Here is a 56,049-nt window from a genome sequence, read left to right on the forward strand (position 1 = left end):
AACCCCTCGCCCGTCCCGCCGCCCGACCTGGCCGGCATCGCCCCGCCCCGGATGGACCACATGCTGGTCAACGCCGAGGAGGTCGCCGAGGCGTCGCGCTTCTTCATCGACGTCCTGGGCATGCGGCTCACCGAGCAGGTCCTCGACGGCAACGGCCACCAGCTCGGGGTGTGGCTCGCCGGGCGCACCAACTCGCCGCACGACATCGCGATCGTCAACGGCCCCAACGGCGCCCTGCACCACTGGGCCTACTGGCTCGACGACTGGGACCACATCCGCAAGGCCGCCGACACCCTGGCCTACAACGGCGTCCAGATCGACCAGGGCCCCACCCGCCACGGCGTGACCCGCGGCAACACCATCTACTTCTTCGACCCGCTCGGGATCCGCAACGAGGTCTTCACCGGCGGGTACTGGGTCGATCCCGACCACGAGATCATCACCTGGACCGAGCAGGAGTTCGGGAAGGGTCTCTTCTACTACGAGAACGTCATCAGCCAGCGCTTCCTGCGCATGCACACGTGATCTACCCGCCCCGCCGGTTCCGCAGGCTCCACCGGCTTCCATCCCCGTTCCCGCGCGAGAGCCGCTGCCTCGGTCGATGAAGGAGTCCACCACATGCCCGACCGAATTCTCAGGCTGCAGCACGTCGAGGTCCGTGTTCCCGACCTCGAACTGTGCACCGCCTACTACACCGAGGTCCTCGGCCTGATCGAGACCGCTCGCGACGTCCGCGACGGCGTCGACCGCGTATTCCTCAAGTGCTGGGACGAGCAGGAACACCACTCCGTCGTCCTGCGCCAGGCCCCGACCTACGGGCTCGACCACATGTCGTTCAAGGTCGCCGACGCCGCCGACCTCGACCACTTCACCGACAGGCTCGAAGCCGCGAGCGTGCCGGTGAAGCGCTTCGCGGCCCGCGAGCTCGGGCCCGGCTGGGGCGCGGCGATCCGGTTCGAGGCACCGTCGGGGCACCTCGTCGAGCTCGTCCACGGCATGGAGCGCGTCGGCAACATGCTGCCGATGACCAACCCGCCGCCCCGGCCGCAGGACCTCGTCGGCATCGCGCCGCCGCGCCTGGACCACGTGTTCGTGATGGCCGAGGACGTCGAGGCGTTCACCGCGTTCTTCACCGAGCTGCTCGAGTTCCGGCTCACCGAGCAGATCCTGGCCAACGACGGCCACCAGCTCGCGACGTTCCTGGAGCGCAGCCACACCCCGCACGACGTCGCCGTCATCACCGGACCGAACGGCGGGCTGCACCACTTCGCGTTCTGGATGGACGACTGGAACGGAATCCGCGACGCGGCGGACACCCTGGCCTACCACGGCGTCCAGATCGACGTGGCGCCCACGCGCCACGGCGTGACCCGCGGTTACACGACGTACTTCTTCGACCCCGTCGGCAACCGCAATGAGCTGTTCACCGGCGGCTACTGGGTCGACCCGGACTTCGAGCCGATCACGTGGACCGAGGAGGAGATGGGGCGGGCCATCTTCTACTACCACCGCGAGGTCAACGAGCGCTTCTTCACGGTGCACTCATGAGTGCCGACGTACGTCCTGTCGCGGAGGCACAGTCATGACCGACGCCCGCAAGCTCGACCGCTACGAGGCGCCGAACTACCTGGCGAAGTACCGCGAACGCCGGGGCGGTGGTGCCGCCCCCGAGCAGAACGGCTCCGACGGGACCCCCCTGTATCTGCGCCGCTTCCGCGAGCGCGGCGCGGCCACCACCGTGGCCCCGCCGGCGCCGACCGTCGAGTGGGAGGGCGCGACGTTCACCCCCGCCCTCGCGGAGGCCACCCGCGGCAAGGAGATCGCCGCCCCGGTCGAGCGCAAGGCGTCGGAGAAGGTCGTCTGCGAGATCTCGATCATCCGCCACGGCGTCACGCAGGGGTACTCGACCGACGCCGGCCTGACGCCCATGGGTGGCTGGCAGGCCCACCGCCGCGGCCACGAACTGGCCCGGCGCTGGGATGCGGGCGACAAGGTGCGGCTGGTGTGCGCGGCGACGAACCGCGCCCGCCAGACCGCCGAGCAGATCTACCGCGGCGCCCGCGACGGCATGCAGATGTGGGGCCACGACGTCGAGCTGTCCGAGCCCGAGGCCATCCCCGAGCTGCGCAACTTCGGCGTCTGGACCCCCGACGGGCTGCGTGACGTGACCTCGGCGTTCCGGCAGTACCAGGCCACCATGGAGAAGCTGGAGCGGATGGCGGTGGGGGACCGGCCGCGCTGGCTCGTCGAGATCGACCGCTTCTACCGGACGCAGCTGGGCGGGGCCGACCCGATCCAGATGTGGCTGACGATCCCGATGATGTACTTCGAGCCGCCCGCGCTGTGCGTGCGCCGGTTCTGGCGGGGCTTCCACCGGCTGATGGCCGAGAGCCCCGGCCACAGACGGATCGTCGCGGCCACCCACTCCGGGCCGATGCGCGCCTTCGCGACGTGGGCGCACGGCTACGACCCCGGCGAGCCCTTGAACACCGAGGAGATCCGGGTCAAGCTGCGCGAGGGTGGCCGGACCGCGTTCGTCTCCTACCGCAACCGTGTGACCGAGGTGCACGTGCCACCCGCCGACGAGTTCCCGGCCTGGGACGAGGTGTGAGCCCATGACGGTGCTCGACGGACGGCCGGTCGTCGTGGAGGACCCCGATGCGGGCGAGGGCCCGCTGCGGTCGGTCGCCATCGCCATGGCGGTGCTCGACTGCTTCGGCGAGGAGCCCGAGCTGGGGGCGACGAAGGTCGCGCAACGGCTCGGCGTCGCCAAGAGCACCGCGTGCCGGATGCTGGCGGCGCTCGCGTCGGGCGGGCTGCTCGAGCGCAGCAACGCGGGCCGCTACCGGCTCGGGCTGCGGCTGTTCGAGATGGGCCAGCTCGCCGTCGACCGGTTGATGCTGCGCGAGGTGGCGCTGCCGGTGCTGGGTGAGCTGCGCGACGTGCTGCGCGAGACCGCCCAGCTCGCCGTGCCCGTCGGTGCCGACGTGCTGTACGTGGAGCGGCTGGAGAACTCCGACGTCGGCATCATGTTCCACACCGAGCTGTACCGGCGCGGGCCGGGCCACTCGTCGAGTGCGGGCAAGGCGATGGCGGCGGTGAACCCGGCGATGGCCCGGGCGATCCTGGACCGCGGGTTCGTGCGGCGGACGCCGTTCACGATCGTCGACCCGGGCCGCTACCGGCAGGTGCTGCGGCAGGTGCAGGTCGACGGCTTCGCGGTGTCGCGGGAGGAGCACACGATCGGCATGTCGTCGATCGCGGCGCCGGTCGTCGTGACGCGTGGTGACCGGCGGGTGGCCGTCGCCGCCATCTCCGTGGTCGGGCGGACGGCGAGCATCCTGGGCACACGCAAGATGGCCGTCGTCCAGAACGTGCGCCGGGCCGCGGCCGCGGTGTCGGCCGAACTGGACCGCTCGACCCCCTGACCCTGTGAGCGGCAATAGTCGCTGTAGCGACTATTGCCGCTCACGACTCCGCGAGGCGGGCGCGGTAGGGCCGGAGCCGGACGAGGGTGATCCGGCGCTGCACGCCGGCCTGGTACTTGTCGTACATCCCGCCGATCGCGCGGAACCGCTCCCACGCTGCGGCGTGGTCGGCGTCGGCCACCGGTTCGGCGACGACCGCGCGCCTCTCGCCGCGGATCTCGATCTCCGCGTACGGGCTCGCCTGCAGGTTGAGCCACCACTGCGGCTCGGCGTCGACACCACCGTTCGAGGCTGCGACCAGCACGTCCTCGCCGTCGCGCACGTACAGCAGCGGCACGGTGAACTGCGTGCCGCTGCGGCGACCGGTGTGGGTGAGCAGTACGACGTCGCCACCCCGGAACCGCCACATCGACCTGCCGCGGAACGCCCGCAGCATCGCGGTGTGCAGTGGCCCGAAGCGCCGCATGACGGCGGTCGCGCGGCGGTCCTGCGGGGTCATGGTCGCGGTGGTCATGGCGTCTCCTCAATTCGCTCTAGTTACGACTCTATGAATTGAGCAGTGCTACAGTCAAAGGGTGGCAACGCGTTCCTACAACTCCGCTCTGCGCGACGAGCAGGCCCGGCGCACCCGCGCCACGGTGCTCGACGCGGCGATCCGCTGCTTCGAGCGCGACGGCTACGCGGCCACCACCATGAAGGCGATCGCCGCGGAGGCGGGGGTGTCGGCGCAGACCGTCTTCACCCAGGGCGCCAAACCCGCGCTGCTGCTCGCCGCCGTCGACCGCGGATTCACCGGCGACGACGAGGACGTCCCGCTGTTGGGCCGCGACGCGTTCCGGGAGTTCATCGCCGAACAGAACCGGCCCCGCAAGCTCGCCATGCTGCGCGAGCTGGCTGTCGGTTACTACTCCGGCGCTCCGACGATGCTGCGGGTGTTCCGCAACGCGGCGGGCGGCGACGCCGAGCTCGCGGCGGCGTGGGAGGAGTACGAGCGGCGTCGCTACCAGGACATCCGCGCGATCACGGAGTCGTTCGCGCCCATGCTGCGCCTCGACGTCGACCGCGCCACCGACATCTACTGGTCGCTCGCCGGCCTCGAGCTCGCCGACAGCCTGATCCGCCTGCGTGGCTGGACCGTCGAGGAGTACGCGGACTGGATGGCCGACGCGGTCGAACGGCTGCTGCTCGAGAGCTTGTGAGTGGCGATAGTCGCTATAGCGACTATCGCCACTCACAGCTCAGTAGAGCCGCTGCGTCGCCAGCCGCGCGCCCTCGGACAGCGCGCGGAACTTCTCCCACACGACCGTCGGGTGCACCTCGGGGTGGAACGACGCGCGCGAGGAGAAGCCGCAGTCGGCGCCCGCGATGACGTTCTCCTTGCCGACGATCCCCGCGTACAGCTCGATCGTGTCGGCGATCAGCTCCGGGTGCTCGACGTAGTTGCTCGCGTGCCCCAGCAGCCCCGGGATCAGGACCTTGCCGTCGGGGAGCTTCACGTCGCGCCAGATCTTCCACTCGTGCTGGTGACGGGGGTTGGCCACCTCGAACGAGTAGGCGCCCGCGTTCACCTTGAGCATCAGCGGCGCGATGTCGCGGAAGGCCAGGTCGTGGATGCGGGGGCCGTGGTTGAGGCCGTAGCAGGTGTGGAGGCGGATCTTCTCCGTCGGAATGCCGCGCAGCGCGTGGTTGAGGATCTCGATGTGCTGCTCGGCGTCGCGGACGCGCTGCTCGGGTGTCGTCGCCGGGTTCTCCGAGAGGTACTCGATGAGCCACGGGTCGTCGATCTGCAGGAGGAAGCCGGCGTCGACGATCGCGAGGTACTCCTCGCGCAGCGCCTCGGCCACGGCGGCCAGGTACTCGCCGTGGGAGCCGTAGAACTCGTTGCGCCCGAACCCGCTGGGGCTCGTCGAGGGCAGGAAGGCCTCCGTGACGGAGCCGGGCGCGGCGGCGATCGCGGCCCGCAGGTTCTCGACGTCGGTCCGCAGCTGCGCGTGGCCGTCGTAGGTGATGGGCCCGGTGCAGACCATCGTCGTCATCGGGGAGACCTGGTCCTTGTACTTGCCCAGGTAGTCGGCGTAGTAGCCGGGGAACGCGTCGATCTCGACCTGCCACGACGGCGGCATCAGCTTCTCGCCGGTCCCGGTGTCGAAGCCGGTCAGCCGGTCCTTCACGTAGGTCAGGAAGCTGACCTTGCTCATCTCGCCGTCGGTGACGACGTCGATCCCCGCCGACACCTGCTCGCGGACGACCTCGTCGACGGCGGCGGTGACGCGCTTGGCGTACCCGTCGACGTCGTAGGGGCGGCCGTGTTCCTTCTCCCGCATCACCTCGAGCAGGTCCCGCGGCCGCGCGAGGCTCCCGACGTGCGTGGTGAGGATCCGATCGTCGCTGCGCTGCATGGTCACCGACGCTAGGAGCCCGCGAACGGCCGGGCCAGGGCGTTGTTCCCGCTCAGCGAACGCGGCCCGCGTTAGGCTCCCGGCATGCCCCGTCCCAGTCGTTGGTCGGAGATCCTCGTCGCCGCGGGTGAGGAGTTCCGCGAGCGCGGCTACGAGACGGCGACGCTGGAGAGCATCGGCGCGCGCGTCGGGATCCTGAAGGGCAGCATCTACAACTATGTCGCCAGCAAGGAGGAGCTCCTGCTGGCGGTGGTGGAGCAGCCGGCCAAGCAGCTGCTCTCCGAGCTCGACCGGCTCAACCAGGACACGGGCAGCAGCGCCGCGGTGCGCCTGCGGGAGCTGATCCGCACGCAGGTCCGCATCTTCAGCGAGTGCTATCCGGCGGCGTTCGTGTACCTGCAGCACATCCGGATGAGCGGCGAGCGGTTCGACGAGTTCCGCGCGATGGACGCCCGCTACATGGCGGCGGTCGAGGAGCTGGTCGCCGAGGGGGCCCGGACGGGGGAGTTCTCGCTGGCGGGCGATGCGCGGACGACGGCGCGCGCGATCGTCGGGATGCTCGACTGGATGCAGCACTGGTTCACCCCGCGCGGGGAGAAGGCGGACCGGGAGCTGGCCGACCAGCTGTTCGCGATGGCCCTCGGCGGGTTGGCGGCGGGCGGCGGCGTGCACGCGCTGGCCCGGGGCCTGCCCTGAGCTCGTGAGTGGCAATAGTCGCTATAGCGACTATTGCCACTCACAGGGGAGTCGGACCAGTCCGCGCGAGAGCAGCACGGGGTGCCAGCGCAGCGGCTCGTCGGTCAGCGCCATCCCCGACAAGCGGCGCATCACCGCAGGGATCGCGACGGAGCCCTCCAACCGGGCCAGCGGCGCGCCCAGGCAGTAGTGCAGGCCCACCCCGAACCCCAGCTGGCGGCCCGCGGCGCGGTCGGGGTCGAAGCGGTCGGGGTCGTCGAACACGTCGGGGTCGCGGTTGGCCGCCGACGGGCACAGGAACACCCGGTCCCCGCGCCGCAGCGTGCGGCCGCGGACCTCGACGTCGGTGGCCATCAGCCGGGCGATGGTCTTGGCGGGTCCGTCGTAGCGCAGGACCTCCTCGACGAGCCCGTCGGCGTCGGCGCGCACCTGCGGGTGGCGCAGCAGGGCGAGCAGGCCGTTGCCGATGAGGTTCGTCGTCGTCTCGTGGCCGGCGAACAGCAACAGGACCCCGGTGGAGACGACCTCGTCGTGGGTCAGGGCGTCGCTCTCGTCGCGGGCCTGGATCAGCGCGGTGAGCAGGTCGTCGGCGGGTTCGCGCTCGTGGGCGGCGACCAGCTCGGTCAGGTACGCGGTCAGCTCGGCCATCCCGGCCGCGCCGGCGGCGTGCCGCTGCGGGTCGCCCATGCCGCCGAACACGAGCCCCGCGATGGCGTCGGACCAGTCCTTGAAGACGTCGCGGTCCGCCCGCGGGACGCCCAGCAGCTCGGCGACGACCGACGCGGTCAGCGGGTAGGCGAACTCGCCGACGAGATCGGCCCGCCCGCGGGGGGCCAGCGCGGTGAGCAGCTCGTCGACCAGCTCGACGACACGCGGCCGCACCCGCTCCACCGCGCGCGGGGTGAACGCGCGCGAGAGCAGTTTGCGCAGCCGGGTGTGGTCGGGCGGGTCCTTGAACACCATCCAGTCCTCGAGCACCCCGAACGCCGCGCGGACAGCCGGGTCGGTGTCGTCGCGCTCCAGCCGGGCCCGGCGGTAGGGGGCGATGCGATCGGAGGAGAACCGGGGGTCGCGCAGGGCGGCGTCGACGTCGTCGTAGCGGGTGAGGAACCAGGAGCGGTAGCGATCGCTCCAGTGCACCGGGTCGTGCTCGCGCAGGGCGGCCAGCAGGGGATAGGGATCGGCGACGGCGTCCGGCCCGAGGATGTCGGGGACGACGGAGGTCACGGCGCCTCCAGCACGGCGACGACGCAGGCGTTCCCGTCGAGTGCCGAGACCCCACCACCCATGGTCTCGACGAGCCCGATCCGCGCACCCTCGACCTGCCGGCCGCCGGCCTCGCCGCGCAGCTGCCAGACGATCTCGGCCAGCTGCGCCAACCCGGTGGCGCCCAGCGGGTGCCCGCGCGAGAGCAGCCCGCCCGACGGGTTGACCGGATGCGCGCCGCCGAGCGCGGTCACCCCGGTCTCGGCGGCCTTCCCACCCTCGCCGGGTGCGACGAGGCCCAGGGCCTCGGTGGTGACGATCTCCCCGATGGTGAACGCGTCGTGCACCTCGACGACGTCGACGTCGGTGGCGGCGTGCAGCCCTGCTGCGGCCAGCGCGTCGGCGGCGGTCTCGTGGACGATGTCGTAGCCCCACACGTGCGGGGACCGCCGTCCCCAGGGTGCACCGGAGCGCAGCGCGACCCCGCGGACGCCGACCTCCCGCGGGCCGCCCGTCGCCGGTCCGACGACGGCCGCGGCCGCACCGTCGGAGGTGGGACAGCACTGCAGCAGCGTCAGCGGGTCGGCGATCATCCGCGAGGCCAGCACCTCGTCGACGGTGTAGCGGCCGGAGTACTGGGCGCGCGGGTTGTGCAGGGCGTGCGCGTGGTTCTTCACCGACACCGCGGCGAGCTGGGCGGGGGTGACCGCGCCGTCGTGCAGGTAGCGGGTGGCCGCCATCGCGTAGAGGGCGGGCAGGGCGAGCCCGGTGGCGCCCTCGGGGTCGGTGTTCTCGGGTGTGATCGCGCCGTCGAAGGCGGTGCTCATCTGTTCGAGGCCGAGCGCGAGGACGCGGCCGTAACGGCCGCTGCGGACGGCCTCGCACGCCTCGGCGAACGCGGTGGTGCCGCTGGCGCAGGCGTTCTCGACGGTGACGACGGGGACGCGGGTGATGCCCATGGCGCGCAGGACCCGTTGTGCCACACCGGCCGGCGCGAAGACGGTGCCGACCCAGACGGCGTCGACGGGCTCGGGGCCGGCGTCGGCCAGTGCCTCCGACACGGCGTTCCAGGCCAGGGTGACCAGGTCGGTGCCGGGTACGCGGCCGAAATGGGAGGTCCCGACACCGTGCACGGCGACGGCGTTCATCCGATGACCTCCACGTGGGGATCGGGGGCTCCCGCGAGGAGCCGGACCCGTGTGCCGACGGCGGGTGCTGAGTCCCCGTCGACGTGGGCGAGTACCCGCGGGCCGTCGTCGAGATCGACGTAGGCCAGCGTGTAGGGCGGGGTGCGCCCGGCGACGGGGATGCGGACGACGGTCGCGCTCCACACCACGCCGTCGGGGCCGAACTCGGCCGCGACGACCGGGCCGCCGCACTCCGGGCACGCCGGCCACGGGTAGGCGACCGGCTCCGCGCAGGCCTGACACCGGACACCGGCGACATGCGGTGCGCCATCGGGCGCGACGACGACGCGCGGACGTGGATCGACGACGGTCACGCCGCCATGAAACCAAACCACGGGTCGGTTATCAATGGCACGGAGCGTGTTCGCTCGGTGGGGCGGCCACCTTTCCCAAGCACGTCGTGAGCCCAGTCTTGACACCCGGCGATGCCGCGCGACACAGTGACCTGAAGCACCTTCAGCAAACCGGCGTTTGTCAAGTTCGTCGACCGTGTCCTCGGGTCACCCGCCCCGAAGCCGGACGACCGGAGCCGTCGAGAGGACCCCGACCGATGAAGTTCGGCTTCTTCACCATGCCCGAGCACCCGCCGCGCGAGAACTGGACGCTGTCCTACGACCGCGACATCGCGAACATCGTGGATGCCGAGCGGCTGGGCTTCCACGAGTTCTGGGTGGGTGAGCACCACACCGGCGGCTACGAGAACGTGCCCGTCCCGGAGTTCATGATCGCCAAGGCGTCGGCCGTGACGAGCCGGATCCGGCTGGGCACCGGCGTCATCAACCTGCCCTACCAGGACCCGTTCATGGTGGCCGAGCGGATGGCGTTCCTCGACCACCTCACCCACGGGCGCCTCGAGTACGGCTTCGGCGGCGGCGGCCTGCCGACCGACAAGGAGCTGTTCGGGCTGGAGCCGTCGGAGGCCTCGCCGCGGACCAACGAGGCGCTGGAGATCATCTGGCAGCTCCTCACCTCCGACGACCCGGTCAGCTACGAGGGCCAGTACTGGAAGTACGAGAACCGTCAGCTGCAGGTCGGGCCGTACCAGGACGTGCCGCCCTTCGCGATCGCCGGCCTCACCGGCACCCACAACTACGCCAAGTGCGGCGAGCGCGGCTGGAAGCCCCTGTCGGTGCACTTCGCTCCGATCGAGAACGGCACCTACGAGCTCGCGCCCGACCTCAAGGGCATGGGCAAGGCGATGCTCGACGCCGGCGCCGCCGCGGGCATCGACCCGGCGGTGACCCGCGACAACTGGCGCATCGTCCGCGAGGTCTACGTCACCGACGACAGGAACCAGGCGCTCAAGGACATCCGCGAGGGCGTCAGGCTCTCCTACGACTACCTGTTCGGGCTCGGCCTCGGCGCGCTGATGAAGATCGGCGACGGCATGGAGGACGCCGACCTGACGTTCGAGTGGATGGTCGACAACATCCCGTGGATCGTCGGCAGCCCGGAGGAGTGCACCCGCCAGCTCAAGGAGCTGGAGGAGGAGGTCGGCGGCTTCGGCACGCTGCTGATCAACGTCCGCGACTGGGTGACCACCGACAAGTGGAACCGTTCGAACGAGATGTTCGCCCGCTACGTCATGCCGCACTTCACCAAGCGCGAGCGGCTCGACCGGCGCCGCAAGCTCGCGAACCGAGCCCTCGGGATCGACTGATGGAGTCGGGGCGGTACCGGGACGTGACGCTCGAGCAGGACCTGGTCGAGAGGCCCTCCTGAGCGGTGCGCACGACTCTGAGGGAGGAGTTCGACCACGCGTTCCGGCGCTACCGGGAGCGGGTCGCGGTGGAGCACGCCGGCCGGCGGTGGACGTATCACGACGTCGACCGCTGGTCGGCGGCTGTCGCCGCGCAGCTCGCCGACCACGGCGTCCGCGCGGGCGACTCCGTGGCGCTGTACCTGCGCAACTGCGTCGAGTTCGTCGTCGCCGACGTCGCGGTGGCCCGCCTCGGCGCGGTCAAGGTGCCGGTCAACCCGCTGCTGCCGCCGTCGACGGTCGAGCACGTGCTCGGTGCGTCCAACGCCCGCGTCGTCGTGCGGGGCACGAGCCTGCCCCCGACGGCGGGCGTTCCGTCGCTGGTCGTCGACGACGGGGGCGGCCGGCCCCGCGGCGGCGACGAGGCCCTCGTCGCGCCGCCGCCCGGCCCGGCCCCGGCGCCTCCCGATCCGGGCATCGGCGCGGGCGACCGGGCCGCGATCTACTTCACCGGCGGCACCACCGGGCTGCCGAAGGGCGTCGTCCACACCCAGGCGTCGGCGGTCGCGGTGCACCGGGCCCAGCTGCTCGAGGCCGAGATCACCGCCGACGACCGGCTGCTGCTCACCACCCCGCTCGCCCACGCCGCCGGGCTCTTCGCCCAGAGCGCGCTGATCCGGGGCGCGACGTCGGTGATCGAGGACGGTTTCGACGCCTCGTCCGTGCTGCAACAGTTGCGCGACAACGGGATCACCTGGACGTTCCTGGTGCCGACGATGATCTACCGGCTCCTCGACGCCGCGGGCGGACACGCCCGGCACACCCTGCGGACCGTCGTCTACGGTGCCGCGCCCATCGCGCCGAGCCGCCTCGTCGCCGCCCTGGACGTGTTCGGGCCGGTGTTCGTGCAGCTCTACGGGCAGACCGAGTGCCCGAACTGGGGCACCCGCCTCGCCAAGTCCGACCACGACCCCGCCCGCCCCGACCGCCTCGGCTCGGCCGGGCAGGCCTCGATCGACGCGGACGTCCAGGTCGTCTCCGACGCCGGTGACCCGCTGCCCGCGGGCGAGACCGGCGAGATCTGCCTGCGCTCGCCGTACACGCTGGAGTGCTACCTCGACGACCCCGACGCGACGGCCGCGAAGTTCCTGCCGCAGGGGTGGATCCGCACCGGAGACGTCGGCTTCCTCGACGACGACGGCTACCTCCACCTGCGCGACCGCACCTCCGACATGGTCATCTCCGGCGGGATGAACGTCTACTGCCGCGAGGTCGAGGACGCGCTGGTGCGCCACCCCGCGGTCGCACGCGTCGCCGTCATCGGCGTCCCGCACGACGACTGGGGCGAGGCCGTGCACGCCGTCGTCGTCCCCGGCGCCGGGTTCGACGCCGCCGAGCTGCTGGAATGGGCGCGCGGGGAGCTCGCCGCGTACGCCCGGCCCAAGACCGTCGAGATCGTCGACGCGCTTCCCGAGACCCCGTTCGGGAAGATCGACAAGAAGGTCCTGCGCGCGCCGCACTGGGCGGGCAGAGACCGTGCGATCGGCTGAGGAGTGAGCTGATGTCCGGACCCCGCTCGGTCGCGGTCGACGACCGCGGGTACCCGCGCTTCTGGGACGAGGAGCGCGAGACCCTCGAGCCCGCCAAGCGTGACGCCCTGATCCTCGACCGGATCCGGCACCAGCTCGCCTACGCGTGGGCCGAGCTGCCGTTCTACCGGCGGCACTGGGAGGCCCACGGCTTCCACCCCGACCAGGTCACCGCGCTGGAGGACTTCACCACGAAGGTCCCGGTGATCACCAAGAAGATGCTCGTCGCCGACCAGGCGGAGCACCCGCCCTTCGGCAGCTACGCCCGCGAGCTCCCGCCCGGCGGGATCGCCCGCATCCACGGCTCGTCGGGCACCTCCGGGACGCCGACGATGTACGCCGTCTCCAAGGCCGACTGGGACCGTGCGGGCGACGTGCACGCGATGGCGCAGTGGTGCGCGGGCGTCCGCCCCGACGACGTCGTGCAGGTCGGGTTCCCGTTCGGGCTGTTCTTCGGCGGCTGGGGCGTCGTCCAGGGGGCGGAGCGCATCGGCGCGACCCTGTTCCCGCTGGGCGTCACCGACTCCGAGAAGCACCTGCAACTCATCGCCCGGCTGGGCTCGACGGTTTTCAGCGCGACGCCGTCGTACTGCATCCATCTGCTGTCCGTGGCCGACAAGCTGGGCATCGACCTGCGCGCCTCCACGATCCGGCACCTGCTCGTCGGCGGTGAGCCCGGCGGCTCGCTGCCCGGTACCCGCAAGATCATCGAGGAGGGTTGGGACGCGATCGTCTCCGACGCCGGCTCGACGTCGGAGATGTACCCGTTCCAGACCAGCGTCGGCTGCGAGGCCGGCACCGGCACCCACCTCTACACCGACGAGGTCTACACCGAGGTCGTCGACGGCGCCGACCTCAACGTGCCGATCCCGGTGGGGGAGCGCGGGGCGATCGTCTACACCCACCTCTGGCGCGACTCCCAGCCGATGATCCGCTTCGCGCCCGGCGACGAGACCTACCTTGCGACGGACCCCTGCCCCTGCGGGCGCACCTACCCGCGGCTGCCCGAGGGCGTCCTCGGCCGCCTCGACGACATGCTCGTCATCCGCGGCGCCAATGTCTTCCCGTCGGCGGTGGAGACGGCGCTGCGCAGCGTCCCGGAGCTGGGCCCGGAGTTCCGCATCCGCGTCTCCAAGCGCGGCGCGCTCGACGAGCTGACCGTCGAGGCCGAGGCCGACCCCGGTGACGACGCCCTGCGCGCCCGCACCGAGGAGGCCCTCGTCCGCGTCCTGGGCATCCGCACCGGCGTCACCCTCCTGACGCCCGGCACGCTCCCGGAGACCACGTTCAAGGCCCGCCGGGTGGTCGACGAACGCCTGTGAGCGGCAATAGTCGCTATAGCGACTATTGCCGCTCACAACTGCTCACGTCGCGCAACCTGGTGGCCGCCAACGACTCCGGGGCCATCGGACACCTCGTCCCGGCCCACGCCGACACGCCGGTCACGGACGGTTGTGATCATGCGGGATTTCGTGACGATCAGTGATGTCGACGGCATCTCCGTTCGGTGCCGTCGCACCTCCAGGTGAGCCTGGGCCATTCGGGTCTTGTGTCGTTGCCGTTGGGGTGCATCATGTTCCGATGCTGTTCACCGGGACGATGCCCGGAGTGGAGGGGCACGTCGGATACCTGGCCGGTCGGTACCGCAACGGAGCGCTGAGCGACGTGTGGACCGACGCGTCGCGGTGCGCCGAGCGCACCTTCACCGCGTGGGCGGCGGGGTGTTCGTGCGGCTGGTACGGCTCCCTCCAACCGTTGACGACGGTCGGCCAGTACGGTGCCCGTCGGCAGTGGGCGAACGAGCACCTTCCCGTGGTGCTCGCGGAGGCGACGGCCCCGAGCGTGTCGCCGACGGTCGCGGCCGGCTGAGCCCGCCGCCGACAGGGTCGTGTCGGCGGAGACCGCTACAGCGCGGGTGCGGCCACCCGGGGGATGCGCCGGTCGTCGGCACGGTGCAGCAGCGGGACCGCGACGGCCCCGAGCAGGCAGACCGCGGCCCCACCCCACGTCGCGACGTTCCAGCCGCTCACCAGGCTCGCGACCGGGTCGGGGGAGTCGGGGCGGATCGCCAGCACCGTCGCGAGGGTGACGCCGAAGGCGGCGCCGACGTAGCGGGCCGAGTTGTTGATGCCGCTGCCGGTCGCGGCGCGCTCGGGCGGGACCGCGGCGACGGCCTCCCGGCCGAGGGTGGCGTTGGCGAGCCCGGTCCCGGCGCCCGACACCGCCAGCCCGGGCAGCAGCGCCCAGAGCCCGCTCGCCGGGGTGAGCAGCGCGAGCGGTACGAACCCGGCGGCGGCGACGGCCAGGGCGAGCGCGAGCCGGGCGCCGCCGGACATGCCGGCGGGCAGCCGCCGGGCCGCGAGCGAGGCGAGGACGCTCATCAGTGACCAGGCCAGCAGGATCGCCGACGCCGCGACGGCGGTGTGTGCCAGCCCGCGTTCGAGGACGGTGCCGATGAACGACATCAGCCCGATGATCGCGCCGCCGGTCACGAACGCCGCGAGGGTAGCGCCGACGAGCGCGGGCCTGCGGAACAGCGACGGCGGGAACAGTGGCTCGGCGCTGCGTGCGAGATGGACGCCGGTGGCGACGAGCGCGACCACGGCCGCCGCGGCGAGTACCGCGACGAGGGGTTGGGTCCAGCCCTGGCGGCCCTCGGTGAGGGCGGCGAGCAGGCAGCCGAGCCCGGTGCCGAGCAGCAGCGCGCCGACGACGTCGATGCGCCGGCCGGTGTCGCCCCGGGACTCGGTGAGCCACCGTTGTCCGGCGACCGCGATGCCCGCGGAGAGGACGGCGAGGACGAGGTAGCTCCACCGCCAGCTGCCCTCGGCCTCGCTCAGGGCGCCGAGCAACGGCCCGACACTGGGGCCCGCGCCCATCGCCGCGCCCCACACAGCGGTCGCCCGGGTGCGGGGCGGGCCGGGGGCGAAAGCGGCGCTGATCAGGGCGAGTGCGCACGCGATGAGCGCGGCGGCGCCGAGGCCCTGCACGACCCGCCCGGCGACGAACACCGCGGTGGTGGCCGCGATCCCGGACAGCGCCGCTCCGACGGCGGTGAGCACGGCCCCGGCGACGAACACGCGCCGCCTGCCGACGACGTCACCGATCGCACCGGCGCTGAGCAGTGCGACGGCGAGCCCGAGGCTCGTCGAGCTGAGGATCCATGCGGTGCCGACGGGCCCCGCGCCGAGGTCGGAGCTCACGGCCGGGACGATCGAGAGCGGCGCGGTGAACGCCGTCATCGCCACGAGCGTGCCGCCCGCGGTGACGGCCAGGCAGCCTCGGGGAGCAGCGTCGGGGGCGGTCATCGTCGGCTCCTGGCATCGGTGGTGGGTCGGGCCGGACGCTACCACCGATGGTTCGGTGAACGAACTATGTGCGACGATGGTCGCATGGCGCTGCCCCGCGAGTACCCCGGCCAGTCGTGCGCGATGGCGCGGGCGCTGGAGATCGTCGGGGAACGCTGGACGCTGCTGATCCTGCGCGACGCGTTCTTCGGCGTCCGTCGCTTCAGCGACTTCTCCCGCCACCTCGGCGTCCCCCGCGCCGTCCTCACCGAGCGTCTGGAGTTCCTCGTCGCCGAGGGGGTGCTCGACCGGGTGCCCGGGCCCCGTGGCCGCGACGAGTACGTGCTGACCGACAAGGGGATGGGCCTGTGGCCCGTCCTGCGTGCGCTGGGCGCCTGGGGCGACGAGCACTACTCGCCCGCCGGCCCGCGGCGGACGTTCCATCACGAGGGGTGCGGTGGCCGCGTCGCACCCGGTGGGCACTGCGCCGGGTGCGACGCGCAGGTGCCCGTCGCGGCGACGGTGCTGGTCCCGGGTCCGGGCTACGAGGGCCCGGCCGAGGGCGACACGATCAGCGCTGCGCTGTCCGAACCGCACCGCCTGCTCGAGCCCCTCCCGTGAGCCCGCCGCCTTCTGCACGAACGGCACAGTCGCGCAATTGAGTTGCAGCACTGTGCCGTTCGTTCGCTGCGCCGGCCGGAACCGGTTCTGCACGAACGGCACAGTCGCGCAGTTGAGTTGCGCCACTGTGCCGTTCGTGCACAAAAGGGGGTGCCGGGGCGGGCCGCCTACTCGGAGAGGAAGCCGCCCGACTGCCGCTCCCACAGCCGCGCGTAGCCGCCGCCGCGGGTGAGCAGCTCGGCGTGCGTGCCCTGCTCGACGACGCCGCCCTTGTCGAGAACGACGAGCCGGTCCATGCCGGCGACGGTGCTCAGCCGGTGCGCCACCGCGATGGCGGTGCGCCCCTCCATGAGCCGCCACAGCGCCTCCTGGATCAAGGCCTCGCTCTCCGAGTCGAGCGCGCTCGTCGCCTCGTCGAGCAGCAGGATCGGCGCGTCGCGCAGGACGGCCCGCGCGATCGCGACCCGCTGGCGCTGTCCGCCGGACAGCTTCACCCCGCGCTCACCGACGAGTGTGTCGAACCCGTCGGGGAGCGCCTCGACGAACTCCAGCACGTGCGCTGCCCGCGCCGCGTCGAGGATCTCCTGGTCCGACGCCCCGGGACGGCCGAACGCGATGTTCTCCCGCAGCGTGCGGTGGAACATCACCGGGTCCTGCGGCACCGAGGCGATCAGCCCGCGCAGGTCGGCCTGCGTCAGCTTGGTGACGTCCTGGCCGCCGACGAGGATCCGGCCGCCCTGGACGTCCATCAGCCGCAGCAGCAGGCGCACGATCGTCGTCTTGCCGCCGCCCGAGCGGCCGACGAGCCCGACCCGCTCGCCGGGCGCGATCACCAGGTCGAGCCCGTCGAACAGCGGGTCGGTCTTGCCTGCGTGGGTGAAGCGCACGCGTTCGAACGCCACACCGGCGGGTCCGCCCGCGACCGGTTCCGGATCGGGGTCGTCGACCACCGTCGGATCGTCGAGCAGCAGCTCGGCGAACTGGGCGGCCTCGGTCAGCGACCGTTCGAGGTGCCGGTAGGTCTGGTTGAACTCGAACAGGATCCGGGTGGTCTGGGTGAAGTACGCGACCGTCACGACGACCGCGCCCACGCCGGGGCCGCCCTCGCGCAGGGCGACCAGCAGCGCCAGCACGAGGCCGGTGGCGTTGGTCAGCACCGACATGGGCGCGACGAGGGTGTCGATGCGCAGGTTGTTGTAGTCCCACGCCCGCAGCGTGAGCCGCTTGTGCTCGGCGACCCGCCGCCGGTGCTCCGCGGCCTCGCGCAGCTCGGAGGCGTAGGCGCGCACCGCGTCCATATTGGTGAGCGTGTCGGCGACGTGCCCGGACAGCCGGGTCCACGACGCCTCACGGGCGTCGACGAGCACCTGCCGGCGGCGGATCAGCGGAACCACGACGATCGCGGTCACGACGATCATCCCGACCAGTACGACGACCAGCCACGGGTCGTAGCGCCACAGCACCACGGACGCGAACGTCAGCGGCAGCAGCTGCGCCACGATCTGGAACGCCAGGGTGTCGACGAAGTCCTCGTACTGCGAGGCGAAGCTGAGTACGCGTTTGGTCAGCGACCCGGAGAAGTTCTCGTGGAAGAACGACGCGTCCTTGGCGAGCAGCGCGTCCATGCCGTCGACGTAGAGATTCTCGATGCCGCGCGCGTCGGCCCGGTTGAGGCAGTGGATGCCGACGCGCCAGAACGCCTGGCCGGCGAGCAGTGACGCGAAGAAGGCGAGCACGAGCGGCGCCACGGTGGCCGTCGTGACGGCTGTGCCGGTGGCGATCTTGTCGACCAGGGCCGCGACGGCCAGCGGTGGGAGGTAGGACAGTGCGATGTTGCCCATCGCCGGCAGCACGAGAGCGGAGCCGGTGAGCAACGTGTGGCGAGTGAGCTCGCGACCGTAGATTCGGGTGGCCAGGCGCAGCGCGGCCCCACGGCGCGACCGGACCTCCGAGCCGGCGGGGGTGCCGGTCGGCGGTGCGGGCGCGGCCGCGGGGCGTGCTTCGGCCGGAGCGGACACAGGTCTCCTCACGGAAGATGGATGGGGGACCGAACATCCTCCGCTCCCGGCGCGGCCGGGTCCACCGGGTTTCGCGACGACGTGGCGGCCGGGTTCCGCTCGGCGCCGAACGGCCGCCGGTGTCGGCGCCCGGCACGGTGTACACGACGAACGGCGAAGTCTAGGGTCATCGTTATCAGTCATTTCCAGTCGACGACGACGAGGAGCCGAAGCGTGGCCCGGATCCGGATGCTGACCGCCGAGGAGTTCCCCGAGGACCTGCGCGACATGGCGGAGTCACGGACGCCGCTGGAGCTGGGCAACCTGCGCTTCTACGCGCACTGCCCCGAGCTGGCCCGCGCCTACGCCACGTACATGGCCGAGCTGCGCAGGCCCGGGCTGCTGTCGCGGCGGCTCGTCGAGCTGTTACGACTGCGCGTGGCGTTCCACAACCAGTGCCGCAGCTGCATGGCCGTGCGCTACGCCGACGGGGCCGAGGACGGTGTCGACGAGAACCTCGTCTGCCAGCTCGCGAGCCCGGACGACCCGACGGCCGCGCCCGACCTGACCGACGCCGAACGGGCCGCGCTGCGTTTCGCCGACCTCATGGCGACCAACCACCTCGCCATCGACGACGCCGCGATCGCCGACCTGCGCGGGCACTTCTCGGAGGCGGAGGTCGTCGAGATCGGGATGAACGTGGCCGCGTTCGTCGGCTACGGCCGGCTGTCGATGGCCCTGCACATGGTCGACGAGCTGCCCGAACGGTTCCGCTCGGCGTCGGGGGCGATGGTCACACCGTGGAGCACCGACGGCGGCGACGACGCCGTCCTCATCGGAGGAGCGAAGGCATGAGCGCAGCGCAGATCGACCTCACCGGCCGCGTCATCGTCGTGACCGGCGCCGGGCAGGGACTGGGGGAGTCCACCGCGCACGTGTGCGCGGGGCTGGGCGCGTCGGTCGTCGTGCTCGACGTCGACGGTGCGGCCGCGAAACGTGTCGCCGGCGAGATCGGGGACGCGGCGCTGGCCGTCGAGGCCGACGTCGCCGACGAGGACCAGATGGCCGCGGCCGCCGCCGCCACCGTCGCCCGCTTCGGGACGGTGCACGGGCTCGTCGCCAACGCGGGCGTCATCAGCTGGACGCCGATCGAGGACCTCGACGTCGCCGAGTGGGACCGCGTCATGGCCGTCAATGCGCGTGGACTGTTCCTGGGCGCCAAGCACTTCGGCCCGCCGATGCTGGAGCAGCGCGACGGCAGCGTCGTCACGATCAGCTCGGTCGCGGGCACCGTGCCGGAGGCCCGCGCCGGTGCCTACGCCCCGAGCAAGGCCGCCGCGATCATGTTCGCCCGCCAGCTGGCGGTCGAGTGGGGCCCGCGCGGGGTGCGCAGCAACTGCGTGAGCCCCGGCATCATGCGCACCCCGATGTCGGAGAAGTTCAACTCCGACCCCGACGCGCTGCGTCGCCGGCTGGAGATGATCGCGAGCCGCCGCATCGGCGACCCGTCCGAGGTCGCCGCGGTGATCGCGTTCCTGCTGTCGGACGCGTCCAGCTTCGTCAACGCCCAGAACCTCGAGGTCGACGGCGGCATGATGCAGATGCTCATCGACGTCCTGCCCCGGCCCGGGGTGCCGGAGACGAAGTCGTGAACGCCGACCCGCTGTTCATCGAGGTCCGCTGCAACGAGTCGACGATGCGCGGCGCCAACCCGCACCTGCCGTACTCGACCGAGGAGATCGTCCGCGAGGCCGTCCGCAGCCACGACGCCGGTGCGGCGATCATCCACTGGCACGGCCGCGACCCCGACACGGGCGGGCCCGACAACAGCGTCGAGACCTACCGGGCCGCCCACGAGGGCATCCGCGGCGCGACCGACCTCATCAGCAAGCCGACGCTGGGCTACATCAGCCAGACCGGCGTCGAGGACCGCGTGAAGCACCTGCGGGCGCTGGCCGACGACCCGTGGCTGCGTTTCGACGCCGCCGCCGTCGACTTCGGGTCGCTCAACATCGACACCTGGGACGCCACGACGCGTAGGTTCACCCCGGGCGACGGCGTGTACGTCAACAGCCGCAACGACATCGAGGCCGTCCTGCGGATCCTCGACGACATCGACACCTACCTGACGACGGTCGTATGGGACATCGGCCAGATCCGCACGGCGAAGGCCTTCCGCGAGATGGGGCTCGCGCAGGCGCCGACGTTCTGGGAGCTGGTGTTCACCGGCGACTCCCGCCCGTCGGGCGCGGGCACGAACCTGCTGGCACTGCAGGCGATGGTCGCCGAGCTTCCGCCGGGGGAGCCGTGGCAGCTGATGTGTTACGGCGGCGACGTGCTGCCGCTGGCGGCGGCGGCGATCGTGCTGGGCGGGCACGTCGCGATCGGGCTGGGCGACCACGACTACGCCCGTTTCGGCACCCCGCACAACGGTGAGCTGGTGGGACGCGTGGCGGCGCTGGCCGAGACGATCGGCCGCCCCGTCGCGACCCCGGCGCAGGCCCGGGAACTGCTGGGCATGCGCCCCCTGCAACAGCCCCTGTGAGTGGCGATAGTCGCTATAGCGACTATCGCCACTCACAGGAGCAGGATCGGGTAGCTGTCGTGGCGGCGCTGGGCCGTCGGGGCGAGGACGGGCGGGCGGTCCGGGTCGGGCCGCACGCCCAGCTCCCGCAGCCGCGCCAGGATCCGCAGGTGCACGCCCGGGGTGACGGCGGTGCCCGTCACGACGGCCCGGCCCAGGCACAGATGCGGGCCGCTGCCGAACGTGAGGCCCCACGGGCGGGCCCGCCCCGCGACCGCGCGGCCCGGCCGGAACTCGTCGGCGTCGGCACCGAAGACGGCCGGGTCGCGGTTGGCGGCGTGCAGGTCGACGGCGACGTGGTCACCGGCGCGGACGAGCCTGCCGTCGCGCAGGGTCACGTCCTCCAACGCCCGCCGTAGCAGCGCGACCGTCGGTGGATAGAGGCGCAGGGTCTCCGCGAGGGCGTCGGGGAGCCGGGTGTCGGGCACCGGGTGCCGCGACAGCTCGTCGACGGTGTGCACCAGCAGCGCCGCGTTGTTGAGCGTCGAGGCCGCGAGGAACAGCACGACCTCGCGGACCGCGGCCTCGTCGTCCCACTCGCCGGGGTGTTCGGCCATGATCGCCGCGAGTGAGGTGCCCTCCGAGAACCGGGGGAACTCTGAGACGAGCGCCTCGCGCGCCGCGAGACCTTCCGCGAGCACGACCTCGTGCGAGCGCGTCGACCACTCGACCGTCACCGCCTCCAGCAACGGCCCGAGCAGGGCGAGCAGCCGCGGCGTCCGCGCGCCGAGCTCACCCAGCCCGATCATCGACGCCGCGAGCTGCAGGAACACCGACCGCCCCAGCGGTACGAGATCGTCGGCGTGCGCGCGAACACAGGAGTCCACGGTCGCGGCCACCACTGAGTCGTAGCCCGCGAGCGCGGTCCGCGACATCAGCGGCGCCAGCAGCCGACGCCTGTGCAGGTGGGCGGGACCGTCCAGAACCAGGACGGTCCCGCCCACGAGCGGCGCGCTCTCGTGCTTGGACTCCTGCGCGAACCGGCGCGACGTCAGGATCTCGTCGGCCTCGGCGAAGGAGGTCACGCGCGCGAGGGTCACTCCTTCTCGATCACACCCAGCAGCTCGAGCATCCGGGTCGGGGTGATCGGGGTCTCGGTGACCCGCGGCCGCCCGACCTGCGCGAGCGCGTCGTCGATCGCGTTGAGCAGCGCCGCCGGCGCGAGCACCGTGCCGCCCTCGCCGACACCGCGCGACCCGACGACCTTGTCCGACTCGAACTCCAGGTGCTCGATCTCGATCTCCGGCAGCTCCGGAGCGCTCGGCATCAGGTAGTCCATGAACGTCGCCGTCAGGTACTGACCGTCGTCGGAGTATGCCGAGTGCTCCAGCAGCATGCCGCCGACTCCCATCGCGATCCCGCCGATGACCTGACCCTCCACGACGGCCGGGTTGATCATCTTGCCGCAGTCCTCGACGACGAGGAACCGCTTGATCTCGATCTTGCCGGTGTCCTGGTCGACCTCGATCCAGCAGGCGTGGCTGGCCTGGGAGAACCCGCCGCCCTCGCCGTCGTAGTTGGCGACGAACTCCATCTCGGTGTTCGTGCCCGGCGGCATCTGGTCGGGCGCGAGCCAGCAGCCCATCGCGATCTGCGCCATCGGCACCGAGGCGCCCGGGGCACCCTTGACCGAGACGACGCCGTCGGCGATGTCGAGGTCGTCGACGCTCGCCTCCAGGATGTGCGTGGCGATCTCCAGGACCCGCTTGCGCAGCTCCCGCGACCCGTAGACGACGGCGCCGCTGGCCATCGTCGCCGCCCGGCTGCCGCCGGTGCCCAGCATGGAGAACGGGGTGGCGTCGGTGTCGCCGTAGACGATGCGGATGTCGTCGAACCCGACCCCGAGCTCGTCGGCGATCAGCTGCGACAGCGTCGTCTCGTGGCTCTGCCCGTGCGGGGTCTGCGGGGTGAACGCGGTGACCTTGCCGTCGATCTCGATGCGGATGCGGCAGGGCTCCGAGCCGAAGGGGAAGCCGACGGCCGCCCAGAACTCCTGCGTGCCCGGCGCGGGCTCGATGAAGGTCCCGACGCCGAACCCGAGCAGGCGGCCCTCCTTGCGGGCGGCCTCCTGCTCACGCCTGATCTCGTCGAGGTCGACCATCTCGACCAGCTTCTGGAAGGTCTCGGCCGCGGTGACGTGCTCCAGCGTCACGTTGGTGATCATCTTCGTGGGCTGGTCGTCGAGGGTGATGAGGTTGCGGGTGCGTACCTCCACGGGCGAGATACCGCACGTCTCGGCGATCTTGTCCATCAGCCGCTCGCGCACCAGCGTCTCGACGGCCCACGGCCCGCGCAGCGAGATGTAGGACGCCTTGTTGGTGGCGACGATGTGGTGGCGGAACTGGTAGGCGGGCAGCTTGTAGGGGCCGGGCAGGGTCGTGCGGACCAGGCCCGCGTACACCGTGGCCGGCGGGTTGATCGGGTAGGCGCCCGCGTCGAGCTTCATCGTGACGCGCAGGCCCAGCAGGGTGCCGTCGGCCTTCACCGCGGCCTGCAGGGTCAGCTGCTCCTCACGCGCGGAGCCGGCCGCGACGAGGTGCTCGTTGCGGTCCTCCACCCACTTGACGGCCCCGCCGATCGCCTTCGCGGCGGCACAGACGGCGACGTCCTCGCGGTAGGCGGAGAACTTGAGCCCGAACCCGCCGCCGATGTTGTTGGCGGTGACCCGGAACTGGTGGATGGGGTGGCGGATCCAGCCGGCGAGCAGGAACCGCAGCGTGTGCGTGGTCTGCGTCGACGCCTCGTAGGTGAGCTGGCCGCTGCCCGTCTCGTAGGTGGCGACGCCACCGCGGGTCTCCATCGGGTTGCACGCCCAGCGGTGCTGGTCCAGCGACTGCTCGACGACGTGGTCGGCCTGCGAGAACGCGGCCTCGATGTCGCCGAAGAGCTGCTCGTCGGTGTGCACGACGTTGCCGGGCACGACCTCGCCGAACAGCTCCGGCGCGCCCTCGGCGAGGCCGGCGGTGGTGCTCATGACCGGGTCGAGCGGGTCGATGTCGATCTCGATCAGACCGGCCGCGTCCTCGGCGATGTAGCGGCTCTCGGCGACGACCAGCGCGACCGGTTCGCCGACGAACCGCACGACGTCGTGTGCGATCGCGGGGTAGGACGGGCTGTTCAGGCCCGGGATCGGCTGGGCGAAGCTCAGGTCCTCGGTGATCGCGCTCATGTCGGCGCCGGTGAAGACGCGCACGACGCCCTCGACCTCGCGGGCCGCGGACGCGTCGATCGACACGATCCGCCCGTGCGCGACGCTGCTGCGCAGGAAGTGGCAGTGGAGCATGCCGCGTTCCTGCACGTCGTCGATGTAGCGGCCGGTGCCGGTCAGGATCGTGCGGTCCTCCTTGCGGTGGACCGACGCCCCGACGAGCCCGGAGATCGCGCTGCCGCCGGCCATCAGGCCTGCCCTCCCGTGGTGTCCGTTCCGGCGCCGGCGAGCGCTGCCTCGGCGCCGTCGACGATCGACTGGTAGCCGGTGCACCGGCAGATGTTGCCCGAGAGCTCCTCGCGGATCTCCTCGCGCGAGCACGGCACCGGCCGGCCCGCCTTCTTCTCCTCGCACATGCCGTAGATCGACATGACGAAGCCGGGGGTGCAGAACCCGCACTGGAAGGAGTGGTTGTCGCGCAACGCCTGCTGCACCGGGTGCAGGGTCCCGTCGGCGGCGGCGAGGCCCTCGACGGTGGTGATCTCGCGGCCGTCGGCCTGCACGGCGAGCTGGGTGCAGGAGCGCTCGGTGTGCCCGTCGACGACGACGGTGCACGCCCCGCAGACGCCGTGCTCACAGCCCAGGTGCGTGGCGGTGAGGCCGAGGTCCTCGCGCAGGAAGTCGGCCAGCGTGCGCCGGACCTCGACGTGGGCGGTCCGCTTCCGTCCGTTGACGGTGACGGTGATCTCTCGCGTACTCATCGCTCGTCCTCGCTGAGGCTCGGCCGGCGCTTCGCGCAGGCGCTGTGCTGACTGGTCACTCGCTGAGGCTCGTTCACCGGTTCTCCCGGGCGCGGGCAGCGGCGGTCGCGACGGTCTTGCGGATCAGGACGCCCGCGACGTGTTTGCGGTACGCGGCCGATCCGTGCAGGTCCGACGACGGGGACAGGGCGGCGACCGCGGCCTGGGCGGCCTCTTCGAGGACCGAGTCGTCGACGGTCCGCCCGGTCAGCGCGGCCTCGGCCTTGCTGGCGCGCACCGGCGCGATGTCGACCCCGGACAGCGCGATCCGGGCCTCGGCGACGACGTCGCCGTCGAGCCGGACCTGGGCGCCGACGCCGACCATGGCGAAGTCGCCGTGGCGGCGGGCGACCTCCTCGTAGGCGGCACCGGTGGCCGGGCCCGCCGCGCGGACGCGGACCGCGGTGAGGATCTCGTCCTCGGCGAGCGCGGTGGTGAAGAAGCCGGTGAAGAACTCGGCCGCGGGGATGGTGCGCTCGCCGCCGGGGCCGCGGGCGACCAGTTCGGCGTCGAGGCACGCGGCGACCGTCGGGAGCTCGGCGGCGGGGTCGGCGTGGGCGATGCTGCCGCCGATGGTGCCGCGGTTGCGGATCGCGGTGTGCCCGATGAACGGGATGGCCTCGGCCATCAGCGGGCAGGCCTTCTTCACGACGTCGGAGTGCTCGGCCTGGCGCTGACGCACCAGGGAGCCGATCGTGAGGACGCCGCCCTCCTCGGTGATGGTGGCCAGTTCGTCGATGCGGTTGATGTCGACGACGAGGCTCGGCTGGGCGAGGCGCAGGCTCAACAGCGGGACGAAGCTCTGTCCGCCGGCCAGCACCTTCACGTCACCTGCGTCGGGTGCCGAGAGGGCAGCGATGGCGTCGTCCAACGACGCCGGTGACACGTACTCGAAGACGGGGGGCTTCATGGGCGCCCTCACCTCTCTGTGAGATCGTCCGTGGCTGGGGGATATTGTTATCAGAGATTGCTGTGGCGGGACAGTCCGGGAACGGTATTCCGGATTCTCGGCGAGAACCCCGGAAAAATCTCCGAGAATGCGGATTTCTCGCCTCATGTAGGTGCGTCACCACCATAGGATCAGCGCCGGGACGAGGGGAAGTACCACCCGTGACCAGCACCCAGGACCTGCAGACCGTCGTCGCCGAACACGACCGCGGACGCGTCGTCGCGATCGACTCGGCCTACGACGTCGACGACCGGAACACCGGCCGTGACGTCGTCGTCTCCGCCTCCTACTCCGGCGTCCTCCCGGCCCGGTTCGTCGCCGACCGGCGACCCCGCGCCGCGATCGGCCTCGACTGCGGGATCGGCCCCGAGGGCGCCGGCATAGCCGGGCTCTGGTTCTACGAGGCGCTCGGCATCCCCGCCGCCACCGCCGACGTCAGCGGCGTCCTGCTCGGCGACGGCGTCGACGTGTACCGCAACGGCGCGATCAGCCGGGTCAACGCCGTCGCGGCCGCGTGCGGCGTCGTACCGGGGATGTCGGTGGCCGACGCGTCGCGGCTGCTCCTGACCGCCCCTCCGGTGACGCGGGCGCCCGACGAGATCACCAACCGCACCGTGATGGAGGAAGGGCCCGCCGGGCGCGCCGTCGTCTGCACCGACTCCATCGCCTTCGGCACCCCGGCCGACCGTGACGCCAACGTCCTGGTCACCGCCGGGCACACCGGCCGCTCCAGCGTCCCGTACCTGCGGAAGTTCCGCCCCCACGGCTTCATCTGTTCCGACGGCGGGCGCGGGCGCGAGGACTCCGGCGTCGCCGGCCTCGCGATCGTCGAGGCCGACGGACTCGCGGGCGCGACCGTCGACGCCCGCACCGCGATGATGGGCGACGGTCTGTCCAGCTACCGCGACGGCGTCATCTCGGCGCGCAACGCCCTCGCCGCCGACTGCGGGGTCGAGGTCGGGATGGCCGCCCGCGACGCCGCCCACCTGCTGTTGTTCCGGTGATCACCCGGTTCGGGCTCGCGCCCCGCCTCGCTTCCCTGTCGCTGCCGTCGTTCCAGGACCACTGGCGTGACCGGCACGGTCCGATCATCGGTGCAATGCCCGGGCTGCGCCGGTACTGGCAGAACCACGCCCTGGCGTCGACGCTGCCGTGGCCGGGTTTCGACGCCTGCTCCGAGATGGACGCCGACGACGTCGCCGCCTTCGACGCCGCCTTCGAGCACCCGCACTACCTCTCGGCGGGACGTGCCGACGAGGGCCGGTTCGTCGACCGCAGCGGTGGCGGCGCGGTGCTCACCGAACGCGTCGCCGGCAGCGTGGTCGCCCAGCCGAGCGGCGTCCGGCTGCTGACGCTCATGCGCGCCGCACCCGGCGTCGCCACCGCCGACCTGGCCGCGGTGCTCGCCGCCCCCGGCCGCGGCGGTGCCGCGACCGCTGTCGAGGCGTTCGTCCGGCTCCCGCAGCTGCCCGGGATCGTCGACGCCGTCGAGGCGCTGTGGTTCCCCTCCGCCGCTGACACGGTCGCCCACATCGGCTCCGCGGCGGCGCAGTCCGACCGTCGCGCACTGTCGGGGCTCGTGGCGGGCACCGAGCGGGTCGTCGCGACCGTGCACGTCGTCGCGCTGGGTCAGCTGCGCGAGTAGGCCTGCCACGTCGGCAGCGACTCGGGGATGTCGGCCGGGGCCGGCTCGGTCCCGGGCCAGCGTCGGCGCAGCGTCCCGGCGAGCACGTCGGGCAGCTCGGCCAGGGGAGCGGCGTAGAGCTGCAGCGCCCGGCGCGACACGAACCGCCAACGCCCCTGCTCGCGGCGGTACACGTCGAGATAGCGCAGCGCGACGACGAACGGCGTCGGCAGGATCGCCAGCTCTGCGTGCGCCGAGACGACGCCGGTCGCGTCGTCGGGGCCGGTGAACTCGATCGTGTGGCTGTGCGGGTAGTGGTAGGTCATCCCGTAGCGGTCGAGCTGGCCGCGGTAGTACTCCATCACCGCGGCGCGGCCGGTCATCGGACCCTCGGTGGAGTCGAAGACGGCGTCCTCGGTGTAGAGCGCGGCCACCCCGTCGACGTCGCGGTCGTCGAGCAGCCGCCCGTAGACGGCGATGAGTTCGCCCAGCTCTGCCCGGTCCTCGAGCCGCCGGATGCGTGCCTGCAGGTCGTCGTCGACCATCGTTCCTCCGTTGTGGTCCCGAATCCAGGGTGATAGTAGTCAGCATATGGACGACGACGGTTCCACAGACGTGACGGTCGAACGACGAGGCGACGTGGCCTGGATCCAGCTGAACAGGCCGGACCGCATGAACGCCTACGACGCCGCGATGGGCCGGGAGCTCACCGACGCCGTCCGCGACGCCTCCGACGCCGGGGTGATCGTCCTGACTGGCAGCGGTCGCGCCTTCTGCGCCGGCGGCTACCTCGCCAACCTCACCGACCCGGACCCCGAGGAGCTGCGGGGCATGTTCTACGCCTCGCTCGAACTCTTCGACGTCATCCGGAACTCGCCCCGACCCGTCATCGCCGCCGTCAACGGCGCCGCCGGGGGCGGGGGCAACGAGCTCGTCGTCGCCTGCGACCTCGCCATCGCCGCCCGCAGCGCCAAGCTCGGCCAGACCGGGCCCCGCGTCGGCAGCGCACCCGTCCTCGGCGGGACCAACCTGCTCGCGATCTCGGTGGGGGAGAAGCGCGCCAAGGAGATCTCCATGATGTGCCGGCGCTACACCGCCGAGCAGGCCATGGAGCTGGGCTGGCTCAACGCGGTCGTCGACGACGACGAGCTGGAGGCCGAGGTGACCCGCTGGGCCGACGAGCTGCTCGCGCTCTCCCCGCGCTACCTGGAGATCGCGAAGATCAGCTCCAACGTGTGGTGGAACGCCTGCCGCGACAACTACGTCTCCGGGCTGGGCATGCTGGTGCAGGCCATCGGGTCGCCGGACATGCGGGAGGGCGCGGCGGCGTTCATGGAGAAGCGCGCCCCCAGGTTCCGCTGATGCGGACCTACGACGATCTGCGGCTCACCTTCCCCGACCGGACGACGTGGACGCTGCCCGCGGTCCTGCGGCACCGCGCGACGACCCACGCCGACGCCGTGTTCCTCGACGTCCCGTTCCAGGGCACACAGCTGACCTACGCCCAGACCCTCGACGCGGCCGAACGCGTCGGCGGGGCGCTGCTCGCGGGCGGCTGCGTGCAGGGCGACCGCGTCCTGATCATGGGCGCCAACAGCGTCGAGTACCTGCTCGCGTGGATGGGCGCATCGGTCGCGGGGCTCGTCGAGGTCCCGATCAACACCGCCTACCGCGGCACGTTCCTGGAGCACCAGGTCCGCACCGTCTCGCCCAGCGCCGCGGTGGTCGACCCCGAGTTCGTCCCGCATTTCCTGACCCTCGACGCGGCACGCGCGGTGAAGACCTTCTACGTCACCGGCGCCGCCTCGGGCGAGGCGGTCGCGGCCCTGCGCGCCGGTGGGTGGGAAGCGCACCCGTTCGCGGACCTGACCGGTGCCGACCGCCCGGCCGAGCTGCCCGAGGTCGCCGCCTCCGACCTCGCCGCCATCCTGTTCACCAGTGGCACCACCGGCCTGTCCAAGGGCGTGATGATGCCGCACGCCCACTTCCACTTCTTCGCCGACGAGTGCGTCTCGCTCTGCCGGCTCACCGACGCCGACGCCCACATGGCCGTCGGCCCCCTCTTCCACGGCAACGCCCAGTTCCTCGCCTGCTACCCGGCGCTGATCGTCGGCGCCCGGTTCGTGCTGCAGCAACGCTTCAGCGCCTCACGCTGGGTCGACCAGCTGCGCGAGTCGCGCGTGACCGTCACCAACTTCATCGGCGTGATGATGGACTGGGTCCACAAGCAGCCCCGCCGCGACGACGACGCCGACAACCCCCTGCGCTGCCTCTACGCCGTCCCGCTCGCCACCTCGATCGCCCCGGACTTCAAGGCGCGCTTCGGGATCGAGGCGTTCGTCGAGAACTTCGGGCTCACCGAGATCTCCATGCCGATCCTCACGCCCTACGGCGCGGACCGGCCCGCGGGGGCGGCGGGCCTGCTCGTCGAGGACTACTTCGACGTCCGCCTCGTCGACCCCGAGACCGACGAGGAGGTGCCGGTCGGCGAGGTCGGGGAGCTCGTCGTCCGCGCGCACCTGCCGTTCACGATGACGTCGGGCTACTACGGGATGCCCGAACGCACCGTCGAGGCCCAGCGCAACCTGTGGTTCCACACCGGCGACGGGCTGCGTCGCGACGCCGACGGCTGGTACTACTTCGTCGACCGGCTCAAGGACGCCCTGCGCCGGCGCGGGGAGAACATCAGCTCGTTCGAGGTGGAACAGCCGATCCTCGCCCATCCCGGGGTGGTCGACTGCGCGGTCGTCGGTGTCCCCGCCGATGCCGAGGCCGGCGAGGACGAGCTGCTCCTCGTCGTCGTCCCGGAGGAAGGGGCCACCCTGACCGCCGCCGACGTCTGGGACTGGTGCGAACCCCGCCTGCCCGCCTTCGCGATCCCGCGCTACGTCCGCATCGCCGACGCCCTCCCCATGACCCCCTCGGGCAAGGTCCGCAAGCTCGAACTCCGCGAGCAGGGCGTGGACGCCGCGACCGCGGACCGCGACACCCTGTGAGCGGTAATAGTCGCTAGAGCGACTATTACCGCTCACGACCCCGGCCGGGCGGACGCCGAGATGCACCTCGGCGTCGCTCGGACCGCTCGGGACGAACAGCCCTGACGTGCATCTCGGCGGGGAGGCGCGCGCAACCTCATCGCTGCGCGGGGGCTACGAGGAGACCCAGCCCGCGTCGACGGGGAAGACCTGGCCCGTGATCATTCTGGCCTCGTCGGAGGCCAGGTAGACGACCATCGAGGAGATGTCGTCGACGGTCACGTGGCCGCGCTCGCCCTTGAACATGTTGTTGGCGTTGAAGTCGACGAACGCGACGTCGGAGTCGACGCCCAGCTGCCCGGCGATCCCGGTGATCATGCCGGTGTAGATGGTGCCGGGGGCGATGCCGTTGACGTTGATGCCCCACTCGGAGAGCTCGTTGGCCCAGCTCTTGGTCGCGAGCACGACGCCACCCTTGGCCGCGGCGTAGTGCGACACCTGCGGCAGGGCCTTCAGTCCGCCCGCCGACGACGTGTTGATGACCTTGCCCGATCCTTGCGCCTTCATGATCGGCGCGATGAACCGCATCGTGTTGAAGATGCCCTTGAGACAGACGTCGATGACGGCGTCGAGGCTCTCGTCGGAGATCTCGTCGACGGCTTCGACGATGCAGACCCCGGCGTTGTTGCAGAGGATGTCGATGGTGCCGAAGCGGTCGACGGCGGTGGCGACGGCGTCGCGCATCTGGGCGGAGGAGCGGACGTCGGCCTGGATGGCGATGGCCTCGGAGCCGATCCCCTCGACGGCGGCGACGGTGGCGTCGAGCTCCTCGCGGGTGGCGAGGGGATAGATGGGTTTGATGTCCTCGCAGATGTCGACGGCGACGATCTTCGCGCCTTCGCGGGCGAGGTACTTCGCGTGCGAGGCGCCTTGGCCGTGCCCGGCCCCGGTGATGAACGCGACCTTGTTCTCCAGCTTCACTGTGTCCCCCTGTCAGAGTTGTTCTGCCACCAGCAACCCCAGCGTGATGGCGCGGCTGAGTGAGAAGCCACTGTTGTAGGCGGTGCCCGACGACGTGAACGCCGCTGCGGCACCCGCCGCGTGCAGGCCGGCGACGGGTGTCCCGCCGGCGGTGAGGACCTGGCCGTCGGGGTCGACGGCGATGCCGGTGAGGCCGATCCCGGTGCTGACCATCGTGAGCCGCATGCCGAAGAAGGGCGGCTGGTCGACGGGCCCGAGGTTGGGGTGCGGTTGCTGAGTCGGGTCGCCCTGGAAGCGCTGCCAGGTGGTGTTGGTGCCGCGGCCGAACTCGGGGTCGGACCCGTGTGCGACGTGGTCGTTGAAGCGGGCGGCGGTGGCCTCCAGCTCCCCGCCGTCGATCCCGAGTGCGGTGCCCAGCTCCCGCAGCGAGGAGGCGGACGACACGACCTCCGGTGGGTAGGTTCCGCCCGGTGGGGTGGGGCCCAGGCCGTAGCGCTGGTGGTGGCGGGTGTCCCAGATCATGAAGCAGGGCAGGTGCTCGCTGCCCGGTTCGAGGGTCTTCTTGACGATCTCCCAGTAGACGGCGTCGTCGCAGAACCGCTTGCCCGTCCTGTCGACGACGAAGGTGTGCGGCAGGGAGTGCTCGCGGGCGACCTGGAACCCGGGGTAGCCGCCGACGGGGTAGCCGACCTGCACGGGCACCCGGTTGGCGGGGATCTCGACGACGGCGCCGCCGGCCTGGCGGGCCAGCCGGATGCCGTCGCCGGTGAGGGTGCGGGGTGCGACGCTGCCGCGGTCGGCGGGTTTGAGGCCGAGGAAGTCGTGGGCGAGGTCGTCGTCCCAGTCGTAGCCGCTGGTGGCGATGACGACGGCGCCGTCGAGGATGCGTCGGGCGCCGTCGGGGGTCTCGGCGACGACGCCGGTGACGCGCCCGCCGTCGAGGCACAGCTCGATCGCGGTGTGCTCGAGCAGAATCTCGACGCCGCGTTCGAGGGCGGCGACGAGGAACCCGGCGACGACGCCGGTCCCGAACGTCAACCGGTCCTCGGGTGGCGGTGAGGATGACGAGGACGCGCCGAACGCCGATGCCCGCAGCCCGGCGCCCAGGATCTCGGCGTAGGTGGTGCCGACGGGGAAGTGCGGCGACACCCGCAGCCGGTCGCGCCAGGCGCCGAGGCGCCGCGCGTCGTAGGCGGCGGTGAGGTAGCGGCCGGTGGCTCGCGAGCCGGGCGCGTCCTGGTAGTAGTCCGGGTAGTCGGGGATGATCTCCCAGGTCACGGCCCCGGCGTCCTCGAAGTACCGGGCGGCTCGCGGCGCCTCGGTGAGCCAGCGCGCCAGGGCGTCGTCGTCGATGAGCTCGGGGTGGGAGGCTCCGACGGCGCGGACGTACTCCTCGGCGGCCCGCAGGTCGTCCTGGATGCCTTGGGCGGCTTCGAGGTGGTTGGCGGCGACCCAGACCTGCCCGCCGGAGAAGGACGCCGCGCCGCCGGCGAGGTCGCCCTTCTCCAGCACGGTCACGGCGATGCCGCGGTCGGCGGCGGCGACGGCCGTCGCGAGACCGGCGAGGCCGGCCCCGACGACGACCGCCGTGCGGGTGGCGGGACCGTCGGTCACTGGCAGACCGGTTCGCCGTCGGACTTGAACACGCCCTGGGTGACCTTGGCCAGCTGGATGCAGGTGCTGGCGGTGCGGTCGGTCGCCGTGATGGTGACGGGCGGCATGATCCCGCCGATCTCGAGGTCCTTGGTCTCCTGCAGCGCGGCGAGGAACGAGTCGCGGGTGAGGTCCTTGCCGGCCCGCTGGAGCGCGTCGACGATGATCTTGCCGCCGACCCAGCTGTTGAGCGCGTACATGCTCTGCGACTTGCCGGGCTCGTACTTGTCCATCGCGGCCCGGAACTCGGCGGTGCCGGGGACGTCGCTGGCGGGCGGCGCGTAGGGGTTGACGGTGATGACGCCTTCGGCGAGCGGGCCGGTCAGTTTGGCGAGGTCGGGGCTGGTGTTGCCCAGCGAGCTGTACCACTGCGGCTTGTAGCCGGTCTGGTCGGCTTCCTTGAGCGCCACCGAGATCTGGTTGACGTTGCCGATGAACACCAGGTCGGTCACGCCGGAGGCCTGCAGCTTCTGCAGCTGGGTGGCGTAGCTGGTGGTGGTGCGTTCGAAGCTGACGTTCTCGGTGAGCGCGGTCTTGCCCTTCTTGAAGCCGTCCGCGACCTCCGACGACGTGCCGTCGTTCTGGTAGAGGATGCCCCACTTCCCGGCGGCCAGGTTCGGTTGCGTGGCGATCCAGTCCGAGAGCAGCTGGAACTGTGCCGACAGCGGCAGCATCGAGGCGAAGGACCGGTCGTAGGTCGAGAGCTGGGTGCTCAGCGCCATCGGGAACAGCAGGGGCACACCGGCCTGCTGCAGTGTCGGCATCCCGGCGAGTGTGGTGGCGGTGCCGTTGTTGCCCCAGACCCCGAGGACGGGCTGCTGGGTGGCGAAGTAGCGGGCCCCGGCGACGGCCTGCTTGGGGTCGTACTGGTCGTCCTGCACGGCGAGGGCGAGTTTGCGGCCGTTGATGCCGCCGGCGGCGTTGACGGTCTGGACGAGCGCGTCGGCGCCGGCCTGGCCGTCGGTGCCCAGCGCGGCGAACGGCCCGGTCATGGGGCTGACCATGCCGAGCGTGATCGTGTCGGCCGTGATGCCGGGGGACGCCGCTCCACCTCCGCCCCCGGACTCCGACGACGACACGGTGGCGCCGCCGCAACCTGCGAGAACGGTGGCGGCGATCGCTGCCACGGCAACGCCCACTACTCGACGCATGGGTCGTCCTTCCCCGGCGGCAGCACTGCCGCCTCGGCGGAGAATCTATGTTAATAGTGTGGCGACATTAGGACCCGCCGACCGTCACGCGCAAGATGCCCGGGCGGGGTTCCCTCCGTCCCAATCCATGTATATCTTTATCAGTTGAATCGGTCGGCGCCCACCGTGGGAGCCGCCGGAACGGGAGGTCGACGATGACCGCGCGCGTTCCGCCCGACCAGGTCGGACGATCCACGTGAGCGCCTTCCTGCAGGCGATCGTCAACGGGCTCATGACCGGGGGCGTCTACGCCCTGCTCGCGCTGTCCATCGCCCTGATCTTCAAGACGATGGACGCGGTGAACTTCGCGACCGCCTCCATGGGCGCCTTCTGTGCGTTCCTGTTCTTCCAGGTGGGGACGATCCTCAACCTCGGCTGGGCCGCCGGGCTCGCGGTCGCGGTCGTCGGTGCGGTCCTGCTGGGCTGGGCCGTCGAACGGGGGATCGTCCGGCCGCTCGGCTCGGGTGACCTGTTCCGGCTCGTGCTCGCCACGATGGGGCTCGACATCGTCCTCAACAACGCGACGCAGATCTTCTTCGGCTCCGGCGTCCAGAACATCAACGCGCCCCTGCCCTCCGGCGGGGTCGCGGTCGCGGGCCTCAACATCGACCTGACCCGGCTGGTCATCCTCGGGGTCGCCGTCGCCGGCGCGATCGTGCTGGGCGTCGTGCTGCGCTACACCAACCTCGGTGTCGGGATGCGCGCCTACGCCCAGGACCCGCAGGCCGCGACGCTCATGGGGGTCCCCGCCCGGACCGTCTCGCGCTGGACGTGGATCATCTCCAGCCTGCTCGGGCTGATCGCGGCGATCATGGTGGCGTCGGTGTCGGTGCTGTCGGTCGGCTTCCTGCAGGGCACGTTCATCTCCGCGTTCACCGCGGCCGTCCTCGGCGGGCTCTCCAGCCTGCCCGGCGCCGTCGCGGGCGGGTTCATCCTCGGAGTCCTCGAGGCGCTCTCGATCGCCTACGCCCCGCGCGCGGTGACCATCGCGCTGCCCGTCCTGATCATCCTGGTGGTGCTGCTGATCCGGCCCGCCGGTCTGTTCGGCCGACTCTCGGCGTCGCGGGCATGAGCGCGCCGGCGGACGGACGCGCCCGGCCGGTGTGGGCGCGCATCCCCGGTCGCGACGTCCTGCTCGCCCTGCTCGCGATCATCGTCGTCTTCGGCATCTCGGGCGTCCTGACCGGCTACCAGGCCTACGTCGTCACCGTCGTCGTCATCTTCACGATCATCGGCGCCAGCCACACCGTGCTGTTCGGCGCGGCCGGCCAGCCCTCGGTGGGGCACGCGGCGCTGCTGGGCGCCGGGGTCTACGCGACGATCGCCGTCTCCCGCATCACGTCGTTCGGGATGGAGGGCGAGCTCGTCGCGGGCATCGTCGTCGGCGCCCTGATCGGTGTCGTGATCGGGCTGCCGTCGCTGCGGATCGGCAGCCTCTACCTGGCGATCGCGACGCTCGCGCTGTGCATCGTCGCCCAGCAGATCTACTTCGAGTGGACCGGCCTCACCGGTGGTGGCGGAGGCACACAGGTGCCGCCGCCGACGCTGTTCGGCACCGCCTACACCCCGCTGGGGCTGCTCTACATCGCGCTCGTCGTGATGGGTGTGGCGATGCTGTTCGCCCGCAACCTGTTGCGCGGCAGGCAGGGCCGGGCCTGGAACGCGGTGCGGACGAGCCCGCTCGCGGCGTCGAGCCTGGGCATGTCGCTGGGCTGGCAGAAGGTCGGCGCGTTCGGCGTCTCGGGGGCGATGGTCGGCTGCGCGGGCGTGCTCTACGCCCACACCGTCAACTACGTCTCGCCGCAGGACTTCTCGCTGGAGCTCTCGATCGTCACCCTCGTCATCGCGATCATCGGTGGCCAGCGCTACCTGTGGGGCGCCGCGCTCGGCGCGATCTTCGTCGAGGGCCTGCCGGAGATGCTGCGCACCACCGGGGAGTTCCGCTACGTCATCTACGGCGTCGTGTTCGTCGTCATCATGATCTTCTTCCCGGGCGGTTTCGCGGGCGGGATCGTCGCGCTGTGGCGACGGTTCGGCCCCGGCCGCAAGCGGCTCGCACCCGCGGAGATCGAGCTGGCGCCGACGGCGACGATCGTCGAGGCGGAACTGGCCCAGAGCACGGCCCGTGGAAGCCGGCCGGAGGCACCCACCGTGTCGGGGGACGGCGGGATCGGGCTCTCCATCCGCGACGTCCGCGTCGCGTTCGGCGGCGTCACCGCCGTCGACGGGGTGTCCGCGGAGATCGTCCCCGGCTCGGTGGTCGGGCTCGTCGGCCCCAACGGGGCGGGCAAGACCACCCTGCTCAACGCCGTCTCCGGTTTCGTCGGCCTCGCGGGCGGGGAGATCGCCGTCGGCGACACCGTGCTGCGCCCGCGCCGGCCCGCGCAGCGCCGCGCCCTCGGGGTCGGCCGGACGTTCCAGAACCTCAGCCTGCACGAGGGCCTGACGGTCATGGACCACCTGATGATCGGCCAGCACGCCGTCGCGGGCTACGGGTCGGTCAGCCAGGTGCTCCGGCTGCCGCCCTTCGTGCGCGGGGAACGTCGCATGCGGGCGGACGCGATCGAGACCGCCGAGATGCTGGGGCTCGCCGACCTGCTCGACGAACGCGTCGAGAACCTGGCCTACGGCGTGCAGAAGCGGGTCGACGTCGCCCGCGCCGTGGTCGCCCGGCCCCGGCTGCTGCTGCTCGACGAGCCCGCCGCGGGCCTCACCCCCGACGAGGGGGACGACCTCGTCGGCCGGGTGCTGGTGCACAGCCGCCACGTCGGGGCGACCGTCGTGCTCGTCGAGCACAACATCGAGCTGGTCATGCGGGTCACCGACCGGGTCGTGGCACTCAACTTCGGCCGGGTCATCGCCGACGACGTCCCCGACGTCGTGCGGCGCCAGGACGACTTCGTGGAGGCCTACCTTGGCGGCTGAGACAGCGGGCGGTGCCGGGCTGGTCCTTCGCGGTGTCACCGGCGGCTACGGGCGTTCCACGGTCCTGCACGGCGTCGACATCGAGGTCCGGCCCGGTCAGAAGGTCGCGATCCTCGGCCCCAACGGCGCCGGCAAGACGACGATGCTGCGCGCCGTGTCCGGGCTCGTCGACGTGCGGTCGGGGGAGATCCTGCTCGGCGGCGAGCCGCTGACCGGGCTGCGCCCCGACCAGGTCGTGGCCCGCGGCGTCGCCCACGTGCCGCAGGGGCGGCGGGTGTTCCCCGACTTCACCGTCGTGGAGAACCTGCGGGCCGCCGCGTACACCCGGGGCGGGCGCGACGTCGACGACGACATCGCCAGGGTCCTCGACGCCTTCCCCCGGCTCGGGGAGCGCAGCGGCATCCGTGCGGGCTTCCTGTCCGGTGGTGAGCAGCAGATGCTCGCGATCGGCCGGGCCGTCGTGCAGCGGCCCCGGATCGTGCTGATCGACGAGATGTCCCTGGGCCTCGCGCCCATCCTGATCAAGGAGCTGTACGGGCGCTTCGAGTCCCTGTTCGCCGACACCCCCGCGGTGATCGTGGAGCAGAACCCGTCGGTCGCCCTCGAGCACTGCTCCTACGTCTACGTCCTGAGCAACGGTGAGGTGAAGGCGTCGGGGCCGGCGGCGGAGTTCACCTCGCACGAGCGGCTGATGCAGGCCTACGCCGGTGCCGTCGACTGACGTGCGCGAACGAGAGAGGAGCCCGGGGTGGACGAGCCCTATGTGATTGATGCGGTGCGGTCGCCGATGGGCAAGGGCAAGCCGGGGGGCGCCCTGTCCGGGCTGCATGCCGTCGACCTGCTGGCACAGACCATCGCGGGCCTGGTGGCACGCACCGGCATCGACCCCGGTCGCGTCGACGACGTCGTCACCGGGTGCGTGAGCCAGGCCGGTGAGCAGTCGGGCAACGTCGGCCGGATGGCGTGGCTGGCCGCGGGGTTCCCCGAGCACGTGCCCGCCGTGACGGTGGAACGCAAGTGCGGGTCGAGCCAGCAGGCCGTGCACTTCGCCGCGCAGGGCATCATGGCCGGCGCCTACGACCTGGTGGTCGTGGCGGGTGTCGAGTCGATGAGCCGCGTCCCGATGGGCGCGGCGAAGCTCGGGGCCGACTCGGCCGGGCCGTCGGTGACGGCGCGGTACGCACCGGGCCTGGTGTCGCAGGGCGTGTCGGCCGAGCTGGTCGCGGCCCGCTGGAAGCTGTCGCGTGAGCAGCTCGACGACTACGCCGCCCGCTCGCACGCCCGCGCCGCCACCGCCGCCGACTCGGGGGGTTTCGACGGCGAGATCGTGCCGATCACGGTGGGGGACACCGTCGTCTCCGCGGACGAGTCGATCCGCCGCGGGACCACCCCGGAGAAGCTCGCCGGCCTGAAGCCCGCCTTCACCGACGAGGCCATGGCGGCCCGGTTCCCCGAGATCACGTGGTCGATCACCGCGGGCAACTCCTCCCAGATCACCGACGGTGCGTCGGCGCTGCTGCTGGCGAGCGACCGGGCCGCCCGCGAGCTGGGGCTCACCCCGCGCGCGCGGTTCCGCGGGTTCTCGGTCTGCGGCGACGACCCCGTCGAGATGCTGACCGCACCCATCCCGGCGACGCGGAGACTGCTCGACCGGGCGGGCGTCGGGATCGGCGACGTCGCCCTCTATGAGGTCAACGAGGCGTTCGCGTCGGTACCGCTGGCCTGGCAGGCGGCGTTCGACGCCGACCCGGACCGGCTCAACGCGCGCGGCGGCGCGATCGCGCTCGGCCACCCGCTCGGGGCCTCGGGCGCCCGGCTGGCGACGACGCTGCTCGGTGCACTGGAGGCACGCGGCGGCGGGCTCGGCCTGCAGACGATGTGCGAGGCGGGCGGCATGGCCAACGCCATGCTGCTCGAGACGGTCTGACCCGGTCGAACCACAGCACGGCCAGGAACCATCCGGAAGGAATCACGTGGACATCGCAGGCATCTCGGCCGTCGTGACCGGCGGCGCCTCCGGGCTCGGGCTGGCCACCGCGCGACGGCTGGTGAAGGCGGGGGCGAGCGTCGTGCTGCTCGACCTGGAGTCCTCGCCCGGCGCCGAGGCCGCCGCCGAGCTGGGGGACCGCGCCCGGTTCGTCGTCGGTGACGTCCGGACCGAGGAGGGCGTGACCCCGGCCCTCGACGCGGCCGCCGAACTCGGTCCGCTGCGCGCGGTCGTGCACTGCGCCGGACGCGGGCACGCCATGCGCATCCTGCAGCGCGACGGCAGCCCCGGCTCGCTCGAGGACTACTCCGCGATCATCGAGCTCAACCTGATCGGCTCGTTCAACGTGCTGCGCCTCGCCGCGGCGCGGATGGCGCAGCTCGACCCGGTCGACGGGGAGCGCGGCGCGATCGTGCTGACGGCGTCGGTGGCGGCGTGGGAGGGCCAGATCGGCCAGATCCCGTACGCGTCGTCGAAGGCTGGCGTCGTCGGCATGACGATCGTCGCCGCGCGCGACCTCGCGACCAAACAGATCCGGGTGGCGACGATCGCGCCCGGCATCTTCGACACTCCGCTGCTGGGCAGGCTGCCCCAGGAGGTGCGCGACTCGCTGGGCAAGATGGTCCCGCACCCCAGCAGGCTGGGCGCTCCCGACGAGTTCGGCGCCCTCGCCGTCCACGTCCTGGAGAACCCCATGATCAACGGCGAGACCATCCGTCTCGACGGCGGTATCCGGATGGCCCCGAGATGACGGGCAACGGAGCCGCCCCGACCGCGACCGGAGGGCTGCTGGTCGAGCGCGCCGGCCCGGTGCTCGTGCTGACGATCGACCGCCCCCGGCGGCGCAACGCCGTGGACCTCGCGACGGCCCGGCTGATCAGCGCGGCGATCGACGAGCTGGACTCCGATCCCGAGCTGCGGGTCGGGGTGCTGACGGGCTCGTCGGGCTTCTTCTCGGCGGGCATGGACCTCGCGGCGTACTCGGCGACGGGGGAGCGTCCCGTCGACGAGCGGCGCGGCGGCTTCGGCATCGTCGGTGTCCCGCCGCGCAAGCCGATCGTCGCCGCCGTGGAGGGCCCGGCGCTGGGCGGCGGGTTCGAGATCGCCCTGGCCTGCGACCTGGTCGTCGCGGGGGAGAGCGCCTCGTTCGGGCTGCCGGAGGTCAAGCGCGGGCTGGTCGCGGCGGGCGGCGGTGTGCTGCGGTTGCCGCGGCTGGTGCCGCGCAACGTCGCGACGGAGGCGGTGCTCACCGGTCGTCCGCTGACGGCGGCACGCTGCCTGGAGCTGGGCCTGGTCAGCCGGGTCGTCGCCGACGGCGGCGCGCTCGCCGCGGCGAAGGAGCTGGCCGCGGAGATCGCGGGGAACGCCCCGCTGGCGGTGCAGGCGTCGAAGGCCGTGATGGCGGCGTCGGCGTTGTGGCCCGACGACGAGCTGTTCACCCGCCAGGAGCCGATGATCACCCAGGTCCGGACGTCGGAGGACGCGAAGGAGGGGGCGCGCGCGTTCGTCGAGAAGCGGGCGCCGCGCTGGCAGGGCCGATAGCGCTCACAGGTTCGCGAACTAGACCTCGTCGCAGAGGGCGCGGGCGATGCCCAGCTTGAGGACCTCCGAGGCGCCCTCGTAGATGCGCATCGGGCGGGCCTGGCGGTAGTAGCGCTCGATCGGGCTGTTCGCGACGAGCCCCCAGCGGCCCATGACCTGCACGCACCGGTCGACGACGCGGCTCGCCGCCTCGGTCGCGGCCACCTTCGCCATCGACGAGCGGTTCAGTGCGCCGGCGGCGTCGTCACGGGCGGCGGCCGCGGCCTGGTAGGTGAGCAACCGGGCCATCTCGACGTCGTTCCACGAGTCGGCCAGCAGCTGGGCGACGGGACCGTGCTTGAGCAGGGGTCGGCCGAACTGTTCGCGGGTGCGGGCGTGGCGGGCGGCTTCGGCGAGCGCACCGGCGGCCAGTCCGCAGGCCGCGCCCGCGACGGACACCCGGAACACCGCGAGCGTGCCCAGGACCAGCGACATCGCCTTGCCCGGGACGCCGAGCCGGGCCTGCTGAGGCAGGACGACGTCGTCGAACTCCACCTCGCCGAGCACGTGCGGGGCGATCAGCTCGGGGCTGGGGGTCGTGGTCAGACCGGGGGTGTCGGCCGGGACGAGCACCAGGGAGAGCCCGGCCTCCTCGGACACGAGCGTCACGAAGAAGTCGGCCGCGCCGGCGTTGGAGATGAACGACTTGGCCCCGCGGACGACGAGCGACCCGTCCTTCTCGGTCAGCGTCGTCGAGACGTTCTTGAGGTCGGAGCCCGCGTGCTCCTCGGTGAGCGCGAGCGCCGCGAGGGTCTCCAGCGACGCGACCCTGGGCAGCCACTGCGCGCGCTGCTCGTCGGTCCCGCCCACGGTGATGGCGTAGCTGCCGATGCCTTGGAGGGCGAACATGGAGTCGAGGTGCGACGACGCCCGCATGAACACCTCGCGGACCAGGCACACCGCGAGCGGGTCGACGCTCTCGGAGCGGCCACCGTAGGCCGCGGGGACCATGAGCCCGGACAACCCGCTGGCGCGCAACGCCTCCCGGATGCCGGGGTGGATCTCGCTCATTGCGTCGGCCTCGGCGGCGATGTCGGCGACGGACGCCGCAACGGCCTCGGCCTCCTCGCGCAGGGCCGTCTCGGCGGGCCCGAGACCGAACCACTTCTCCGTGGAGTCCATGAATACTATGTTACTTTATTAGCGGGCTGAGCGACAGGGCGGGCACGTCCCCCGGCCCCTCCATCCCGGTGTACTCGACGAGGAGTGGTCACCATGGCAGGCACTGTCTCGACCTCCGGTGGTCGGCGCACGGCGGAACTGGTCGGCGACGCGCCGTGGCTCTCGCGCCTCGAGGTCTCGACGCCCAAGTTCGTCGAGGGCCTCGCCCGCGTCGCCGACGTCATCACCACCGACGGAACGTTGCCCGTCGGCCTCAAGGCCCTGTTCGCCGCCGCGATCTGCGCGGTGAAGCGCGACGAGGCGCTGGTCGACCACTTCCTCGCCGTGGCCGCCAAGGCCGGGGTCGCGCGCGAGCACGCCGAGGGCGCCTCGGTCGGCCTGCTGATCTCCCGCGGTATCACCCCCCACCAGCTCTTCGTCGCCGCGACCGACGCCGCCTACGGCCCGGCCGACCACGCCGCCGCCGCGACCGACGCGACCGACTCGTTCGACGCCGACGTCCCCGGCGCCTACGCCTACTTCGAGCGCTACTTCGGGTTCGTGCCCGACTACGTCGAGCTCCTCGGCGACCGCGTCGGCGCCGGCCTGGAGGGCTACTTCCTCATGCGCGAGTCGTCGCTGGGCGAGACGCCGCTGCCCGCGATGGACATGGAGCTGCTGCTCTGCGCGGTCAACGCCGCCGAGTACCAGCCGCGGTTCGTCGCCATCCACTCCCGCGGCGCCCGGCGCGCCGGCGCGACCGAGGAGCAGCTCGTCGAGGCCACGCTCGTCGCGATGCCCTTCGCCGGCGTCGCGAGCTGGCTGCCCGCGGCCCAGGGCGTCATCGACTCGCGCGACGTCGCCGATTCCTGAACCTCGCATCTCCCGCCACCACGAGAGGACGCCGCACCATGGCTGTGCTGGATCTGAAGAAGGGCTGGGACAGCTACGACGAGCTGGCCCGCAAGACCGACAACCCCCGCCACAAGGCGATCCTGGAAGTCATGAAGGACCACATCAAGTGGGAGGTCCTCGGCTACCCGGACAAGGTGCTGGAGACCGTCGCCGAGGGCGGGGTCTACAAGTTCTGGGGGCTGGGCGCCTACGTGGAGCTGCCCGACTTCGACGCGATCCGCGGCTTCTACCAGGGCATGGTCGACGACGGCACCAACGTGCTGCAGCTCGACATCGACCACCTGGCCGTCGCCGACTGGGGCATCGCCGCGCACGGCACCTGGCACCAGGCGTTCCCCGGCGACAAGGTGCCGGTCGTGGAGGTCGACGACCCGAGCGCGAAGTACCTGGTCAGCAGTCGGTTGGCCTGGTTCTTCCCGTTCTCCGAGGGCCCCGAGCCCAAGCTGGTCAGCGAGCTCGTCTACTTCGACCCGGCGCCGACCGCGGTCCGCAAGCTCGACCCGTCGGAGAAGCTCTACGACGAGCTCTCCGAGGCCGTGTTCAGCTGATGCCGGACGGTGGCGCGCCACCGGGGACCATGTCCCCGGCCTGAGAGAGCGGCCCGACCGGTGAGGGTAGCCTCTGCGCCACCCGATCGGGCCCGTACCGTCGTGAAGGACGGATTGCTGAGTATCATCGTCAGGATCTGGGTCGGCCTCGACCCGGGCCGACAGCAGTCCGGGTCGTAGAGCAGGGAGCCGACATGTCCGTCGTCCGCAGGGACGTCCCGCCGCGCTCGGCGCCGACGGGGATGCCGCCCAAGCGTGCCACCGTCATCGCGCAGCGGATCGTCAAGGAGATCAAGGACCGCAACCTGGCACCGGGCAGCCACCTGCCGCCCGAGCGCGACATGCTCGAGACCTACAACGTCGGCCGCAACACGCTGCGCGAGGCGTTGCGGGTCCTGGAGCTGCAGGGCGTGCTGACCATCCGTCCGGGCCCCGGCGGTGGGCCGGTGATCACCTCGCCGGACTCGCGGCACCTGGCCAGCACGCTCGCGCTGTTGATGCAGTTCGCCGACACCCCGTTCCGTGCGGTGATCGAGACGCGTCAGCTGCTGGAGCCGATCACGGCCCGGCTGTGCGCCGAGCGGGGCGACACCGGGCTGCTGGCCGACCTGCGGCACTCGGTCGACCGGATGGGCGAGAGCCTCGACGACCGCGACGCGTTCCTCGCCGAGAACCGCCGCTTCCACGACCTCGTGGCGTGGGGCTCGGACAACCCGCTGTTCGGCTACTGCATCAACTCGCTGCACTGGATCACCGACGGCACGGTGCTGGGTGTCGAGTATCCGCGCCGGTTCCGCAAGCTCGTCTGGCAGGCGCACGACGCGGTGTGCATCGGGATCGAGTCCGGCGAGGGCGACAAGGCCGAGGCCGCGATGCGCGCGCACATGGACGACACGCTCACCTACTTCGAGCGGCACTACCAGCGGCAGATGGACGAGGTCCTGAGCTGGGAGATGTACGGCACCTGACCCACGTCGCACCTGGCTCCACGGCGCCGTCTCCCGCATCCTGGGAGGCGGCGCCGTCGCATGTGGCGGATTCGGACCTGGTTCGGTGCTGCTGTTAATGATATACAGAGATTCGGGCGCTGATCGGTGGTCGGCGCCGCACGGGAACTCCGCAGGAACGACGACGACGTCAGGACGGCGCATGGACGGCAAGACGCTGCTGGAGCGGGAGCAGGACCACCCGCAGGACATCGTGGTCGAGCGCGACCGCGGCCGGATCTGCACCATGGACTCGGCCCGCTACGTCGACGCCCGCAACACCGGGCGCGACGTCGTCGTCCCGGCCTCCTACGTCGGTGTCCTGCCCGCACGGATGATGGCGATCCACCGCCCGCGTGGCGTCATCGGGCACGACGCCTGTGTCGGCAAGGACGGCGCCGGCATCGCCGGCCTCTGGTACCTCGAGGCACTCGGGATCCCCGCGGCGACCGCCGACGGCATGACCGCCGAGATGGGCAACGGCGAGGACCTCTACACCAACGGCATCGTCAAGCACGTCAACTACGTCGCCGAGACGTGCGGCGTGAAGCCCGGCATGCCCGTCCGCGAGGCCGCGGAGATCCTGCTGGCCAACGACCCCACCGACGTCGAGGTCGGCAACAAGGTCCGCCGCGAGATCATGGAGACCCACCCGAGCGGGCGGCGCGTCGTCGTCACCGACTCGATCGTCTGGGCCTACCCCGAGGACGAGAACCGCAGCGTGCTCGTCACCGCCGGGCACACCGGCCGCAGCGGCGCCAAGTTCCTGCTCGAGGCGAGCCCCTGGGGGTTCATCTGCCACGACGGCGGCATGAGCAAGAACCGCTCCGGCGTGTCCGGGCTGGTCACCGCCGACGAGGCGGGCCTCGCGGGCGCCTGCATCGACGGCACCACCGCCCCGGTCGGCGACGCGTTCCTCGGCTACGAGCACGGCCTGATCAGCGCGCACAACGAGGCCGCCGCGAAGCGTGGCGTCGAGGTCGGGATGACGGTCAAGGAGGCCGCGCACCGATTGCTGCTGGGTGGAGAGTGACCGTCACCGATCCCGGGCTGACCGACCTCTTCTGGGAGGCGGTCGGGCGGCGTGAGCTCGTCCGCCCCGTCTGCGGCGACTGCGGGCGCAACTTCTTCACCCCGCAGGTCGCGTGCCCCGCGTGTCTGTCGGAGAACTGGGCCTACGAGCGCTCCGATGGCCGCGGCCGCGTCTACTCGGCGACGGTCGTGCACAAGCCGCCGAGCCCCGGGTTCGCCGTACCGTTCCGGCTGGGCATCGTCGACCTCGACGAGGGCTGGAGCATGCTCGCCGAGCTCGTCGACGGCCCCGACGGGCGGCTCCCGGCGATCGACGCACCCGTGCGCGTGACGTGGATCGAGCGCGAGGGCCGGGTCCTGCCGGCGTTCACGGAGGACCCGGCATGAACCTGTCCGACGTCGCGATCGTCGGGGTCGGGCTGACCCCGCAACAGAAGCGCTCCGACCGCAACTCCCTGCAGGTCGCCCTCGATGCCGCGAAGCTCGCCCTGGCCGACGCGGGCCTGCACCACACCGACCTCGACGGCATCGCCGCCCGCTGGCCCGGCCCCGGCGGCACGGTGCTCGCCCCCGGCTCGGCCGACTGGTCCACACTGCTGGGCGTCCCGCTCGACTGGATCGGCGACTCCTACCCGCAGGGCGTCCCCGCGCTCGTCGACGCCGCCGGTGCCATCCTCACCGGCCAGGCCACGACGGTGCTCATCACCGGCGGGCAGGCCGGCGTCCTCGGCGGCGGCCGGGTCGCGGCCTACACCCAGCCCGGCAACGAGTTCGTCGCGCCGTTCGGGGCGTTCACCTCGGCGCATTTCGCCCTGGTGGCGCAACGCCACCTCGCCCGCCATCCCCATGCGCGGCAAGGGATGGCGGAGATCGCGGCGACGATCCGCAACGTCGGATCCGCCAACCCCGAGGCCGTCATGGCCGGGCGCGGCCCCTACACCGCCGACGACGTCCTGGCGGCACCGCCGATCGTCGACCCCTTCACGCTGCTCGACCTGTGCCTGGCCTCGGAGGGTGGCGCGGCCGTGATCGTCACGACCCTCGAACGGGCGCGCGACCTGCCGCACCCGCCGATCGTCGTGCTCGGCGCGGGGATGGAGTGGCTGCGTCAGCAGTACGTCGACCCGGCCCGCTACGAGCAGACGTGGACGATCGGCGCCGCCGCCGCGCGCAAGGCGTTCGGACAGGCCGGGCTCGGCCCGTCCGACGTCGACGTCGCCCAGCTCTACGACGTCAACTCCCTCGAGGTCGCCCGCCAGTTCGAGGCGCTGGGCTTCTGCGGGCCCGGCGAGGGCACCGACTTCGCGCGCGCCACCGGTATCGGCCTCGACGGCAAGCTCCCCACCTGCACCGACGGCGGGCTGCTGGCCTGCAGCCACATCGGGTGGGGCGGGCCGACGCTCAAGCTCGTCGAGGCCGTCCGCCAGCTGCGCGGCGAGTGCGGCGACCGGCAGGTCGCCGGCGCCGAGGTCGCGATCGCATCGGGCGCCGGTTCGGGCGCCCAGTACTACAACCTCGCGCTGCTCGGCCGGGCGCGGTAACTCGGGAGGAGACGCTCATGACGACCATCGAGGCGCCCCGGAGCGCCGAACAGACCGATCCCAAGAAGACCGGGATCATCGACTCGGACGTGCACCCGAACTTCGTCAACGGCATCCGGGACCTCACCCCGTACATGACCGAGACGTGGCGCAACCGGCTCGGTGTCAGCGGTGACGACTGGGCGAAGGGCATGGCCGCCGCCCAGTTCACGCTGCCGCTGGACTACCTCTACATCAACGCCGCCGGCGCCTACCGCGAGGACGCGGCGCGCCCGGGGATGCCGCCCGCGACCGACCCGGACTTCACCGCGCAGCACCTGCTCGACAAGCACGGCATCTACCGGGCCGTCCTGCTGGCCGGGCAGTGCCTGGGCATCGGCGCGATGCCCGACGGCATGGTCGCCGCGACCATCGCGTCGGCCTACAACGAGTGGATGTGCGAGCGCTGGCTGCAGAACGACGTCCGCTGGCGCGGCGCGCTCGTCGTCGCCCCGCAGGACCCGGAGGCCGCGGTCGCCGAGATCGACCGGGTCGCGAAGCGTGACGGCATCGTCGCCGTCTTCATGCCGCTGGGCGAGATCCTGATGGGGGAGAAGCACTACTGGCCCATCTACGAGGCCTGTGCCCGCCACGAGCTGCCGCTGATCGTGCACCCGTCGGGCTGCGAGAACGTCTTCGCCAAGGCCCCGCGGATGGCCGGCACGCCCACGTTCTACCTGGAGTGGCACACCGCGCTCGGCCAGATCCACCAGTCGAACACGCTGTCGATGATCTGCCACGGCGTGTTCGAGAAGTTCCCGAAGCTGAAGTACATCATCGCCGAGGGCGGCTTCCTGTGGGCGCTCGAGGTCATGTGGAAGCTCGACCGTGACTGGAAGGGCCTGCGCAACGAGGTCCCGTGGCTGACCAGGCCGCCGTCGGAGTACCTGCTCGACCACATCCGCTTCACGACGCAGCCGTTCATCGAGCCGCACGACCCGAGGCACGTCGGGCCGCTGATGGAGATGCTGCACGCCGACCGGACGCTGATGTTCTCCTCCGACTACCCGCACTGGGACTTCGACAACCCGCAGCGCTCGCTGCAGGCCGTGTCGAAGGAGCTGCGGCAGAAGATCCTCGTCGACACCCCGCGCGCCGTCTACGGAGACCGCCTTGACTGAGACTGTCGCCCGCACCCGACACGTCGTCGAGAAGCTCGAGAACTTCCCCTGGGGTGATCGGCGGATCGTCGAGATCGACGGCCGCTCGATCGGCGTGATCAACGTCGGCGGCACCTTCCACGCCCTGCGCAACAACTGCCCGCACCACGGCGCACCCCTGTGTGAGGGCGTGGTCAAGGGGACGATGGACGACACCCCGGCCCACGAGTACTCCTACGTCCGCCACAACGAGTACATCGTCTGCCCGTGGCACGGCTACGAGTTCACGCTCGCCACGGGCCGCTCGCTCGTCGAGCCGGACAAGCTGCGCGTGCGCACCTACGAGGTGGCGGTCGAGGGCGACGACGTCGTCCTCTACGTCTGATCGGGAGAGCCCAGCATGGACATCGGCGTCGCCGTCGCCGCTCACGCCCGCAAGACCCCTGACGCCGACGCGGCGATCGAGGGTGACCGCACGCTCAGCTACCGCGAGCTCGACGAGCGCACCAACCGGCTCGCCAACCTGCTGCAGGGACGCTACGGCGTCGCGCCCGGTGACCGGGTGGCGGTGTTGCTGCGCAACAGGTTGGAGGTCGCGGAGGCGATCGTCGGCGTCACCAAGGCGGCCGGGGTCTACTGCGGGCTCAACTTCCGGATGAGCCTGGAGGAGTACCGCTCGATCCTGGGCAACGCCCAGGCCCGGGTGCTCGTCACCGAGTCCGGGTTCCGCGAGATGGCGGCGACCCTGGCCGACGAGTTCGGCCTCGTGGTGGTCGACGTCGACGACCCGTCGGAGGCCGGCTGGGGCGGGCTCGGGGCGGCGTCGGCGTCGGCCCCGCCGACCCTGCACTCGCGGGCGCCGTCCGACGAGTTCTGCATCGTCTACACGAGCGGGACGACGGGCCAGCCCAAGGGCATCCTGTTCGACGCGGCCGCCGTCGCCACGCACGCGATGGTCGCCGGGCTGGAGTACGGGATGTCGCGGCACTCCCGCTGGCTCACGACGATCCCGCACAACTCCTCGGTGCAGATCACGTTGGCGCCCACGTTCTTCCTGGGTGGGGCGGTCGGGTTCCTCGACGGCCGCGGCTTCGACCCGGGCCAGTTCGCCGCGGAGGCCACGAAGCAGGCCGCGACGCACACCTACCTGGTCCCGACGCAGCTCTACCGTGTGCTCGAAGCCGGCCTGGGCCACGACGACGTCGCCACCCTGACGTCGATCGGGTACGGCGCCGCGCCCATCGCGCACGACCGCGTCGGCGAGCTCGTCGGCCGGTTCGGGCCGGTCTTCAGCCAGCTCTACGGCATGGCCGAGATCGCCTCGATCGCGACGATGCTCACCCAGGACGACCACCGCCGGATCGCGGCGGGCCGCACCGGGCTGATGGCGTCGGCCGGGCGGGCGTCGTACCTGGCCGACGTGCGGGTCGTCGACGCCGACGGCAACGACTGCGCGCCCGGCGAGCGGGGCGAGGTCCGCTTCCACACCCCGTACACGATGCGCTGCTACCACCGGAACCCGGAGAAGACGGCCGAGACGCTGGTCGACGGCTGGGTGCGGTCCGGCGACGTCGGCATGTTCGACGACGAGGGCTACCTCTACATCGTCGACCGGATGAAGGACCTGATCATCCGCGGCGGCTACAACATCACGCCGTCGGAGATCGAGCACGTCCTGTACTCGCACCCGGCCGTCATCGAGGCGGCCGTCGTCGGGGTCCCCGACACGGAGTGGGGCGAGGCGGTCCTCGCGGCCGTGGCGCTGCGGGACGGCTCGGGTGTCGACGAGGCCGAGATCCGGGCGCACTGCAAGGCGGCCGGCCTGCCGAGCATCAAGATCCCGGAACGGGTACTGACGATGGACTCGCTGCCGAAGAACGCCGTCGGCAAGATCGCGAAGCGTTCGGTGGTCGAGATCGTGACCGGAGGCAAGTGATGGACCTGGGACTCGACGGCAAGGTCGCGATCGTCACCGGCGCCAGCCGGGGGCTCGGTGCGGCGGCGGTGGAGGCGCTCGTCGCGGAGGGCGGGCTCGTGCTCGCGGCGGCCCGCACCACCGAGGCGCTGGAGAAGCTGCAGGCCACAGCCCCGGAGCGGATCGCGGTCGCGACCGTCGACATGCGCGACGCCGACGCCGTGGGCGCGCTCGCCGACCTCGCCGTGGAGCGCTTCGGGCGGCTCGACATCGTCGTCAACAACGCCGGCATCGCGCCCGCGGGCAAGTTCTCCACCCAGCCCCAGGCCGAGTGGGAGGAGGTGTTCGCGGTCAACGTGCACGCCCCCGCGGTGCTCGCCCGGGCCGCCGGGAAGCACTTCCTCGCCCAGCGCTCCGGCAAGGTCGTCAACATCGCCAGCACGTCGGGGATCAACGGCAAGCCGATCCTCGTGTCGTACTCGGCGTCCAAGGGCGCACTGGTGCAGTTCACCAAGGCGCTCGGCGCGGAGTGGGCGCCCTTCGGCATCCAGGTCAACGCCATCGCACCCGGCGCGTTCACCACCGACGCGCAGGCGGCGGTGACGGGCGACCCGTCGATGCTGGAACGTCGTCTGCGGAAGATCCCGGCCGGGCGGATGGCCGACCCGGCCGAGTTCGGCCCGCTCGTCTGCTACCTGGCGTCGCCGCTGTCGGACTTCGTGAACGGCTCGGTGCTCGTGATCGACGGGGGAGAGGTCACCAAGCTGTGATCCCAGGAATGATCATCGACGGACATACCCATGTGTATCCGGATGCCGTGGCGCGCAAGGCGATCGCCGGCTCCCCGGCCGACCTCAAGCGCTTCGGCGACGGGACGGTCTCGTCGTTGACGGAGGTCATGGCGGCCTCGGGCGTCGACCGCTCGGTGTGCCTGGGCATCGCCAACACCCCCGACCGCGTCGACAACGCCAACCGCTTCGCCGGGTCGCTGGACGCCGACCGGTTCATCGGGTTCGGCTCCGTGCACCCCGGGCTCTCGCCGGAGGAGAACGTCGCGAGCCTGCGCGCCCACGGCCTGCGCGGCGCCAAGGTCCACCCGATGTTCCAGCAGCTCACCCTCGACGACCCGCGCCTGCTGGCCACCCTCGACGCCATGTCCGGGGAGTTCGCGGTGATCGTGCACGTCGGCGGTGCGGGCGAGGACCCCGGCGACCGCTGCAGCCCGGCGATGCTCGCCGACCTCGTCCGGCAGTTCCCGCGCCTCGACCTCATCGCGTGCCACTTCGGCGGCTACAAACGCTTCGAGGAAGCCGCGGAGGTCGTCATCGGGCTGCCCGTGCACCTCGACACGTCGTGGCCCCCGTCGCTGGCCACGCTCGACCCGCGTCGTGTCCGGGAGATCATCGAGAAGCACGGCCCGGAGCGGATCTGCTTCGCCTCCGACTGGCCCATGGCCGATCCGGGCGCCGAGATCGCGACGATCCGCGACCTCGGGTTCTCCGACGACGACACCGACGCGATCCTCGGCGGGAACCTCGCGCGGCTGCTGAAGCTCTGAGCATGAGCACGCGGCGGGTGGCACTCGTGACCGGCAGCGCGCGCGGCATCGGGCGCGCGATCGCCGAGCGTCTCGCGCCCGACCACGACTGCGTCGTCCACGGCCGCCGCGACGCCCGCGCCGCCGCCGAGGTCGCCCGCTCGATCGAGGCCCAGGGCGGGCAGGCGCTCGTCGTGACCGCCGACCTGGCCGATCCCGCCCAGGTCGCGGGCCTGGCCGAGGCCACGCTCGGCCGGTTCGGGCGCGTCGACACTCTCGTCGCCAACGCCGCGGCCACCGCGTTCCGCCCGCTCGTCGACGTCACCGGCCGCCACAGCAGGCTCACCTTCGCGACGGTCGTCGACGGACTGGTGGAGCTCGTGCACCGCCTCGCACCCGCCATGGGCGCGGGCGGGCGCATCCTCACCATCGGCGGTCTCGACGCCCGCTTCGCGCAGTCGGGCCACGGCCTGCTCGGTGGGGCGAAGGCAGCGCTGGAGGCGCTGACCCGCTCCTGGGCGGTGGAGCTGGGGCCGCGCGGCGTCACCGCCAACACGATCGTCCCCGGCCCGGTGCTCACCGACTCGCTGGAGGCTTACCTCGGCGGGCGGGAGGACGTGCGGGCGCTGCTCGTCGACCACACCCCGGTGGGCCGGCTGTGCACGCCGTCGGACGTCGCGGACGTCGCCGCGTTCCTCGTCTCCCCGGCCGCGGCGATGATCTCCGGGCAGGTGGTCACCGTCGACGGGGGGATCAGCGCGCAGGGTGGGCCGTGGGGGGCGATGAGGGACCTGTGGTGAGCGCCGCGCTCCCGACCCCGCGGCACCACAGGAAGCACGCCGCCGCCGCGGTCGTCAGGACGGCGCCTGCGACCCACGCGACCGGGTAGCCACCGGTGACGTCGACGAGCAGCCCGAACACCGGTGCCGCGAACAGCGCGCCGAGGTAGAACCCGGCCATCGCCGCCCCCGACCCGCGGCCCACCGCGTGCGGTGCCGCCGCCACGACCGAGGCGTGCATGAGCGACACCGTGCCCAGCTGCGCACCGGTCGCGATCATCAGCGCGACCGCCGCGGCCGTGAGACCCCAGCCCGTCGCCAGCACGATCTCGGCGACGGCGAGCGTCGCGCACAGCGCCGCGGCCATCGGGAGCCGCCGCGTCGTGCCGAGGCGGTCGGCCAGCCGGGCGGCCCCGATCATGGGGGCGAGCGCGACGAGGGAGGCGACGGCCGTGAGCACCCCGGCGACGGGCAGCGTCGCCCCCGCGCCCTCGTGCAGGAACGGCACCGCCCACGAGTAGATGGCCTGTGAGCCGCCGATCAGCAGGATCGCGGCCAGGGTGAACCGCCAGAACCCGCTGGGGAGCCGGCCGTCGGTCGCGACGTCCGCCGCGGGCGTGGCCCGGCCGTGGGCGTCCGGCAGCACGAGCGCCGCCGCGAGGCCGACCGCGACGACGACGGGGATCGACCACAGCAGGACCGGTCGCCAGCCGTAGGCGGCGCCGAGCCCTGGCACGACGAACGACGTCACCGCGACCGCCGCGGGCACGCCCGCCGTCTTCACCGCGAGCCCGACGGCGTGGCGCGCAACGGGGAGTGCGGCGGTGACGGAGACGTTGGTGCCGACGTTGGCCAGGGCGTACCCGATCCCGGACACGAGCGCGCAGACGACGAGCGCGGGATACCCGGGCGCGAGCACCGGCACCGTCAGCGCGACGAGGAGCAGCGCCGTGGACGCGACGACGGTCCAGCGGGCCCCGATGCGTTCGGTGACCCGGCCCGCCAGCAGGCAGCCGATGCCGGTGAGCCCGAACATCAGCCCGACGAGCAGTCCGATCCGGGTGCGGGACAGGCCCAGGTCGGCCTGCAGGACGGGGCCGAGGAAGCCGAACAGGAACGCCGGGGCGGTCCCGAGCCCGACGGCGACGGTGCTGACGGTGACGACCGCCCGTTCCCCGCCGGTCCGGCGCACCCGGCCTCCTCACCGCTCTTGTCGGCCACGCAGCCGCAAACAAGGGTCATGGTATGCAGCGAACGGAGCCTTGAGAAGGCCTCCCAGATGCTGTTGACTATGACCCTGGATTTCAGGCCCGCTGGATCGACGACGACCCCGGGAGACCTTCATGCGCGAATGGACCCCACCGCCGCACATCGCGACGATGACGCAGATCTCCGACTTCCGCGAGATCGACGAGATCCTGCGTTCCAAGGACTTCCGGCAGGGATCGCACACCGAGAGCCGTCCGCTGTTCGCCGACTCGCTGCTCCTGCTCGACGGCCCCGGCCACCGCGAACGGCGCCGGCTGGAGAACCCGCTGTTCGACCGGACCGCCCTCATGTACTACGACCACGAGGCGCTCAACCCCGTCGTCGAGAAGATGGTCCGCGACTGCCTCGACGAGGCCGGCGACGACGGCACCGTGACCGTCGACCTGGTCCCGCTCGTCCGCGCGATGCTGCACCGGATCGCCGCGACCACGACCGGTATCGACGGCGTCGACACCCCCGAGGCCACCGAACGGTTCCGCCGCTTCCTGGAGGATCTGGGCGCGGCCGCGACCGTCGAGTGGTCCACCAAGGACCACGACGAGGTGCTCGCGTACGGGCTCGCGCGGCGCGCCGAGTTCGTCGAGGAGTTCTTCGGGCCGTCGGTGGAGCGTCGCAAGAAGCTCGTCGAGGACTTCCACGCCGGCCGGATCGAGCGCGACGACGTGCCCGTCGACCTGCTCACCCTGCTGTACCTGCACTGGGACGACGCGTGGGACGACGAGTTCCCGCTGCGGGAGGCGACGCTGTTCCTCGTCGCCGCCACCCAGACGACGACGCACACGCTCCCGCACGTGATCGTGCACATGGAGGAGTGGCTGGCCTCGCACCCGGAGGACGCCGGCAAGAAGGCGGACCCGGACTTCCTGCGGCTCATGGTCAACGAGTCGCTGCGGCTGCACCAGCCCGCGCCGACCCTGCTGCGCTACGCCACGGCCGCGGTCACGCTGGCGTCGGGGCGCGAGGTCGCCGAGGGGGAGCGCGTCGCGCTGCTGTTCACCCCGGCCAACCGCGACCCCGGCGTGTTCGGTGACGACGCCGCGACCTTCAACCCCTACCGGGGCACGCCGGAGGTGTCCGGGGTACGGCCGTGGGGGCTGACGTTCGGCGGTGGCGCGCACGTCTGCGTCGGCAGGCCGCTGGTCACGGGCCTGGCCAAGCGTGACGGACAGGCGCCGACCGAGGGCACGATGATGCGCATCCTGCGCGCCCTCTACGCCGCCGACGTGCGTCTCGACCCCGCGAACCCGCCGGTCGCGGCGGCATCGAGCAGTCACGACATGTACGACAGCATGCCCGTCGTGCTGACTCGGCGTTAGAGTTATAGCTACTATGGCCGGGGTCACGACGCCGACGTCCTGACCGGCCCGGGAGGCTCCATGACCGCGACGGCCCTGCCATGACTACAACAGCTCGGACCGCACTCGCCGAACTCGAGCAGTTCGCCACCGGCGCGAGCGCGCCGGACCCGTACCCGATCTTCGCGCGGCTGCGCGCCGAGGCGCCCGTCGTGTGGAGCGAGCCGCTGCAGGCCTGGCTCGTCACCGGCTGGGCCGAGGTCACCCGGGGATTCAAGGACGCGGCGTCGTTCGGCCCGTTGACCGCGGGCGCCGGCAGCAGCGCGATCTACGGCCGGACGATCCTGCACATGTCCGGCGACGAGCACCGCCGCAAGGCCGCCATCGTCGCCCGGCGCATCCGCAACCGCCGCGAGCTGCGCGGCACGATGCGGGAGCGGATCACCGCGCTCGTCTCCGCCCTGGGCGACGAGCTGCCCAGCGCCCCCGGGGTCGCCGACATCCGTGCCGGGCTGACCACCCCGTTGCCGCTCACCGTGATCGCCGAGCTGACGACGATGCACGAGGCCGTCAACTTCCCGCAGTGGTACCACGACCTCGCCGGCGCCAGCGTCTCCAACGTCTCCCGTGACCCCGCCGTGCACGCCCGCGGGGTGGCCGCCCGCGAGGAGATCGACGCCTGGCTCGACCCCGCGATCGCCCGCAAACGCGCCGACCCCGGCGACGACCTGCTCTCGGACCTCTGCACCGTCGAGTACGAGGGCCAGCGGCTCTCGGACACCGAGATCAAGTCCAACACCGCGTTCTTCCTCGCCGCCGGCATCGAGACCACCGACCGCGCACTGGTCAACCTGCTCGGCGGGCTGATCCGGCACCCCGAGCAGTGGGAACGACTCCGCGCCTCACCAGAGCTGGTGCCGTCGGCGGTCGCCGAGGTGCTGCGCTGGAAGGCGCCCGTTCAGGGCTCGGTGCGCCAGGCGCTGGTCGACGCGTCGCTCGGTGGGGCCTCGATCGCCGCGGGGGAGAAGCTGATCCTGCTCCTCGGCGCAGCCAACCGCGACCCCGCGGTGTTCCCCGACCCCGACACCTTCGACGTCGGCCGGTTCGCCGACAACGCCGACCCCCAGTTCACCCCGGTCGGCCCGTTGCGCGCCTTCGGCGGCGGCGAGCACACCTGCTCCGGGTCGCTGCTGGCCAAGCTGGAGATGGAGGTCGCCCTCGAGCACCTCCTGAGCCGCTACCGGCGGCTGTCCTTCGCGGGTGAACCGCCGGTCGACGCGGGCTTCATGCTGCGGTCCGCCCCGTCCCTGTTGCTCGAGCTGCACCCCTGAGGAGACGAACGATGACCCGCTTGTCGGGAAAGAGGGCCGTGATCACCGGAGCCGGCTCCGGCATCGGCCGGGGGACCGCACTGCGGTTCGCCGCGGAAGGCGCGGCCGTCGTGTGCGCCGATCGCGACCTCGCCGGGGCCCAGGAGACCGTCACC

The 56,049-nt window shown here is 71.9% G+C and carries 56 protein-coding genes (2 of these 56 only partly in view); 39 read left to right on the forward strand and 17 right to left on the reverse strand.

The window, feature by feature from the left end; translation table 11 throughout:
* The 4 genes from PSU4_RS02375 to PSU4_RS02390 all read left to right on the forward strand — a co-directional run.
* A protein-coding gene (locus tag PSU4_RS02375; protein WP_147102273.1) for a catechol 2,3-dioxygenase crosses the window boundary here: on the forward strand, positions 1–525 show its 3' portion. The gene continues 390 nt to the left of window position 1, outside the view; 525 of the gene's 915 nt are visible here — the last part of the coding sequence; its start codon lies off the left edge, out of view; its stop codon occupies positions 523–525.
* Between the two features lie 93 nt (positions 526–618).
* Positions 619–1,548, forward strand: a complete 930-nt coding sequence (locus PSU4_RS02380; RefSeq protein WP_147102274.1) for a catechol 2,3-dioxygenase — start codon at positions 619–621, stop codon at positions 1,546–1,548.
* Positions 1,549–1,582: 34 nt separating this feature from the next.
* A complete protein-coding gene (locus PSU4_RS02385) occupies positions 1,583–2,611 on the forward strand; it encodes a histidine phosphatase family protein (RefSeq protein WP_147102275.1) in 1,029 nt (342 codons plus the stop codon).
* 4 nt (positions 2,612–2,615) lie between these two features.
* Positions 2,616–3,428, forward strand: coding sequence for an IclR family transcriptional regulator (locus PSU4_RS02390; protein ID WP_147102276.1), 813 nt, complete (start codon positions 2,616–2,618; stop codon positions 3,426–3,428).
* A 40-nt stretch (positions 3,429–3,468) separates the two neighbouring features.
* Here PSU4_RS02390 and PSU4_RS02395 read toward each other — a convergent pair whose 3' ends face one another.
* Positions 3,469–3,942, reverse strand: coding sequence for a nitroreductase/quinone reductase family protein (locus tag PSU4_RS02395; protein ID WP_147102277.1), 474 nt, complete (start codon positions 3,940–3,942; stop codon positions 3,469–3,471).
* Positions 3,943–4,003: 61 nt separating this feature from the next.
* On the opposite strand from PSU4_RS02395, the gene PSU4_RS02400 reads away from it, so the two are divergent.
* Positions 4,004–4,627 carry a TetR/AcrR family transcriptional regulator gene (locus tag PSU4_RS02400; protein ID WP_186816701.1) on the forward strand — a complete coding sequence of 208 codons (624 nt, stop codon included), beginning with the start codon at positions 4,004–4,006 and terminating at the stop codon, positions 4,625–4,627.
* Positions 4,628–4,666: 39 nt separating this feature from the next.
* Here PSU4_RS02400 and PSU4_RS02405 read toward each other — a convergent pair whose 3' ends face one another.
* On the reverse strand, positions 4,667–5,827 hold the full coding sequence (locus PSU4_RS02405) for a cobalamin-independent methionine synthase II family protein (protein WP_147102279.1): 1,161 nt from the start codon (positions 5,825–5,827) through the stop codon (positions 4,667–4,669).
* Between the two features lie 84 nt (positions 5,828–5,911).
* Here PSU4_RS02405 and PSU4_RS02410 point away from each other — a divergent pair, with 84 nt between their 5' ends.
* Positions 5,912–6,523 carry a TetR/AcrR family transcriptional regulator gene (locus tag PSU4_RS02410; protein WP_147102280.1) on the forward strand — a complete coding sequence of 204 codons (612 nt, stop codon included), beginning with the start codon at positions 5,912–5,914 and terminating at the stop codon, positions 6,521–6,523.
* Between the two features lie 30 nt (positions 6,524–6,553).
* Here the strand turns inward: PSU4_RS02410 and PSU4_RS02415 are convergent, their stop codons facing one another.
* Genes PSU4_RS02415 through PSU4_RS02425 form a run of 3 tightly spaced genes read right to left on the reverse strand, consistent with a single transcriptional unit; the run spans position 6,554 to position 9,230 of the window.
* Positions 6,554–7,750 carry a cytochrome P450 gene (locus PSU4_RS02415; RefSeq protein WP_147102281.1) on the reverse strand — a complete coding sequence of 399 codons (1,197 nt, stop codon included), beginning with the start codon at positions 7,748–7,750 and terminating at the stop codon, positions 6,554–6,556.
* Positions 7,747–8,877, reverse strand: coding sequence for a thiolase family protein (locus PSU4_RS02420; RefSeq protein ID WP_147102282.1), 1,131 nt, complete (start codon positions 8,875–8,877; stop codon positions 7,747–7,749). The genes PSU4_RS02415 and PSU4_RS02420 overlap by 4 nt, the downstream gene beginning before the upstream one ends.
* Entirely contained in the window at positions 8,874–9,230 is a 357-nt protein-coding gene (locus PSU4_RS02425; protein ID WP_222596144.1) for a Zn-ribbon domain-containing OB-fold protein, read from the reverse strand. Before PSU4_RS02425 ends, PSU4_RS02420 begins: the two co-directional genes overlap by 4 nt.
* A gap of 236 nt (positions 9,231–9,466) precedes the next feature.
* Between PSU4_RS02425 and PSU4_RS02430 the strand changes: the two genes are divergently transcribed.
* The 4 genes from PSU4_RS02430 to PSU4_RS02445 all read left to right on the forward strand — a co-directional run bounded on the left by PSU4_RS02430 (position 9,467) and on the right by PSU4_RS02445 (position 14,073).
* Positions 9,467–10,576, forward strand: coding sequence for an LLM class flavin-dependent oxidoreductase (locus PSU4_RS02430; protein WP_147102283.1), 1,110 nt, complete (start codon positions 9,467–9,469; stop codon positions 10,574–10,576).
* A 65-nt stretch (positions 10,577–10,641) separates the two neighbouring features.
* Complete coding sequence (locus PSU4_RS02435) at positions 10,642–12,165, forward strand: class I adenylate-forming enzyme family protein (RefSeq protein ID WP_147102284.1); 1,524 nt, start codon at positions 10,642–10,644, stop codon at positions 12,163–12,165.
* Between the two features lie 11 nt (positions 12,166–12,176).
* Positions 12,177–13,526: a phenylacetate--CoA ligase family protein gene (locus PSU4_RS02440; RefSeq protein WP_147102285.1), complete on the forward strand. Its 1,350-nt coding sequence runs from the start codon at positions 12,177–12,179 to the stop codon at positions 13,524–13,526.
* 259 nt (positions 13,527–13,785) lie between these two features.
* Complete coding sequence (locus PSU4_RS02445; protein WP_147102286.1) at positions 13,786–14,073, forward strand: hypothetical protein; 288 nt, start codon at positions 13,786–13,788, stop codon at positions 14,071–14,073.
* A gap of 35 nt (positions 14,074–14,108) precedes the next feature.
* Here PSU4_RS02445 and PSU4_RS02450 read toward each other — a convergent pair whose 3' ends face one another.
* Entirely contained in the window at positions 14,109–15,512 is a 1,404-nt protein-coding gene (locus PSU4_RS02450; RefSeq protein ID WP_147102287.1) for an MFS transporter, read from the reverse strand.
* Positions 15,513–15,596: 84 nt separating this feature from the next.
* Between PSU4_RS02450 and PSU4_RS02455 the strand changes: the two genes are divergently transcribed.
* Positions 15,597–16,112 (forward strand): winged helix-turn-helix transcriptional regulator, encoded by a 516-nt coding sequence (locus PSU4_RS02455; RefSeq protein WP_147102288.1) that lies wholly within the window; start codon positions 15,597–15,599, stop codon positions 16,110–16,112.
* 167 nt (positions 16,113–16,279) lie between these two features.
* On the opposite strand, the gene PSU4_RS02460 is transcribed toward PSU4_RS02455, so the two are convergent.
* Complete coding sequence (locus tag PSU4_RS02460; RefSeq protein ID WP_147102289.1) at positions 16,280–18,130, reverse strand: ABC transporter ATP-binding protein; 1,851 nt, start codon at positions 18,128–18,130, stop codon at positions 16,280–16,282.
* Between the two features lie 213 nt (positions 18,131–18,343).
* On the opposite strand from PSU4_RS02460, the gene PSU4_RS02465 reads away from it, so the two are divergent.
* The 3 genes from PSU4_RS02465 to PSU4_RS02475 are packed head-to-tail and all read left to right on the forward strand — an operon-like array spanning position 18,344 to position 20,654.
* On the forward strand, positions 18,344–18,964 hold the full coding sequence (locus PSU4_RS02465) for a carboxymuconolactone decarboxylase family protein (RefSeq protein ID WP_147102290.1): 621 nt from the start codon (positions 18,344–18,346) through the stop codon (positions 18,962–18,964).
* Positions 18,961–19,761, forward strand: a complete 801-nt coding sequence (locus PSU4_RS02470; protein ID WP_147102291.1) for an SDR family NAD(P)-dependent oxidoreductase — start codon at positions 18,961–18,963, stop codon at positions 19,759–19,761. Before PSU4_RS02465 ends, PSU4_RS02470 begins: the two co-directional genes overlap by 4 nt.
* The gene (locus tag PSU4_RS02475; RefSeq protein WP_246114907.1) at positions 19,758–20,654 is read left to right on the forward strand and encodes a beta-keto acid cleavage family enzyme; all 897 of its coding nucleotides are present in this window, start codon (positions 19,758–19,760) and stop codon (positions 20,652–20,654) included. The genes PSU4_RS02470 and PSU4_RS02475 overlap by 4 nt, the downstream gene beginning before the upstream one ends.
* Positions 20,655–20,686: 32 nt before the next feature.
* Here PSU4_RS02475 and PSU4_RS02480 read toward each other — a convergent pair whose 3' ends face one another.
* The 4 genes from PSU4_RS02480 to PSU4_RS02495 form a co-directional block, all read right to left on the reverse strand.
* Complete coding sequence (locus PSU4_RS02480; protein WP_147102292.1) at positions 20,687–21,718, reverse strand: cytochrome P450; 1,032 nt, start codon at positions 21,716–21,718, stop codon at positions 20,687–20,689.
* Between the two features lie 11 nt (positions 21,719–21,729).
* The gene (locus tag PSU4_RS02485; protein WP_147102293.1) at positions 21,730–24,090 is read right to left on the reverse strand and encodes a xanthine dehydrogenase family protein molybdopterin-binding subunit; all 2,361 of its coding nucleotides are present in this window, start codon (positions 24,088–24,090) and stop codon (positions 21,730–21,732) included.
* Positions 24,090–24,602, reverse strand: coding sequence for a (2Fe-2S)-binding protein (locus PSU4_RS02490; RefSeq protein WP_147102294.1), 513 nt, complete (start codon positions 24,600–24,602; stop codon positions 24,090–24,092). Before PSU4_RS02490 ends, PSU4_RS02485 begins: the two co-directional genes overlap by 1 nt.
* A 73-nt stretch (positions 24,603–24,675) precedes the next feature.
* Entirely contained in the window at positions 24,676–25,551 is an 876-nt protein-coding gene (locus tag PSU4_RS02495) for an FAD binding domain-containing protein (RefSeq protein WP_147102295.1), read from the reverse strand.
* 200 nt (positions 25,552–25,751) lie between these two features.
* Here PSU4_RS02495 and PSU4_RS02500 point away from each other — a divergent pair, with 200 nt between their 5' ends.
* Both PSU4_RS02500 and PSU4_RS02505 read left to right on the forward strand, forming a co-directional pair.
* Positions 25,752–26,594, forward strand: coding sequence for a hypothetical protein (locus PSU4_RS02500; RefSeq protein WP_147102296.1), 843 nt, complete (start codon positions 25,752–25,754; stop codon positions 26,592–26,594).
* Positions 26,591–27,235 (forward strand): EthD domain-containing protein, encoded by a 645-nt coding sequence (locus tag PSU4_RS02505; protein ID WP_186816702.1) that lies wholly within the window; start codon positions 26,591–26,593, stop codon positions 27,233–27,235. Before PSU4_RS02500 ends, PSU4_RS02505 begins: the two co-directional genes overlap by 4 nt.
* On the opposite strand, the gene PSU4_RS02510 is transcribed toward PSU4_RS02505, so the two are convergent.
* Positions 27,220–27,759, reverse strand: a complete 540-nt coding sequence (locus tag PSU4_RS02510; protein WP_147102298.1) for a nuclear transport factor 2 family protein — start codon at positions 27,757–27,759, stop codon at positions 27,220–27,222. The genes PSU4_RS02505 and PSU4_RS02510 overlap by 16 nt on opposite strands.
* A gap of 94 nt (positions 27,760–27,853) precedes the next feature.
* Between PSU4_RS02510 and PSU4_RS02515 the strand changes: the two genes are divergently transcribed.
* The gene (locus PSU4_RS02515; RefSeq protein ID WP_246114908.1) at positions 27,854–28,576 is read left to right on the forward strand and encodes an enoyl-CoA hydratase/isomerase family protein; all 723 of its coding nucleotides are present in this window, start codon (positions 27,854–27,856) and stop codon (positions 28,574–28,576) included.
* On the forward strand, positions 28,576–30,210 hold the full coding sequence (locus PSU4_RS02520; RefSeq protein ID WP_147102300.1) for an AMP-binding protein: 1,635 nt from the start codon (positions 28,576–28,578) through the stop codon (positions 30,208–30,210). The genes PSU4_RS02515 and PSU4_RS02520 overlap by 1 nt, the downstream gene beginning before the upstream one ends.
* 153 nt (positions 30,211–30,363) lie before the next feature.
* Here PSU4_RS02520 and PSU4_RS02525 read toward each other — a convergent pair whose 3' ends face one another.
* Genes PSU4_RS02525 through PSU4_RS02535 form a run of 3 tightly spaced genes read right to left on the reverse strand, consistent with a single transcriptional unit; the run spans position 30,364 to position 33,950 of the window.
* Complete coding sequence (locus PSU4_RS02525; protein ID WP_147102301.1) at positions 30,364–31,170, reverse strand: SDR family NAD(P)-dependent oxidoreductase; 807 nt, start codon at positions 31,168–31,170, stop codon at positions 30,364–30,366.
* Positions 31,171–31,182: 12 nt separating this feature from the next.
* Positions 31,183–32,784, reverse strand: a complete 1,602-nt coding sequence (locus tag PSU4_RS02530) for an FAD-dependent oxidoreductase (RefSeq protein ID WP_222596145.1) — start codon at positions 32,782–32,784, stop codon at positions 31,183–31,185.
* Positions 32,781–33,950 carry an ABC transporter substrate-binding protein gene (locus PSU4_RS02535; RefSeq protein ID WP_186816703.1) on the reverse strand — a complete coding sequence of 390 codons (1,170 nt, stop codon included), beginning with the start codon at positions 33,948–33,950 and terminating at the stop codon, positions 32,781–32,783. The genes PSU4_RS02530 and PSU4_RS02535 overlap by 4 nt, the downstream gene beginning before the upstream one ends.
* Positions 33,951–34,209: 259 nt before the next feature.
* Between PSU4_RS02535 and PSU4_RS02540 the strand changes: the two genes are divergently transcribed.
* The 6 genes from PSU4_RS02540 to PSU4_RS02565 are packed head-to-tail and all read left to right on the forward strand — an operon-like array spanning position 34,210 to position 40,467.
* The gene (locus PSU4_RS02540; protein ID WP_147102303.1) at positions 34,210–35,085 is read left to right on the forward strand and encodes a branched-chain amino acid ABC transporter permease; all 876 of its coding nucleotides are present in this window, start codon (positions 34,210–34,212) and stop codon (positions 35,083–35,085) included.
* Positions 35,082–36,938: a branched-chain amino acid ABC transporter ATP-binding protein/permease gene (locus PSU4_RS02545; protein WP_147102304.1), complete on the forward strand. Its 1,857-nt coding sequence runs from the start codon at positions 35,082–35,084 to the stop codon at positions 36,936–36,938. The genes PSU4_RS02540 and PSU4_RS02545 overlap by 4 nt, the downstream gene beginning before the upstream one ends.
* Entirely contained in the window at positions 36,928–37,659 is a 732-nt protein-coding gene (locus tag PSU4_RS02550) for an ABC transporter ATP-binding protein (RefSeq protein ID WP_147102305.1), read from the forward strand. Before PSU4_RS02545 ends, PSU4_RS02550 begins: the two co-directional genes overlap by 11 nt.
* 27 nt (positions 37,660–37,686) lie before the next feature.
* Positions 37,687–38,865: a thiolase family protein gene (locus PSU4_RS02555; RefSeq protein ID WP_147102306.1), complete on the forward strand. Its 1,179-nt coding sequence runs from the start codon at positions 37,687–37,689 to the stop codon at positions 38,863–38,865.
* A 46-nt stretch (positions 38,866–38,911) separates the two neighbouring features.
* Positions 38,912–39,676 carry an SDR family NAD(P)-dependent oxidoreductase gene (locus tag PSU4_RS02560; protein WP_147102307.1) on the forward strand — a complete coding sequence of 255 codons (765 nt, stop codon included), beginning with the start codon at positions 38,912–38,914 and terminating at the stop codon, positions 39,674–39,676.
* Positions 39,673–40,467, forward strand: a complete 795-nt coding sequence (locus PSU4_RS02565) for a crotonase/enoyl-CoA hydratase family protein (protein ID WP_147102308.1) — start codon at positions 39,673–39,675, stop codon at positions 40,465–40,467. Before PSU4_RS02560 ends, PSU4_RS02565 begins: the two co-directional genes overlap by 4 nt.
* 18 nt (positions 40,468–40,485) lie before the next feature.
* Here the strand turns inward: PSU4_RS02565 and PSU4_RS02570 are convergent, their stop codons facing one another.
* The gene (locus PSU4_RS02570; RefSeq protein WP_147102309.1) at positions 40,486–41,628 is read right to left on the reverse strand and encodes an acyl-CoA dehydrogenase family protein; all 1,143 of its coding nucleotides are present in this window, start codon (positions 41,626–41,628) and stop codon (positions 40,486–40,488) included.
* Between the two features lie 93 nt (positions 41,629–41,721).
* On the opposite strand from PSU4_RS02570, the gene PSU4_RS02575 reads away from it, so the two are divergent.
* The 12 genes from PSU4_RS02575 (at position 41,722) to PSU4_RS02630 (ending at position 52,020) form a co-directional block, all read left to right on the forward strand.
* Positions 41,722–42,480 carry a carboxymuconolactone decarboxylase family protein gene (locus tag PSU4_RS02575; RefSeq protein ID WP_147102310.1) on the forward strand — a complete coding sequence of 253 codons (759 nt, stop codon included), beginning with the start codon at positions 41,722–41,724 and terminating at the stop codon, positions 42,478–42,480.
* A gap of 38 nt (positions 42,481–42,518) precedes the next feature.
* On the forward strand, positions 42,519–43,070 hold the full coding sequence (locus PSU4_RS02580; protein ID WP_147102311.1) for a hypothetical protein: 552 nt from the start codon (positions 42,519–42,521) through the stop codon (positions 43,068–43,070).
* Positions 43,071–43,264: 194 nt separating this feature from the next.
* The gene (locus PSU4_RS02585) at positions 43,265–44,038 is read left to right on the forward strand and encodes a FadR/GntR family transcriptional regulator (protein ID WP_147102312.1); all 774 of its coding nucleotides are present in this window, start codon (positions 43,265–43,267) and stop codon (positions 44,036–44,038) included.
* A gap of 181 nt (positions 44,039–44,219) precedes the next feature.
* Complete coding sequence (locus PSU4_RS02590; RefSeq protein ID WP_147102313.1) at positions 44,220–45,089, forward strand: hypothetical protein; 870 nt, start codon at positions 44,220–44,222, stop codon at positions 45,087–45,089.
* Positions 45,086–45,475, forward strand: coding sequence for a Zn-ribbon domain-containing OB-fold protein (locus PSU4_RS02595; RefSeq protein WP_147102314.1), 390 nt, complete (start codon positions 45,086–45,088; stop codon positions 45,473–45,475). Before PSU4_RS02590 ends, PSU4_RS02595 begins: the two co-directional genes overlap by 4 nt.
* Positions 45,472–46,629, forward strand: a complete 1,158-nt coding sequence (locus tag PSU4_RS02600) for a thiolase family protein (protein ID WP_147102315.1) — start codon at positions 45,472–45,474, stop codon at positions 46,627–46,629. The genes PSU4_RS02595 and PSU4_RS02600 overlap by 4 nt, the downstream gene beginning before the upstream one ends.
* Before the next feature lie 17 nt (positions 46,630–46,646).
* Complete coding sequence (locus PSU4_RS02605) at positions 46,647–47,789, forward strand: amidohydrolase family protein (protein ID WP_147102316.1); 1,143 nt, start codon at positions 46,647–46,649, stop codon at positions 47,787–47,789.
* On the forward strand, positions 47,782–48,153 hold the full coding sequence (locus tag PSU4_RS02610) for a Rieske (2Fe-2S) protein (RefSeq protein ID WP_147102317.1): 372 nt from the start codon (positions 47,782–47,784) through the stop codon (positions 48,151–48,153). The genes PSU4_RS02605 and PSU4_RS02610 overlap by 8 nt, the downstream gene beginning before the upstream one ends.
* Positions 48,154–48,168: 15 nt before the next feature.
* Positions 48,169–49,704: a class I adenylate-forming enzyme family protein gene (locus tag PSU4_RS02615; RefSeq protein WP_147102318.1), complete on the forward strand. Its 1,536-nt coding sequence runs from the start codon at positions 48,169–48,171 to the stop codon at positions 49,702–49,704.
* Positions 49,704–50,453, forward strand: a complete 750-nt coding sequence (locus tag PSU4_RS02620) for an SDR family NAD(P)-dependent oxidoreductase (protein WP_147102319.1) — start codon at positions 49,704–49,706, stop codon at positions 50,451–50,453. Before PSU4_RS02615 ends, PSU4_RS02620 begins: the two co-directional genes overlap by 1 nt.
* Positions 50,454–50,461: 8 nt before the next feature.
* Positions 50,462–51,241 carry an amidohydrolase family protein gene (locus tag PSU4_RS02625; protein ID WP_147102320.1) on the forward strand — a complete coding sequence of 260 codons (780 nt, stop codon included), beginning with the start codon at positions 50,462–50,464 and terminating at the stop codon, positions 51,239–51,241.
* Between the two features lie 2 nt (positions 51,242–51,243).
* Complete coding sequence (locus tag PSU4_RS02630) at positions 51,244–52,020, forward strand: SDR family NAD(P)-dependent oxidoreductase (RefSeq protein ID WP_147102321.1); 777 nt, start codon at positions 51,244–51,246, stop codon at positions 52,018–52,020.
* Here the strand turns inward: PSU4_RS02630 and PSU4_RS02635 are convergent.
* Positions 51,974–53,191, reverse strand: coding sequence for an MFS transporter (locus PSU4_RS02635; RefSeq protein ID WP_147102322.1), 1,218 nt, complete (start codon positions 53,189–53,191; stop codon positions 51,974–51,976). The genes PSU4_RS02630 and PSU4_RS02635 overlap by 47 nt on opposite strands.
* Before the next feature lie 151 nt (positions 53,192–53,342).
* Here PSU4_RS02635 and PSU4_RS02640 point away from each other — a divergent pair, with 151 nt between their 5' ends.
* From PSU4_RS02640 to PSU4_RS02650, 3 genes are all read left to right on the forward strand, one after another.
* Positions 53,343–54,584, forward strand: coding sequence for a cytochrome P450 (locus PSU4_RS02640; RefSeq protein WP_147102323.1), 1,242 nt, complete (start codon positions 53,343–53,345; stop codon positions 54,582–54,584).
* An 80-nt stretch (positions 54,585–54,664) separates the two neighbouring features.
* The gene (locus PSU4_RS02645) at positions 54,665–55,894 is read left to right on the forward strand and encodes a cytochrome P450 (RefSeq protein ID WP_147102324.1); all 1,230 of its coding nucleotides are present in this window, start codon (positions 54,665–54,667) and stop codon (positions 55,892–55,894) included.
* Between the two features lie 11 nt (positions 55,895–55,905).
* A protein-coding gene (locus PSU4_RS02650; RefSeq protein WP_147102325.1) for an SDR family NAD(P)-dependent oxidoreductase crosses the window boundary here: on the forward strand, positions 55,906–56,049 show its 5' portion. Its footprint extends 651 nt past the window's final position; only the first 144 of its 795 coding nucleotides appear in the window; the start codon lies at positions 55,906–55,908; the stop codon falls past the right edge of the window.

The organism is Pseudonocardia sulfidoxydans NBRC 16205 (assembly GCF_007989085.1).
Lineage (GTDB): Bacteria > Actinomycetota > Actinomycetes > Mycobacteriales > Pseudonocardiaceae > Pseudonocardia > Pseudonocardia sulfidoxydans.

Bases quoted from the DNA above. Each gene is read 5' to 3' on its own strand.
- PSU4_RS02380 (WP_147102274.1), top strand. From the start codon at position 619: ATGCCCGACCGAATTCTCAGGCTGCAGCACGTCGAGGTCCGTGTTCCC.
- PSU4_RS02385 (WP_147102275.1), top strand. From the start codon at position 1,583: ATGACCGACGCCCGCAAGCTCGACCGCTACGAGGCGCCGAACTACCTG.
- PSU4_RS02390 (WP_147102276.1), top strand. From the start codon at position 2,616: ATGACGGTGCTCGACGGACGGCCGGTCGTCGTGGAGGACCCCGATGCG.
- PSU4_RS02395 (WP_147102277.1), bottom strand. From the start codon at position 3,942: ATGACCACCGCGACCATGACCCCGCAGGACCGCCGCGCGACCGCCGTC.
- PSU4_RS02405 (WP_147102279.1), bottom strand. From the start codon at position 5,827: ATGCAGCGCAGCGACGATCGGATCCTCACCACGCACGTCGGGAGCCTC.
- PSU4_RS02410 (WP_147102280.1), top strand. From the start codon at position 5,912: ATGCCCCGTCCCAGTCGTTGGTCGGAGATCCTCGTCGCCGCGGGTGAG.
- PSU4_RS02420 (WP_147102282.1), bottom strand. From the start codon at position 8,877: ATGAACGCCGTCGCCGTGCACGGTGTCGGGACCTCCCATTTCGGCCGC.
- PSU4_RS02430 (WP_147102283.1), top strand. From the start codon at position 9,467: ATGAAGTTCGGCTTCTTCACCATGCCCGAGCACCCGCCGCGCGAGAAC.
- PSU4_RS02440 (WP_147102285.1), top strand. From the start codon at position 12,177: ATGTCCGGACCCCGCTCGGTCGCGGTCGACGACCGCGGGTACCCGCGC.
- PSU4_RS02445 (WP_147102286.1), top strand. From the start codon at position 13,786: ATGCTGTTCACCGGGACGATGCCCGGAGTGGAGGGGCACGTCGGATAC.
- PSU4_RS02450 (WP_147102287.1), bottom strand. From the start codon at position 15,512: ATGACCGCCCCCGACGCTGCTCCCCGAGGCTGCCTGGCCGTCACCGCG.
- PSU4_RS02455 (WP_147102288.1), top strand. From the start codon at position 15,597: ATGGCGCTGCCCCGCGAGTACCCCGGCCAGTCGTGCGCGATGGCGCGG.
- PSU4_RS02470 (WP_147102291.1), top strand. From the start codon at position 18,961: ATGAGCGCAGCGCAGATCGACCTCACCGGCCGCGTCATCGTCGTGACC.
- PSU4_RS02485 (WP_147102293.1), bottom strand. From the start codon at position 24,090: ATGGCCGGCGGCAGCGCGATCTCCGGGCTCGTCGGGGCGTCGGTCCAC.
- PSU4_RS02490 (WP_147102294.1), bottom strand. From the start codon at position 24,602: ATGAGTACGCGAGAGATCACCGTCACCGTCAACGGACGGAAGCGGACC.
- PSU4_RS02495 (WP_147102295.1), bottom strand. From the start codon at position 25,551: ATGAAGCCCCCCGTCTTCGAGTACGTGTCACCGGCGTCGTTGGACGAC.
- PSU4_RS02510 (WP_147102298.1), bottom strand. From the start codon at position 27,759: ATGGTCGACGACGACCTGCAGGCACGCATCCGGCGGCTCGAGGACCGG.
- PSU4_RS02520 (WP_147102300.1), top strand. From the start codon at position 28,576: ATGCGGACCTACGACGATCTGCGGCTCACCTTCCCCGACCGGACGACG.
- PSU4_RS02545 (WP_147102304.1), top strand. From the start codon at position 35,082: ATGAGCGCGCCGGCGGACGGACGCGCCCGGCCGGTGTGGGCGCGCATC.
- PSU4_RS02565 (WP_147102308.1), top strand. From the start codon at position 39,673: ATGACGGGCAACGGAGCCGCCCCGACCGCGACCGGAGGGCTGCTGGTC.
- PSU4_RS02570 (WP_147102309.1), bottom strand. From the start codon at position 41,628: ATGGACTCCACGGAGAAGTGGTTCGGTCTCGGGCCCGCCGAGACGGCC.
- PSU4_RS02575 (WP_147102310.1), top strand. From the start codon at position 41,722: ATGGCAGGCACTGTCTCGACCTCCGGTGGTCGGCGCACGGCGGAACTG.
- PSU4_RS02580 (WP_147102311.1), top strand. From the start codon at position 42,519: ATGGCTGTGCTGGATCTGAAGAAGGGCTGGGACAGCTACGACGAGCTG.
- PSU4_RS02585 (WP_147102312.1), top strand. From the start codon at position 43,265: ATGTCCGTCGTCCGCAGGGACGTCCCGCCGCGCTCGGCGCCGACGGGG.
- PSU4_RS02590 (WP_147102313.1), top strand. From the start codon at position 44,220: ATGGACGGCAAGACGCTGCTGGAGCGGGAGCAGGACCACCCGCAGGAC.
- PSU4_RS02600 (WP_147102315.1), top strand. From the start codon at position 45,472: ATGAACCTGTCCGACGTCGCGATCGTCGGGGTCGGGCTGACCCCGCAA.
- PSU4_RS02605 (WP_147102316.1), top strand. From the start codon at position 46,647: ATGACGACCATCGAGGCGCCCCGGAGCGCCGAACAGACCGATCCCAAG.
- PSU4_RS02615 (WP_147102318.1), top strand. From the start codon at position 48,169: ATGGACATCGGCGTCGCCGTCGCCGCTCACGCCCGCAAGACCCCTGAC.
- PSU4_RS02620 (WP_147102319.1), top strand. From the start codon at position 49,704: ATGGACCTGGGACTCGACGGCAAGGTCGCGATCGTCACCGGCGCCAGC.
- PSU4_RS02625 (WP_147102320.1), top strand. From the start codon at position 50,462: ATGATCATCGACGGACATACCCATGTGTATCCGGATGCCGTGGCGCGC.
- PSU4_RS02630 (WP_147102321.1), top strand. From the start codon at position 51,244: ATGAGCACGCGGCGGGTGGCACTCGTGACCGGCAGCGCGCGCGGCATC.
- PSU4_RS02640 (WP_147102323.1), top strand. From the start codon at position 53,343: ATGCGCGAATGGACCCCACCGCCGCACATCGCGACGATGACGCAGATC.
- PSU4_RS02645 (WP_147102324.1), top strand. From the start codon at position 54,665: ATGACTACAACAGCTCGGACCGCACTCGCCGAACTCGAGCAGTTCGCC.